General features: G+C 71.7%; 57 protein-coding genes (2 of these 57 cut by a window edge). 33 read left to right on the top strand and 24 right to left on the bottom strand.

Annotated elements, in window-relative coordinates; genetic code table 11:
• Positions 1–121, top strand: partial view of a GH32 C-terminal domain-containing protein gene (locus ACWCQ1_RS26350; protein ID WP_451027519.1) — the final stretch only. Its footprint begins 2,429 nt before the window's first position; only the last 121 of its 2,550 coding nucleotides appear in the window; its start codon lies off the left edge, out of view; the stop codon is at positions 119–121.
• A gap of 90 nt (positions 122–211) precedes the next feature.
• Here ACWCQ1_RS26350 and ACWCQ1_RS26345 read toward each other — a convergent pair whose 3' ends face one another.
• Positions 212–1,294 carry a carbohydrate kinase family protein gene (locus tag ACWCQ1_RS26345; RefSeq protein ID WP_358601111.1) on the bottom strand — a complete coding sequence of 361 codons (1,083 nt, stop codon included), beginning with the start codon at positions 1,292–1,294 and terminating at the stop codon, positions 212–214.
• Positions 1,287–2,342, bottom strand: coding sequence for a LacI family DNA-binding transcriptional regulator (locus ACWCQ1_RS26340; protein ID WP_133043775.1), 1,056 nt, complete (start codon positions 2,340–2,342; stop codon positions 1,287–1,289). Before ACWCQ1_RS26340 ends, ACWCQ1_RS26345 begins: the two co-directional genes overlap by 8 nt.
• Positions 2,343–2,491: 149 nt before the next feature.
• Here ACWCQ1_RS26340 and ACWCQ1_RS26335 point away from each other — a divergent pair, with 149 nt between their 5' ends.
• From ACWCQ1_RS26335 to ACWCQ1_RS26270, 14 genes are all read left to right on the top strand, one after another.
• Positions 2,492–3,619 carry a substrate-binding domain-containing protein gene (locus ACWCQ1_RS26335; protein WP_133043776.1) on the top strand — a complete coding sequence of 376 codons (1,128 nt, stop codon included), beginning with the start codon at positions 2,492–2,494 and terminating at the stop codon, positions 3,617–3,619.
• Between the two features lie 113 nt (positions 3,620–3,732).
• Positions 3,733–4,767, top strand: a complete 1,035-nt coding sequence (locus ACWCQ1_RS26330; RefSeq protein ID WP_133043777.1) for an ABC transporter permease — start codon at positions 3,733–3,735, stop codon at positions 4,765–4,767.
• Positions 4,764–5,546, top strand: coding sequence for an ATP-binding cassette domain-containing protein (locus tag ACWCQ1_RS26325; protein ID WP_133043778.1), 783 nt, complete (start codon positions 4,764–4,766; stop codon positions 5,544–5,546). The genes ACWCQ1_RS26330 and ACWCQ1_RS26325 overlap by 4 nt, the downstream gene beginning before the upstream one ends.
• 81 nt (positions 5,547–5,627) lie before the next feature.
• Positions 5,628–5,921: a putative quinol monooxygenase gene (locus ACWCQ1_RS26320; protein WP_451027518.1), complete on the top strand. Its 294-nt coding sequence runs from the start codon at positions 5,628–5,630 to the stop codon at positions 5,919–5,921.
• Between the two features lie 316 nt (positions 5,922–6,237).
• Positions 6,238–6,711, top strand: coding sequence for a hypothetical protein (locus tag ACWCQ1_RS26315; RefSeq protein WP_451027517.1), 474 nt, complete (start codon positions 6,238–6,240; stop codon positions 6,709–6,711).
• Positions 6,712–6,717: 6 nt separating this feature from the next.
• Positions 6,718–6,948 carry a LamG-like jellyroll fold domain-containing protein gene (locus ACWCQ1_RS26310; RefSeq protein WP_358601130.1) on the top strand — a complete coding sequence of 77 codons (231 nt, stop codon included), beginning with the start codon at positions 6,718–6,720 and terminating at the stop codon, positions 6,946–6,948.
• Positions 6,949–7,077: 129 nt separating this feature from the next.
• Entirely contained in the window at positions 7,078–9,216 is a 2,139-nt protein-coding gene (locus ACWCQ1_RS26305) for a DUF1996 domain-containing protein (protein WP_358601133.1), read from the top strand.
• A gap of 97 nt (positions 9,217–9,313) precedes the next feature.
• Positions 9,314–9,766 carry a flavodoxin family protein gene (locus ACWCQ1_RS26300; protein ID WP_358601136.1) on the top strand — a complete coding sequence of 151 codons (453 nt, stop codon included), beginning with the start codon at positions 9,314–9,316 and terminating at the stop codon, positions 9,764–9,766.
• Between the two features lie 302 nt (positions 9,767–10,068).
• Complete coding sequence (locus tag ACWCQ1_RS26295) at positions 10,069–10,464, top strand: DUF485 domain-containing protein (RefSeq protein ID WP_451027516.1); 396 nt, start codon at positions 10,069–10,071, stop codon at positions 10,462–10,464.
• The gene (locus tag ACWCQ1_RS26290; protein WP_451027515.1) at positions 10,458–12,053 is read left to right on the top strand and encodes a sodium/solute symporter; all 1,596 of its coding nucleotides are present in this window, start codon (positions 10,458–10,460) and stop codon (positions 12,051–12,053) included. The genes ACWCQ1_RS26295 and ACWCQ1_RS26290 overlap by 7 nt, the downstream gene beginning before the upstream one ends.
• Before the next feature lie 135 nt (positions 12,054–12,188).
• Positions 12,189–13,370: a serine hydrolase domain-containing protein gene (locus ACWCQ1_RS26285; protein WP_358601142.1), complete on the top strand. Its 1,182-nt coding sequence runs from the start codon at positions 12,189–12,191 to the stop codon at positions 13,368–13,370.
• Positions 13,371–13,453: 83 nt separating this feature from the next.
• Positions 13,454–15,094, top strand: coding sequence for a phosphoglucomutase (alpha-D-glucose-1,6-bisphosphate-dependent) (pgm, locus tag ACWCQ1_RS26280; RefSeq protein ID WP_133043785.1), 1,641 nt, complete (start codon positions 13,454–13,456; stop codon positions 15,092–15,094).
• A gap of 127 nt (positions 15,095–15,221) precedes the next feature.
• Positions 15,222–16,052, top strand: coding sequence for a PP2C family protein-serine/threonine phosphatase (locus tag ACWCQ1_RS26275; protein ID WP_451027514.1), 831 nt, complete (start codon positions 15,222–15,224; stop codon positions 16,050–16,052).
• Positions 16,053–16,091: 39 nt separating this feature from the next.
• On the top strand, positions 16,092–17,105 hold the full coding sequence (locus ACWCQ1_RS26270; RefSeq protein WP_358601149.1) for an MASE1 domain-containing protein: 1,014 nt from the start codon (positions 16,092–16,094) through the stop codon (positions 17,103–17,105).
• Here ACWCQ1_RS26270 and ACWCQ1_RS26265 read toward each other — a convergent pair.
• The 3 genes from ACWCQ1_RS26265 to ACWCQ1_RS26255 all read right to left on the bottom strand — a co-directional run bounded on the left by ACWCQ1_RS26265 (position 17,087) and on the right by ACWCQ1_RS26255 (position 18,580).
• Positions 17,087–17,551: a hypothetical protein gene (locus ACWCQ1_RS26265; RefSeq protein WP_133043787.1), complete on the bottom strand. Its 465-nt coding sequence runs from the start codon at positions 17,549–17,551 to the stop codon at positions 17,087–17,089. The genes ACWCQ1_RS26270 and ACWCQ1_RS26265 overlap by 19 nt on opposite strands.
• A gap of 38 nt (positions 17,552–17,589) precedes the next feature.
• On the bottom strand, positions 17,590–18,009 hold the full coding sequence (locus ACWCQ1_RS26260) for an ArsR/SmtB family transcription factor (protein WP_133043788.1): 420 nt from the start codon (positions 18,007–18,009) through the stop codon (positions 17,590–17,592).
• 196 nt (positions 18,010–18,205) lie between these two features.
• Positions 18,206–18,580 (bottom strand): roadblock/LC7 domain-containing protein, encoded by a 375-nt coding sequence (locus ACWCQ1_RS26255; RefSeq protein WP_133043789.1) that lies wholly within the window; start codon positions 18,578–18,580, stop codon positions 18,206–18,208.
• 287 nt (positions 18,581–18,867) lie between these two features.
• Here ACWCQ1_RS26255 and ACWCQ1_RS26250 point away from each other — a divergent pair, with 287 nt between their 5' ends.
• Both ACWCQ1_RS26250 and ACWCQ1_RS26245 read left to right on the top strand, forming a co-directional pair.
• On the top strand, positions 18,868–19,281 hold the full coding sequence (locus ACWCQ1_RS26250) for an SRPBCC family protein (RefSeq protein ID WP_451027513.1): 414 nt from the start codon (positions 18,868–18,870) through the stop codon (positions 19,279–19,281).
• A 43-nt stretch (positions 19,282–19,324) separates the two neighbouring features.
• On the top strand, positions 19,325–19,591 hold the full coding sequence (locus ACWCQ1_RS26245; RefSeq protein WP_133043791.1) for a hypothetical protein: 267 nt from the start codon (positions 19,325–19,327) through the stop codon (positions 19,589–19,591).
• 4 nt (positions 19,592–19,595) lie between these two features.
• Here ACWCQ1_RS26245 and ACWCQ1_RS26240 read toward each other — a convergent pair whose 3' ends face one another.
• From ACWCQ1_RS26240 to ACWCQ1_RS26220, 5 genes are all read right to left on the bottom strand, one after another.
• Entirely contained in the window at positions 19,596–21,062 is a 1,467-nt protein-coding gene (locus ACWCQ1_RS26240) for an HAD-IA family hydrolase (protein ID WP_133043792.1), read from the bottom strand.
• An 83-nt stretch (positions 21,063–21,145) separates the two neighbouring features.
• Positions 21,146–22,222, bottom strand: a complete 1,077-nt coding sequence (locus tag ACWCQ1_RS26235) for an ABC transporter ATP-binding protein (RefSeq protein WP_451027512.1) — start codon at positions 22,220–22,222, stop codon at positions 21,146–21,148.
• Positions 22,223–22,225: 3 nt separating this feature from the next.
• Positions 22,226–23,044 (bottom strand): ABC transporter permease, encoded by an 819-nt coding sequence (locus tag ACWCQ1_RS26230; RefSeq protein ID WP_208778625.1) that lies wholly within the window; start codon positions 23,042–23,044, stop codon positions 22,226–22,228.
• Complete coding sequence (locus ACWCQ1_RS26225) at positions 23,029–23,931, bottom strand: ABC transporter permease (RefSeq protein WP_358601161.1); 903 nt, start codon at positions 23,929–23,931, stop codon at positions 23,029–23,031. Before ACWCQ1_RS26225 ends, ACWCQ1_RS26230 begins: the two co-directional genes overlap by 16 nt.
• The gene (locus ACWCQ1_RS26220) at positions 23,928–25,079 is read right to left on the bottom strand and encodes an ABC transporter substrate-binding protein (protein WP_451027511.1); all 1,152 of its coding nucleotides are present in this window, start codon (positions 25,077–25,079) and stop codon (positions 23,928–23,930) included. The genes ACWCQ1_RS26225 and ACWCQ1_RS26220 overlap by 4 nt, the downstream gene beginning before the upstream one ends.
• 210 nt (positions 25,080–25,289) lie before the next feature.
• Between ACWCQ1_RS26220 and ACWCQ1_RS26215 the strand changes: the two genes are divergently transcribed.
• Positions 25,290–26,030, top strand: coding sequence for a GntR family transcriptional regulator (locus ACWCQ1_RS26215; protein ID WP_133043797.1), 741 nt, complete (start codon positions 25,290–25,292; stop codon positions 26,028–26,030).
• A 21-nt stretch (positions 26,031–26,051) separates the two neighbouring features.
• Here the strand turns inward: ACWCQ1_RS26215 and ACWCQ1_RS26210 are convergent, their stop codons facing one another.
• On the bottom strand, positions 26,052–27,824 hold the full coding sequence (locus ACWCQ1_RS26210; RefSeq protein ID WP_451027510.1) for an MOSC domain-containing protein: 1,773 nt from the start codon (positions 27,822–27,824) through the stop codon (positions 26,052–26,054).
• Between the two features lie 85 nt (positions 27,825–27,909).
• Here ACWCQ1_RS26210 and ACWCQ1_RS26205 point away from each other — a divergent pair, with 85 nt between their 5' ends.
• Positions 27,910–28,428 carry a P-loop NTPase family protein gene (locus tag ACWCQ1_RS26205; protein ID WP_133043799.1) on the top strand — a complete coding sequence of 173 codons (519 nt, stop codon included), beginning with the start codon at positions 27,910–27,912 and terminating at the stop codon, positions 28,426–28,428.
• A 4-nt stretch (positions 28,429–28,432) separates the two neighbouring features.
• Here ACWCQ1_RS26205 and ACWCQ1_RS26200 read toward each other — a convergent pair whose 3' ends face one another.
• Positions 28,433–29,155: an FAD binding domain-containing protein gene (locus ACWCQ1_RS26200; protein WP_133043800.1), complete on the bottom strand. Its 723-nt coding sequence runs from the start codon at positions 29,153–29,155 to the stop codon at positions 28,433–28,435.
• A gap of 157 nt (positions 29,156–29,312) precedes the next feature.
• Here ACWCQ1_RS26200 and ACWCQ1_RS26195 point away from each other — a divergent pair, with 157 nt between their 5' ends.
• On the top strand, positions 29,313–29,993 hold the full coding sequence (locus tag ACWCQ1_RS26195) for an alpha/beta hydrolase family protein (protein WP_451027509.1): 681 nt from the start codon (positions 29,313–29,315) through the stop codon (positions 29,991–29,993).
• A gap of 22 nt (positions 29,994–30,015) precedes the next feature.
• Here the strand turns inward: ACWCQ1_RS26195 and ACWCQ1_RS26190 are convergent, their stop codons facing one another.
• The 4 genes from ACWCQ1_RS26190 to ACWCQ1_RS26175 form a co-directional block, all read right to left on the bottom strand.
• Positions 30,016–31,341: an alpha/beta fold hydrolase gene (locus tag ACWCQ1_RS26190; protein ID WP_358601177.1), complete on the bottom strand. Its 1,326-nt coding sequence runs from the start codon at positions 31,339–31,341 to the stop codon at positions 30,016–30,018.
• A 178-nt stretch (positions 31,342–31,519) separates the two neighbouring features.
• The gene (locus ACWCQ1_RS26185; protein ID WP_358601180.1) at positions 31,520–32,164 is read right to left on the bottom strand and encodes a hypothetical protein; all 645 of its coding nucleotides are present in this window, start codon (positions 32,162–32,164) and stop codon (positions 31,520–31,522) included.
• A gap of 170 nt (positions 32,165–32,334) precedes the next feature.
• Positions 32,335–33,945, bottom strand: a complete 1,611-nt coding sequence (locus ACWCQ1_RS26180; RefSeq protein WP_451027508.1) for a sodium/solute symporter — start codon at positions 33,943–33,945, stop codon at positions 32,335–32,337.
• On the bottom strand, positions 33,942–34,376 hold the full coding sequence (locus ACWCQ1_RS26175) for a DUF485 domain-containing protein (protein WP_133043805.1): 435 nt from the start codon (positions 34,374–34,376) through the stop codon (positions 33,942–33,944). Before ACWCQ1_RS26175 ends, ACWCQ1_RS26180 begins: the two co-directional genes overlap by 4 nt.
• A 408-nt stretch (positions 34,377–34,784) precedes the next feature.
• Here ACWCQ1_RS26175 and ACWCQ1_RS26170 point away from each other — a divergent pair, with 408 nt between their 5' ends.
• From ACWCQ1_RS26170 to ACWCQ1_RS26160, 3 genes are all read left to right on the top strand, one after another.
• Positions 34,785–35,702, top strand: coding sequence for an SGNH/GDSL hydrolase family protein (locus tag ACWCQ1_RS26170; protein ID WP_451027507.1), 918 nt, complete (start codon positions 34,785–34,787; stop codon positions 35,700–35,702).
• Between the two features lie 90 nt (positions 35,703–35,792).
• On the top strand, positions 35,793–35,963 hold the full coding sequence (locus tag ACWCQ1_RS26165) for a hypothetical protein (protein ID WP_165954835.1): 171 nt from the start codon (positions 35,793–35,795) through the stop codon (positions 35,961–35,963).
• 60 nt (positions 35,964–36,023) lie between these two features.
• Positions 36,024–36,872 (top strand): lysozyme, encoded by an 849-nt coding sequence (locus ACWCQ1_RS26160; protein ID WP_133043807.1) that lies wholly within the window; start codon positions 36,024–36,026, stop codon positions 36,870–36,872.
• A gap of 4 nt (positions 36,873–36,876) precedes the next feature.
• On the opposite strand, the gene ACWCQ1_RS26155 is transcribed toward ACWCQ1_RS26160, so the two are convergent.
• Positions 36,877–38,622: an MFS transporter gene (locus ACWCQ1_RS26155; RefSeq protein WP_451027506.1), complete on the bottom strand. Its 1,746-nt coding sequence runs from the start codon at positions 38,620–38,622 to the stop codon at positions 36,877–36,879.
• Complete coding sequence (locus ACWCQ1_RS26150) at positions 38,619–39,086, bottom strand: MarR family transcriptional regulator (protein ID WP_133043809.1); 468 nt, start codon at positions 39,084–39,086, stop codon at positions 38,619–38,621. Before ACWCQ1_RS26150 ends, ACWCQ1_RS26155 begins: the two co-directional genes overlap by 4 nt.
• Before the next feature lie 52 nt (positions 39,087–39,138).
• Between ACWCQ1_RS26150 and ACWCQ1_RS26145 the strand changes: the two genes are divergently transcribed.
• Both ACWCQ1_RS26145 and ACWCQ1_RS26140 read left to right on the top strand, forming a co-directional pair.
• On the top strand, positions 39,139–40,059 hold the full coding sequence (locus tag ACWCQ1_RS26145) for a PfkB family carbohydrate kinase (protein ID WP_451027505.1): 921 nt from the start codon (positions 39,139–39,141) through the stop codon (positions 40,057–40,059).
• 54 nt (positions 40,060–40,113) lie between these two features.
• Positions 40,114–40,542, top strand: coding sequence for a hypothetical protein (locus tag ACWCQ1_RS26140; protein ID WP_358601192.1), 429 nt, complete (start codon positions 40,114–40,116; stop codon positions 40,540–40,542).
• A 73-nt stretch (positions 40,543–40,615) separates the two neighbouring features.
• Here ACWCQ1_RS26140 and ACWCQ1_RS26135 read toward each other — a convergent pair whose 3' ends face one another.
• Complete coding sequence (locus tag ACWCQ1_RS26135; RefSeq protein WP_207929769.1) at positions 40,616–41,818, bottom strand: carbohydrate-binding protein; 1,203 nt, start codon at positions 41,816–41,818, stop codon at positions 40,616–40,618.
• Between the two features lie 394 nt (positions 41,819–42,212).
• On the opposite strand from ACWCQ1_RS26135, the gene ACWCQ1_RS26130 reads away from it, so the two are divergent.
• The 5 genes from ACWCQ1_RS26130 (at position 42,213) to ACWCQ1_RS26110 (ending at position 48,321) form a co-directional block, all read left to right on the top strand.
• On the top strand, positions 42,213–42,947 hold the full coding sequence (locus ACWCQ1_RS26130; RefSeq protein ID WP_451027504.1) for a DUF4097 family beta strand repeat-containing protein: 735 nt from the start codon (positions 42,213–42,215) through the stop codon (positions 42,945–42,947).
• A gap of 99 nt (positions 42,948–43,046) precedes the next feature.
• Positions 43,047–44,522, top strand: a complete 1,476-nt coding sequence (locus ACWCQ1_RS26125; protein WP_358601198.1) for an MFS transporter — start codon at positions 43,047–43,049, stop codon at positions 44,520–44,522.
• A gap of 164 nt (positions 44,523–44,686) precedes the next feature.
• Positions 44,687–46,246, top strand: coding sequence for an APC family permease (locus tag ACWCQ1_RS26120; protein ID WP_451027503.1), 1,560 nt, complete (start codon positions 44,687–44,689; stop codon positions 46,244–46,246).
• A 151-nt stretch (positions 46,247–46,397) separates the two neighbouring features.
• Entirely contained in the window at positions 46,398–47,756 is a 1,359-nt protein-coding gene (locus ACWCQ1_RS26115; RefSeq protein WP_451027502.1) for a diacylglycerol/lipid kinase family protein, read from the top strand.
• The gene (locus ACWCQ1_RS26110; protein ID WP_133043816.1) at positions 47,749–48,321 is read left to right on the top strand and encodes a phosphatase PAP2 family protein; all 573 of its coding nucleotides are present in this window, start codon (positions 47,749–47,751) and stop codon (positions 48,319–48,321) included. Before ACWCQ1_RS26115 ends, ACWCQ1_RS26110 begins: the two co-directional genes overlap by 8 nt.
• Here ACWCQ1_RS26110 and ACWCQ1_RS26105 read toward each other — a convergent pair whose 3' ends face one another.
• A complete protein-coding gene (locus tag ACWCQ1_RS26105) occupies positions 48,322–50,478 on the bottom strand; it encodes a protein kinase domain-containing protein (RefSeq protein ID WP_358601205.1) in 2,157 nt (718 codons plus the stop codon).
• A gap of 207 nt (positions 50,479–50,685) precedes the next feature.
• On the opposite strand from ACWCQ1_RS26105, the gene ACWCQ1_RS26100 reads away from it, so the two are divergent.
• On the top strand, positions 50,686–51,504 hold the full coding sequence (locus ACWCQ1_RS26100; RefSeq protein ID WP_358601208.1) for an SAM-dependent methyltransferase: 819 nt from the start codon (positions 50,686–50,688) through the stop codon (positions 51,502–51,504).
• A gap of 13 nt (positions 51,505–51,517) precedes the next feature.
• Here the strand turns inward: ACWCQ1_RS26100 and ACWCQ1_RS26095 are convergent, their stop codons facing one another.
• Entirely contained in the window at positions 51,518–52,438 is a 921-nt protein-coding gene (locus tag ACWCQ1_RS26095) for a helix-turn-helix domain-containing protein (protein ID WP_451027501.1), read from the bottom strand.
• 99 nt (positions 52,439–52,537) lie between these two features.
• Positions 52,538–52,768 carry a DUF397 domain-containing protein gene (locus ACWCQ1_RS26090; protein WP_133043820.1) on the bottom strand — a complete coding sequence of 77 codons (231 nt, stop codon included), beginning with the start codon at positions 52,766–52,768 and terminating at the stop codon, positions 52,538–52,540.
• A 197-nt stretch (positions 52,769–52,965) separates the two neighbouring features.
• Here ACWCQ1_RS26090 and ACWCQ1_RS26085 point away from each other — a divergent pair, with 197 nt between their 5' ends.
• Together ACWCQ1_RS26085 and ACWCQ1_RS26080 are read left to right on the top strand one after the other, a co-directional pair.
• On the top strand, positions 52,966–53,496 hold the full coding sequence (locus tag ACWCQ1_RS26085) for an ATP-binding protein (RefSeq protein WP_358601211.1): 531 nt from the start codon (positions 52,966–52,968) through the stop codon (positions 53,494–53,496).
• Positions 53,493–54,038 (top strand): hypothetical protein, encoded by a 546-nt coding sequence (locus ACWCQ1_RS26080; RefSeq protein WP_358601214.1) that lies wholly within the window; start codon positions 53,493–53,495, stop codon positions 54,036–54,038. The genes ACWCQ1_RS26085 and ACWCQ1_RS26080 overlap by 4 nt, the downstream gene beginning before the upstream one ends.
• Here the strand turns inward: ACWCQ1_RS26080 and ACWCQ1_RS26075 are convergent.
• Positions 54,030–54,890: an STM4011 family radical SAM protein gene (locus ACWCQ1_RS26075; RefSeq protein WP_133043822.1), complete on the bottom strand. Its 861-nt coding sequence runs from the start codon at positions 54,888–54,890 to the stop codon at positions 54,030–54,032. The genes ACWCQ1_RS26080 and ACWCQ1_RS26075 overlap by 9 nt on opposite strands.
• A 10-nt stretch (positions 54,891–54,900) precedes the next feature.
• Positions 54,901–55,767, bottom strand: partial view of an STM4012 family radical SAM protein gene (locus tag ACWCQ1_RS26070; RefSeq protein ID WP_451027500.1) — the 3' portion only. 471 nt of this gene lie beyond the right edge of the window; the window shows 867 of its 1,338 coding nt (coding positions 472–1,338); its start codon lies beyond the right edge, outside the window; its stop codon occupies positions 54,901–54,903.

Raw genomic sequence — 55,767 nt, 5'->3', positions numbered from 1 at the left:
CGTACTCACCGACCAGATCTTCCCCGACCCCTCCAGCACCGGCGTCGACGCCTTCGCCGACGACGGCAGCGCCACCCTCACCCGCCTGCAGGCGTGGCGACTGGAGTCCATCTGGAAGTGAGCGTGCGCAAGGCATGCCTCCGGGCCGGCCGGGCCCGCAGTGCGCACTGGGCCCGGTCGCCGGGGGAGGATCTTGGGCGGGGTGCCAGTGTCAGGTACGGGTCGGCTGGGGTGCCTGCCCCGTTTCCGGTGTCGGGTCCCGGTCGACCGTGTGGGCGGTGTTGGCGGTGCGGGCGAAGTCTCCCGGGGTGAGCGGCGCGTCGGCGGGCCGGTCGGGGCGCGGCAGCGCGGTGGGCGGGTCGGCGCCCATGCGTTCGCAGGTGAGGGCGGAGACGAGGACCGCGTCGTCCACGGCGGCGGCCAGGGAGGCGGCCGCGGCGGCGGCGAGGCTGTGCGGCGTGTGCAGTCCGCGGCGGAGCAGGGCGCCGAGGAGGCCCGCGGTGAAGGCGTCGCCCGCACCGACGGTGTCCACCACGGCGACCTTCCGGCCGGCGCGGCTGAAGCTTCCCGCGCCGGCGTGGAAGGCGTGGGCGCCGTCCGGGCCGTCGGTGATCACGACCAGGAGCGCGCCGAGGTCCAGCCAGCGGGCGGCGATCCGCTCGATCGGCGCATCCGGGTAGAGCCATTCCACGTCCTCGCGGCTGGCCTTGACGATGTGGGCCACACCGACGCTGCGCTCGACGGCGTGCCGGCCGCGTTCCGGGTCACCCAGCAGGGCCGGGCGGATGTTGGGGTCGTAGCTGATCAGCGTCCCGCCGTCGGCCCGCAGCCGCTCGGCGGCGGCGTGGATGTGCTCGCCGCCCGGTGGTGTCCAGGACGCGACGGAGCCGAAGTGCAGCACGCCGGTGCCCGCGGGCACGCGGGCGGTCTCCGCCTCGGTCCACTGCCAGTCCGCCGTGCCGTCCAGATAGAAGTCGTAACTGGCCCGTCCTTGCGGGTCCATGGAGACGACGGCCAGCGTGGTCGGTTCGGCGGCGTACGGGGAGAAGGCCAGGTCGATGCCCTCGGCCACGGCGTGGGCGCGCAGCATCCGGCCGAAGGCGTTGTCGGCCAGCCGCGCCATGAGGGCGATGCGTTGCCCCAGACGGGCGAGACCGACGGCCACGTTGAACGGACTGCCGCCGGGGTGGGCCCGGTAGTCGCCGGGCGCCTCCAGCTGGACCATGTCGACGAGGGCCTCGCCGATCACGGTCACGGCCGGCCCCCGGCCCGTGCCGTGCGTCGCCTCAGTCATGATGTCCTCCGGCCCGGATCTCGCCGGAGCCCCGCTCGATCAGCCGGGTCGGCACGGTGATGGTGGTGGCGGCCGACTCGTCGCCGTCCAGCCTGCGGAAGAGCATCTCGGCGGCCGTCTTGCCCACCTGCTCGATGTTCTGGGCGATGACCGAGATCCCCGGGCTGAGGATGTCGGCCAGGGGGAAGTCGTCGAAGCCCACATGGGCGACCGAGTGCTGCCGGCCGAGGGCGCGCAGCGCGCGAACGGCCCCGATGGTGACCAGGTTCTGACTGGTGAACAGCGCTGTCGGTGGGTCCGGCAGCGACAGGACGTGCCGGGTCGCGTCGATGGCGGCCTGTTCGCTGGCCCCGGTGTGGTGCACGAGTTCGTCGTCGTATGCGATGTGCGCGACTTCCAGGGCGTGCCGGTAGCCGTCGAAGCGCTGGGCGGCGGTGGAGATGGTCGCCCGGTCGCCGAGATAGGCGATGCGGCGGTGGCCGGCCTTCAGCAGGTGGTCGACGGCCGTGACGGCGCCCTGCCGGTTGTCGGAGACGACGGCGTCCGCGTCGAGCAGGCTGGGTTCGCGGTCGACGAAGACCATGCAGGTGCCCGAGCGCTGTTCGCTGATCAGGTAGCTGTGGTCGCGGCCGGCCGGCACGATCACCAGCCCGTCGACCCGGCGGTCGATCAGGGCCTGGGCCAACTCGCGTTCCCTGGCCGGGTCCTCGTCCAGGCTGCCGACCAGCACCAGACTTCCGCGCTCGCGGGCCACGTTCTCCACGGTGCGCGTCAGGGCCGCAGAGAAGGGGTTGGCCGCGTCCTCGACGAGCATCCCGATCGTGGCCGTACGGCCGTCCCCCCGGCGCAGACTGCTGGCGGTGAGGTTGGGCCGGTAGCCCAGTTTGTCGGCGGCCTCGCGGACTCGGGCGACGATCGCCGGATCGACGGTGGGGACGCCGTTGAACACACGCGAGACCGTCTTGATGGCCACGCCGGCCAGCGCGGCCACCTCACGCATGGTGGGGCGGCTGCGAGGGGTCCGGGGCGGCGCCTCACCCTGAGTCATCGTTGTCTCCAACCAATTCCGCGTTACCTACTCGTTGCCCACGCATGTCTATCAGCGTCTTGACGGGCTCGTCCATACAGGCCCAGTATCTCGCCCAGTCAACGTTGTCTCAGCGTCGACCACGGGACGGCTCCGAAAGGGATCAAGCCATGAACTTCACCACCAGCCAGGCATCGAGCCTTCGCAGTCGGCGCATCCGGGCGGCAGCCGTCGGCATCACCGTGTGCCTCGGCGTCACCCTCACCGCCTGCGGTTCCTCGGACTCGAGCAGCTCCGCCTCTGGGTCGGGCGGCGGCGGCAAGGTGGGCGTCTCGCTGATCCTCAAGACGCTCACCAACCCCTACTTCGTGAGCATGGAGAAGGACGCCAAGACCCAGGCCGCCAAGGACAACGTGAGCCTCACCGTGGCGGCGGGCACCACCGACGGCGACACCCAGACGCAGATCACGGCCATCGACAACGCCATCTCGCGCGGCGACAAGGGCATCCTGATCACCACCAACGGCGACGCGGTGAACGCCGCGCTCAAGCGCGCCAAGCAGGCCGGACTGTTCGTGATCGCCCTGGACACCGCGCCCAACCCGGCCGACGTCGCCGACATCACCTACGCCACCGACAACGAGCAGGCCGGCAAGCTCGACGGCCAGTACGCGGCGGCGGCCCTGAACGGCAAGCCCGCGGTCATCGCCATGCTCGACCTGTTCAACAACCAGGTCGTCTCCGTCGACATCGACCGGGACCACGGCTTCCTGGAGGGCCTGGGCATCGACCCGGGCAGCAAGACGGAGAACGGCAAGGAGGCCAAGTCCGGCAAGTACACCGGCGGCAAGGGCGGCACGTACAAGATCGCCTGCCACCAGCCTACCCAGGGCGCCATCGACGGCGGACGCACCGCGATGGAGAACTGTCTGTCGTCCAACCCGGACATCAACGTCGTCTACGCGATCAACGAGCCCGCCGGTGAGGGTGCCTACAACGCGCTGAAGGCGGCCGGCAAGGAGAAGAACGTCGCGATCTACGCGATCGACGGCAGCTGCTCCGGCCTGAAGAACGTCACCAGCGGGACGTTCGCGGCCGACGCCGTGCAGTACCCCGGCAAGATGGCCGCTCTCGGCGTCAGCTCCATCGCCAAGCTGGCCCGCGGCGGCAGCAAGCCCAGCGTGACCAACGGCAAGTCGTTCTACGACACCGGCACCGCGCTGGTCGCCGCCAAGGCCCTCGACGGTCTGACCGTCCAGTCCCCGTCGCAGGCCGCGTCCGCCTGCTGGGGCAGCTGATCCCCTCCGCGCCGGTGCGCCGCCGGCCCCCGACCCCCGGCGGCGCACCCGCACGTCACGAGCCCCGGCGCCCGAATGAAGGCCCGCACGAGGACAATCCGGAAGGACCCCCTGTGACCACCCACGTGGACAGTCAAGCCACACCGGCACCGGCGGAGGAGTTCCTCAACCGGCCCGCCACCCCGGCCCAGCGCATCCACTCCGTGCTGCACCGCCAGCCGGCCCTCAGCCCGGCGATCGTACTGGTACTCGCCGCGATCGTGTTCTCCCTGGTCAACGACCGCTTCTACGCCCTGCAGAACCTGTCGCTGGTGGCCCAGCAGGTCGCTGTCATCGGCTCGCTCGCCGTCGGCCAGACCGTCATCATCCTCACCGCCGGCATCGACCTGTCCATCGGCGCGGTCATGGTGCTCGCCTCGCTGCTGATGTCGAAGCTCGTCGCTGACAACCACTGGCCGGGTGTGACGGCCCTGCTCGCCGGGGCGGTCGTCGCCATCGCGGCCCAGGCCGTGAACGGACTGCTGGTCACCAAGATCAAGCTGCCGCCGTTCATCGTCACCCTCGGCACGCTGAGCGTCTTCACGGCGATCACGCTCATCTACGCCAAGGGACAGACCGTCTCCCTGCAGCCGGGGAACATCCTGATGTGGAGCGGCGAGACGATCTCCATCGGCCAGCTGAACCTGACCTACGGTGTCCTGCTCATGATCGCCCTGTACGTGGTGATCGGCTATGCCCTGCGCTACACCGCCTGGGGCCGGCACCTGTACGCCGTGGGAGACGACATCGAGGCCGCCCGACTGGCCGGCATCTCCGTCAATAGGGTCCTGCTGAGCGCCTACGTGGTCGGCGGCTTCGCCATCGCCGTCGGTGCCTGGATCCTGGTCGGCCGGGTCGGCGGCGGCGACCCCAACAGCGGCCTCAACGCCAATCTGCAGTCCATCACCGCCGTCGTGATCGGCGGAACCAGCCTCTTCGGCGGACGCGGCGTGGTGGTCGGCTCACTGATCGGCGCGCTCATCGTCCAGGTCTTCGTCAACGGCCTCGCACTGGCCGGCATCGACCCCAACTACCAAGTCCTCGCAGTCGGCATCCTGGTGATCGCGGCCGTCTCCGTCGACCAGTGGATCCGGAGCGTGAAGTCGTGACAACCCCCACCGCCCCCGTCCTCGAGGCCAAGGGCCTGGTCAAGGTCTTCGGCAGGGTCGTCGGTCTCAACGACGTCGACCTCACCCTCTACCCCGGCGAGGTCCTCGCCGTCATCGGCGACAACGGCGCCGGCAAGTCCACCCTGATCAAATGCCTGTCCGGAGCCCTTGTTCCCGACCAGGGCAGCATCCTCGTCGACGGCAAGGAGGTCGGCTTCAAGCGCCCTCAGGACGCCCGCGACGCCGGCATCGAGACCGTCTACCAGACGCTCGCCGTCGCCCCGGCACTGGACATCGCCAGCAATCTGTTCCTCGCTCGCGAGATCCGCCGCAAGGGCGTACTCGGTTCGGTGTTCCGCATGCTCGACACCGGCGAGATGAAGAAGCAGGCGGCCGACCACATCAAACGACTCGGTATCAGCACCCTGCAGAACATCAACCAGGCGGTGGAGACCCTCTCCGGAGGCCAGCGCCAGTCGGTGGCCGTCGCCCGCGCGGGCGCCTTCGGCGGCCGGGTCGTCATCCTCGACGAACCCACCGCCGCCCTCGGTGTCCGGGAGACCGGCCAGGTCCTCAAGCTCGTCCGCGACCTGCGCGACCAGGGCCTCGGCGTCATCCTCATCAGCCACAACATGCCGAACGTCTTCGACGTCGCCGACCGCATCCACATCCAGCGTCTCGGCGGCTGCGCCGGCGTCATCACCCCGCAGTCCCACTCCATGGAGGACGCGGTCGCGATCATGACCGGGGCCAAGAAGCTGATCCCGAAGGCCGGTTGACAGCCGCGGCCGGATGTCCGCCACGTACCCGACGCCGGGCGTCGGACAGCCGCACCGCACACCACGCAAGGACACGCCATCGTGAAAAAGACCCTGTTCGCCGAGTTCACCGCCCGCGAGGGGGCCGAGGACGAGGTCGCCGGCCTGCTGCGGGAGTACACCCGGAAGGTGCGTCAGGAGGACGGCAACCTCGCCTTCGAGGCCTACACCAAGGCATCCGACCCGCGCGCCTTCTGGATCTTCGAGGTGTACCAGGACGAGGACGCCTTCCAGGCACACCTCAAGGCTCCGTACGGCGCCCCGTTCAACACCGCCCTGGCCCCGCTGATCGAGGAGGACGCGTCCGTACTGACCTTCCTCGACCCCCTCGGCTGACTCCGACCGGATCCGGGGGCTGAGACGCCGCCGTCGGCGGCAACGACCTTGCGGGGCGCACCGACTCACGGTCGCGCCCCGCCGCGTGTCGTGCCGGCCCGGCTGGTGTGCTCGCCGGCTCCACGTCCGCGAACGCCGAGCACGCCGGATCAACGCCGCTCTCGCCACCGCCCGCTGTCACAGCCGCGGTCCGGGTTGTACAGCAGGCAAGCCGGCTCGCCCTGGAGTGCGTCTGGCGCACCGGCGACCGCGTCGAGATCATGCTGCCCCTGCGCACCAGGGTGGACGCGACCGCGACGACCCGGACGTCAAGGCCGTGCTGCACAGACCCGTCGTCCTGGCTGGAGCTTACGACGGCCGGAGCAACCCGTGGACGCCCCGGCTGGACACCGCGATCGTCAGTCAGACGTCCATTGATCCACAGCGGTGCACCGCGGACGCCGACGGTGAGAGCGTCACCCCGCTGCCCATCGCCCGGGTCCACCACCGGCACCATGACGTCTACTGCCTCACCGACCAACCCCCGTGTTCGCCACCGGAGTTCGCCGCCTGGTGCCGCTTCGGCGAGACCACCGGCACGACCGCCGCCGCCATCGGCAGCGGCAAGACTGTCCGCCTCGCCGGCAAGGCCGCCTGGACCGCAGGACACACCGGCGGCGCGGTCGCGCTGGACGGCACCGAATTCCTCACCCCGCGCCGCGACGCCGGGACCCTCCGGTACGCGATCACCGCGGGCGGCGGCGGAACCGAACGGCGCATCGACGCCGATCCGCTGACGACCGGCCGCTGAGTGCACGTGGGCGTCACCTACGGCGGAGGTACGGCCCTGCTCTGCGTCGACGCGGCGGAGGCCGGACGCAACTCCCGGGTCACCGTCGGGCCGCGGTGCTTCGGCAACCACAGCCGGGCCGTCTGCGTGGGCAGGTCCCGGTACGCCGACCCGCATCTGAAGGCCTCCGTCGACGACTTCCGCGTGTACGGCAGGGTTCTGACGGCTGAGGAGGTCACGGCGCCGGCGCGGGCCTGAGCAAGAGGGGCGAGAGATCTTCACTGAGAATCTTCTATGAATCCGAGGGGCGATTGAACGGACGGGCCCCACGGTCCGTATGGGGCGAGGGATTTCCATGCCCGACCGCCATGACGTAGGAGAACTCTCGTGGGACGCAGCACACGCAGACGCCCGACAGGCCCACGCCGCGCCACCTTCGCGGCCTTCGCGCTGATCCTGGGCGGCGGCGGGCTCGTCGCGGCCAACGTCTACGCCTCCGCCACCGAGGGCGGTTCGGACGGGGAACAGGCCACCACGCGCAGCGCCATGTCCGGCACGATCGACTGTCCGGACGTCGGCAGCAAGCTGACGCAGGTCCCCGACCAGGCGCGGCCCGAGGTCGACCAGCAACTCGCCCAGCTGGACCAGCAGATCGCGGAGGCCTACCAGCGGCTGCAGGCGGCGACCCCGGAACAGCGGCAGGACAGCGGGTTCACGGACGGCACCGTGATGAACCCGCTGAAGGAGAAGCGGACCGAGACCATCGGTCGGATCACCGACGCCATCGACAACGCCGGTGACCGCCCCTCCGGTCTCGACGACCTCGCCGGCTGCTCCCTGCGCACCTGGAACCAGCAGAACGGCGGGCAGGACGCGAGCAGCAGCCCGCAGAACGGCCAGAACCAGGGACAGGACCAGGGTCAGGGCCAGGGCCAAGGTCAGGGTCAGGGCAACCAGCAGTCGGGCAACGGAGGTCAGGCCGGCAACGGGCCGGTCGCCGCGGACTACCAGGACATCAACACCGTCCAGCCCAACGCGGCGCCTGATCTGAACTCCTTCGTCTCCAAGGGCACCTTCACCACCAGTTGCGGTGTCAACGCGGGCGGGCTGCGCAACTCGGACAACGTGATCGTCGCCCCGGGTGTCACCAACGGTGCCCACCACTTCCACGACTACATCGGCAACCAGTCCAACAACGCCTTCGCCAGTGACGACGACCTCGCGAAGGCCGACACCAGCTGCGAGAACCAGGGCGACAAGTCCACGTACTACTGGCCGGTGCTGCGTCTGCAGAACGGAACGCAGGAGAAGGACGCGGGTTCGCCCGGTGGCGGCATCGAGGGCAACGCCGGCCAGATCGTCACGCCCAAGCAGGTCACGATGACGTTCATCGGCAGCCCGCGCAGCCAGGTCACGGAAATGCCGCGGCTGCTGCGCATCATCACCGGTGACGCGAAGGCCTTCGTCAACGGTCCGGCCAACGCCAACGCCTCCTGGAGCTGCACCGGCTTCGAGGACCGGCAGCTCAAGGACAAGTACCCGCTGTGCCCGCAGGGCAGCGACGTGGTGCGCACCTTCCGCTTCCAGAGCTGCTGGGACGGCCGCAACATCGACAGCGCCAACCACCGCACCCACGTGGCCTTCGCCGACGCCTCCGGCAACTGCGCCAACGGGTTCAAGGCGATACCCCAGCTGGTGCAGCGGATCGTCTACGACGTCAAGGCGCCCAGCCTCCAGGACGGCGGCCGTACGACACCGCTGTTCGCGGTGGACTCCTTCCCGGAGCAGCTGCACAAGCCGGTCACGGACCACGGCGACTTCATCAACGTCTTCGACGAGAACCTGATGAAGGAGATGGTGTCCTGCATCAACGGCGGCCGTCAGTGCGGCGCCGGCACCGGTGAGGACCCGGGCGGCGACGGGGGAGCGACCCAGCAGCCGAGCGAGCAGCCCACGGACCAGCCCGGCGGGCAGCAGAGCCAGGACCCGACGGCCGAGCCGACGCAGACCGTCACCACCCCGCCCGCCGGGGGCGACCAGGGCAACGGCGGCGACAAGGGAGACCAGGGCGGCTCCGGCGGCAAGGGCGACCAGGGCGGCGCGTCCGGCTCCGGGAACAACGGCAACCAGGGCTCCGGCTCCGGCGACAACGGCAACGCCGGCTCCGGATCGGGCGAGCAGCAGACGCAGCCCGCGACCACCGCACCGCAGACCCAGCCGGCGAACGACGATCAGCCGACCATCTCCAGCACGTCGGAGCCCAAGGTCTACGCGAAGCCCTCGCCCTCCCGCAGCGCGGCGGCCGCCCCGGCCAACGGCGGCGGCAACGCCGGTGACGGCTCCGCCCAGTCCCAGGCCACCGGCGGCAACGCCCCGATCGCCGCGAACCAGACCGAGCCCCAGGCCGTCCAGGGCGGGAACCTCGCCGCGACCGGCACTTCGCTGTGGCCCGCCGCGGCCGGCACCGTGCTGCTGATCGGCGGCCTGATCCTGCTGGCCCGCTCCAAGCGCACCTTCCTGCGCTGACCTCGCGGGGCGCACGGACCGGCCATGGGCTCCGTGCGCCCCGGCCCTTCGCGGCGTCGCCTTGCGCGAGGCGGGCAGGCGACGGCAGGGTGCCGGTGTGCCCACCTTGCTGATCGTGCATCACACGCCCTCGCCCAACTGCCAGACGCTGCTGGAAGCCGTCGTCTCCGGTGCCACCGCGCCGGAGATCGAGGGTGTCGAGGTGGTCCGCCGCCCGGCCCTGTCGGCCTCGGCGTCCGACGTGCTCGCGGCCGACGCGTATCTGCTGGGCACCCCGGCCAACATCGGGTACATGGCGGGGGCCCTCAAGCACTTCTTCGACCAGATCTACTACCCGTGCCTGGACGCAACCCAGGGCCGCCCCTTCGGCTACTACGTGCACGGCGGCAGCGACGTCACCGGCGCGGTGCGCGGTATCGACGCGATCACCACCGGACTCGGCTGGCGCCGTACCGCGCGGCCCGTCACGGTCACCGGTGAGCCCCGCAAGGCGGACGTCGAGGCGTGCTGGGAACTGGGCGCGACGCTTGCCGCAGGACTATTGGAATGATCACTTCCTCCTTATTCCTGTGCGCCGAATTTGAGACAGCCTGGCCGGAGAAAAGGTATGGACTATTGCTGAGATCCGTGCTTTTCGCAGGCTGTACGTCACCGGCCCGCTCTGCTCGGGCCTGCGAATGAGCCAGTTCCCGAAAATCTTCCGCCGGTCCCGTTGATGATTCAAACGCCGCGCTGCAATACTCCGCTTCCGGTCTCACCGACTCCCTGACCAGCTGGTCGAATCCGGAACGCGGGAATTCCAGATTCACCAAGCCCCCACAAGTGCGCGCGGAGGGCCATTTCGTCATGCCCATGGTGTCGAGAAACCATGAAGAATTCGAGCAGCCGCAGACACTGTCCGGCGATCCTGAATTCCAGGCACTGCGCCGCGTCCGCCGACGAACCGGACTGCGACTTACTCTGGTCGCCGTCGGGGGCTTCCTGCTGTACGTCCTGCTGTCGTCCTTCACGCCCGGCCTCATGAACAGCTCCGTGGCCGGCTATCTGACGCTGGGGCTGGCCCTCGGGCTCGGACAGTTCGTCCTGATGGCCGTCGTCGCCCGCCGCCACGTCGTGCACATGCGCACACACGTCGACCCGGTCGTGCGCGGCCTGGGCTACCGGTTGCGCCGGCCGCCGGGCGAGAACCGGCAGCGGCCCACCGGCCCCACGACCGCCCACCGCACGCAGGGACAGCGCACATGGTGACCGCCGCGGGCGTGGGCGACCGGTTCAGTCTGCAGCTGACCTTCCTGCTCTTCCTGGCCGTCGTCGTCGTGACCCTGTTCACCGCGCTGCTGACCGCCCCGCAGCGCGACGAGATCGGCGAGTTCTACCTCGGCAACCGCACCATGAGCCTGCTGCGCAACGGACTGGCGATGTGCGGCGACTACATATCGGCCGCCACCCTCCTCGGCAGCACCGGCCTGGTCGCCCTCAACGGCTATGACGGACTCCTCTACCTCGGCGGCACCGCGGTCGCCTGGATGACGGTCCTGCTGCTGATCGCCGAACCCCTGCACAACGCGGGCAGGTTCACCCTCGGCGACACCCTCGCCCTGCGGCTGCCGCACGGCCGGCGACCGGTCCGCCTCGCCCTCGCGATCTGCACCCTGGCCGTCACCACCCTCTACCTGGTCGCCCAACTCGTCGGCAGCGTCGCCCTGCTGACCCAGTTCACCGGCGAACCCAGCGCCCTCACCCGCACCCTGTGCGTCGTGGTGATCGGCACCGTCGTCATCGTCTACGCCGCGATCGGCGGCATGCCCGGCGCCACGTTCATCCAGGTCGTCAAGGCCGTCATGGTCATCTCCGGCGTCACGGTCACCGCGGTGATGGTGCTCCACCACTACGACTGGAACGTCGACGCCCTGCTCGGCGCCGCCGCCGACCACAGCGGCCTGGGCACCCGTTTCCTGGAGCCCGGACTGCGCTACGGCGGGAGCACCACCAGCAAACTCGACTTCTTCAGCCTCGAACTCGCCATCGTGCTGGGCCTCGCCGCCCTCCCGCACGTCATGATGCGACTGCTCGCCCCGCGCAGCGCCAAGGTGCTGCGCTCCTCCGTCGTCTGGGCCATCGGCCTCGTGGGCCTGGTCTGCCTGCTCGCGGGCGTCCTCGGCCTGGGCGCCACGGCCGTGGTCGGCCGGGAGACCATCGCGGGCACGGACCGCAAGGGGGACGCCGCCGTGCTGCTGCTCGCGCACGCCCTCGGCGGCGGTGTGCTCACCGCCCTGCTGTCCTGCCTGGCCTTCGTCACCCTGCTGGCCGTCGCCTCCGGACTCACCCTCGCCGCCGCCTCCTCCCTCGCCCACGACCTCTACGGCGAGGTCGTCCGCAAGGGCAGGGCCAAGGAGACCGAGGAACTCCTGGTGGCCCGCCTCGCAGCCGTCGTCATCAGCGTCCTCGGCATGCTCCTGGCCCTGGTGTCCTGGGGCGCGAACACCGCCACCCTGGCCTTCCTCGCCTTCGCCATCGCCGCCTCCGCCATCCTGCCCACCCTCGTCTACACCCTGTTCTGGCGGCGCCTCACCGCCACCGGCGCCCAGCTCAGCATCTACGGCGGCCTGCTCTGCTCCGTCCTGCTGGTCGTCTTCTCGCCCGTGGTCTCCTCCACCCCGGCCTCCCTCTACCCGCACGCCGATTTCGCCTGGTTCCCGCTGCAGAACCCCGGCATCGTCTCCATCCCGGTCGGCTTCCTCCTCGGCTGGCTCGGCTCACTCCTGGGCGGACGCCAGGAGACCGAGGCGTACGACGAGTTCGAGGTGCGCACCCTCGTCGGAGCCGATCAGTCCTGACGGCCGCGACGGCCCGGCGGGGGGACGCCGCCGGGCTGCTCGGTTGCGCCGTATGCAGCAGCCCGGGGCGCTCGGGTCGCCGAGGTGGGAGAAGGGGGGAAAGGTGAGCCTGTCGACCGACCCCCGGAGCCCCCCATGTCTTCATCCCAGCCCCGCACCCGCCGACTCCGACTGCGTGCGGCCTGCGTCGCCGCGCTCTGCCTGGCCGCACTGACCCCGGCCACCGCGAGCACCGCCGCCACCCCCGGACCAGGCGACACCGACCTGCGCCGGCAGCTCCAGGCCCTGGTGGACACCCCGGGCGGCCCGCCCGGTGCCGTCGCGGTCCTGCAGCAGGACGGTCACCGGCGTGTCGTCACAGCCGGCGTCGCCGACCTCGCCACCGGCCGCAAGCCGCAGATCAACGACCACATGCGCATCGCCAGCGTGGCGAAGGCGTTCAGCGGCGCGGTCGCCCTCAGCCTCGTCGACCGGCACGCGCTCCGCCTGGACGACACCATCGGCCGCAGACTGCCCCGGCTTCCCAAAGCCTGGTACCAGGTGACCCTGCGTCAACTCCTCAACCACACCAGCGGGTTGCCCGACTACTCGGCCGACCCGGAGTTCCGGCAGATCATCACGGCCGACCCGCACCACATCTTCGATCCCCACCACCTGCTCGACTTCGTGGCCGACGAGCCGCTCCTGTTCCGCCCCGGCAGCCGGTACCACTACTCCAACTCCGACAACATCGCCGTCGCCCTGATGGCGGAGGCGGTCACCGGGACGCCGTACGAGCAACTGCTGCGCGAGCTCGTCTACCGGCCGCTGCACCTGCGCGACACCAGCCTGCCCCAGGGCTACCGCATGCCCCGGCCCTATCTGCACGGCTACGCCGTCGCCCCGCCCGCGCCCCCGGAGGACGTCAGCGAGCTCTTCAGCGCCTCCGCCTCATGGGCCTCGGGAGGCATCGTCTCCACGCCCGCCGATCTGACCCGCTTCATCCGCGGCTACGTGGGCGGCGCCCTCTTCGGCCCCGACGTCGTACGCCGGCAACGGCGCTGGATCCCCGGGGCGTCCGAGCCCGCGGGTCCCGGCCGCAACTCCGCCGGGCTGGCCCTGTTCCGCTACGAGACCCGGTGCGGTGTCGTGCTGGGGCACACCGGAAACACCGCCGGCTACACCCAGCTGGCCGCCGCCACCCCCGACGGCCGCCGGTCGCTGACCTTCTCCGTCACCTCCCAGATCACCCGGTCCACCAACCCGCAGCTGCTGCAACGCCTGCGTGCCGTCCAGGAGAACTTCGTGTGCGCGCTGCTGGGGCGGCCCGGACACTGACCCGCTCTCGCTTGCCGCCCCCTTGACGAGGGAAGATGGGGGGCGGCAGGCGTTTTGGTCAACGGATGTGGAGGAGCGGGCACATGCAGCACGAGCGAGCGGGTCAGCAGGCGGGCCCCGAGGACCTCGTCGACGTCGCCCGGCTGGTCACCGCGTACTACGCGCTGCACCCGGACCCCGCGGACCCGGGGCAGCGGGTGGCGTTCGGTACCTCGGGGCACCGCGGGTCGTCCCTGGCGACCGCGTTCAACGACGACCACATCGCCGCCACCAGCCAGGCGATCTGCGAGTACCGGACCCGGCAGGGCACCGACGGGCCCCTCTTCCTCGGGGCGGACAGCCATGCCCTGTCCGAGCCGGCGCAGGTCACCGCGCTCGAGGTGTTCGCGGCCAACGGCGTGACGGTGCTCATCGACAGCGCCGACGGCTACACGCCCACCCCGGCGGTCTCGCACGCCATCCTCACCCACAACCGCGGCCGCGCCTCCGGCCTGGCCGACGGCGTCGTGGTCACCCCCTCCCACAACCCGCCCGCCGACGGAGGCTTCAAGTACAACCCGCCGAGCGGAGGGCCGGCCGGCTCCGAGGCCACCTCCTGGATCCAGGACCGGGCCAACGAGATCATCGCCGGCGGTCTGAAGGACGTACAGCGCGTCACCTACGCCCGGGCGCTCGCCGCCGAGACCACCCGCCGCCACGACTACCTCGGCGCGTACGTCGCCGACCTGCCCCATGTGCTGGACCTCGACGCCATCCGCTCGGCCGGCGTCCGTATCGGCGCCGACCCGCTGGGCGGGGCCTCGGTGGCCTACTGGGGCCGGATCGCCGAGCAGCACCGGCTCGACCTGACCGTGGTCAACCCGCTCACCGATCCCACCTGGCGGTTCATGACGCTGGACTGGGACGGCAAGATCCGGATGGACTGCTCCTCGCCGTACGCGATGGCCTCGCTGATCGAACAGCGGGACCGTTTCACCATCGCCACGGGCAATGACGCCGACTCCGACCGGCACGGCATCGTCACCCCGGACGCCGGTCTGATGAACCCCAACCACTACCTGGCCGCCGCCATCGCCTACCTCTACGGCCACCGCGACCAGTGGCCCGCCGACACCGGTATCGGCAAGACCCTGGTGTCGTCGACCATGATCGACCGGGTCGCCGCGGACCTCGGGCGCCGGCTGGTCGAGGTGCCGGTCGGGTTCAAGTGGTTCGTGGACGGGCTCGTCGACGGCTCGATCGGCTTCGGCGGCGAGGAGTCGGCGGGCGCCTCCTTCCTGCGCCGGGACGGCTCGGTGTGGACCACCGACAAGGACGGCATCATCCTGGCGCTGCTCGCCTCGGAGATCACCGCCGTCACCGGCAGGACGCCCTCGGAGCACTACGCGGCCCTGACCGAGCGCTTCGGCACCCCCGCCTACGCCCGCATCGACGCCCCCGCGACCCGTGAGGAGAAGGCGCTGCTGGCCAAGCTCTCACCGGCGCAGGTCACCGCCGACACCCTGGCCGGCGAGCCGGTCACCGGGGTGCTCACCGAGGCACCGGGCAACGGCGCCGCGATCGGCGGTATCAAGGTCAGCACCGAGAACGCCTGGTTCGCGGCCCGCCCCTCGGGCACCGAGGACGTGTACAAGATCTACGCCGAGTCCTTCCACGGTCCCGACCACCTGCGCCAGGTGCAGGAGGAGGCGAAGGACGTCGTGATGACCGCCCTGGGCGGCTGACCACCGTGGTGGCAGAGTCAGGGCGGAAATCCGCTTCGCCCTGACTCTGTCGTTATCATCCTCTTAAACCAGAAATCGGGGGTTTTGCCCTGAAGGGGTCACGGCCCACGGCCCCGCGGAGTGATCAATGTCCCTCATGCGCCCTACGGAGGACGGCGACGAACTGCTCGCCCGTCTCGGGTCGCTGACCGCCCAGGCGCGCGAGCTCGCCGAGCTGCAGCGCTCCCGGGTCGAGCTGGCCGTCGCCCTGCAGCGCGGCATGCTGCCCAGGGACCTGCCCTCCGCGCACCACCTCCGCCTGGCCGTCCGCTACGCCCCCGCCTACCACGGCCTCAACGTCGGCGGCGACTGGTACGACGCCTTCACCATGCCCGACGGCCGCATCGGACTGTCCATCGGCGACGTCCAGGGCCACAACATCGAGGCGGCCGCGTTCATGGGCCAGGTCCGGGTCACCCTGCGGGCCCTCGCCTCCGTGGCGAGCGAGCCCGGGGAACTGCTGGCCCGCACCAACGACCTGCTCCTGTCCCTGGGCACCGACCTCTTCGCCACCTGCACCTTCATACGGCTCGACCCGGCCACCGGCGTCCTGGAGAGCGCCCGGGCCGGACACGTCCCGCACATCTGGGCCACCGCCGACGGAAAGTCCGGCTTCGCCGAGGACGAGGGCGGCCCGCCGCTCGGCATCCTGGACGGCGTCCGCTATCCCGTCACCCGGCACCGGATCACCCCCGGCGGAGTGTTCGTCCTGGTCACCGACGGCGTCGTGGAGGGCCCCTCGCTGAGCGTCGACGAGGGACTCGACCAGGTCGCCCGGCTCGCCGGCATCGCCGCCGTGGCAGGCATGGCGGCCGACTCGCTGGCCGCCGCCGTGATGAAGGTGGCCGAACGCGTCGGACACGAGGACGACGCGGCCGTCCTGGTCGTCACCCACGACGGCCGGGCCGCGGCGACGTAGGACCGGCTCGCCTCGCCGAGCGGGCGGTGACGGTGTCTGATGGCATCTGTGCTGGGTAACCAGGGCCTGCGCCGTCCGCTCGACCTCGCCTTCCTGACGGCGGGCGTCGCCGCCGCCTACGTGGGAGCGGGGCGGCTGGGCCTGCTGCGCCAGCTCGTCGTCGAGGGCGCCGTGGTCACCCCCATCTGGCCGCCCACCGGGGTGGCGCTGGCCTGTCTGCTGCTGTTCGGCCTGAGCGCCTGGCCCGGCATCGTGCTGGGTGCCCTCCTCGTCGTCATGTCCATCACCTCCGTCCAGCCCGATGTGATCGGCACCCTGGTGGGCAACACCGCCGCCCCCGTCTGCGCCTACTACCTGCTGTGCAGGGTGGGTTTCCGCACCGACCTCGCCCGGCTGCGGGACGGCGTGGCGCTGGTGTTCCTGGGCGCGCTGGCGTCCATGCTGATCAGCGCGACCGCGGGCGCCGGCTGCCTCGTGTTCACCGGGAAGCTCGCCGCGCACAGTTTCTGGCTCGTCTGGTCGGCGTGGTGGGTCGGTGACGCGATGGGGGTGCTGATCGTGACCCCCGTCCTGCTTCTGCTGCCCCGCGCGCACTGGCCGCCGCACCGGCCCCGCTGGAAGGAGGCCGTCGCCCTGACCGTGGTCGCCTGCGCCCTCCTGCCCTTCGCCACCCGCAGCTCCGACAGCCTGCTCTTCCTCGTCTGTCCGCTGCTGATCTGGGCGGCCCTGCGCTTCCAGCTCGCCGGCAGCATGCTGTGCGCGCTGGCCGCCTCCGTCCTGGCCACGGTCGCGGCGACCGAGGAGACCGGCCCGTTCGCACGGCTGTCCCGCGTCGAGATCATGATCAAGCTTCAGGCCTTCAACGGCGCGATGGCACTGACGGCGCTGCTGCTGTCAGCGGTGATCACGGAGCAGCTCAACACCAGACGCTCGGTGCAACAGGCCTGCCAGGAGCTGGTCGAGGTGCTCGAACACCTGGCCGCGGGGGAGTCGCCCCAGCTGCGGGCTGCGCGGGACGCTCAGGACCGGCGGGATCAGTCCCACAGCGGGTAGGACACCGTCCGTGCGAATCCCTCCGGGCGGCCGTTGGTGTACTGCAGGGTCATCCGGCCGTAGTGCGACAGCTGCGGCCGCTTCTTCCAGGGCCGCGGATGATCCAGCCGTACGACCACGGGGTAGGCGTGGAAGCGGCCCGCCGCGCAGTACGGCTTGCAGTCGTTGACCCAGTTCACGCCCACGGCCCGCGCCGACGCGGTCCCCCAGTGGAACCAGCGCAGCGACGTCAGGCGGCTGTTGCCGTCGCCGCAGGCGAGCACGAAGTCGGCCGGCCGGACCTTGGGATGGAAGAGACAGTCCACGAGCACCGGCGCCCTGACGTGCCGGGTGGCCTGGACGGCCGGCACGGATGTCGTACGGGCGGCCGAGGGCGTCCCGGCCGCGGCGGCCAGGGACGCGACGGCACAGACGGTGACCGCGATGGTGAGTGCGTGTCGGCGCATGTCGGCTCCCGGCGCCAGCAGTAGTACTCCATCCGACGCTACGACCGGCCGCCGGGTTCCACCACTCCGGCGGAGTAACGAGCCAGTTGCCCGCCGATGTGTGCCGCCGGCGGTGGCGCCGGGGGAGCGGAGTCGGCCTGCCGCAGCTCCGCGAGGAGTTCGTTCTGCCCGGCCAGCAGCTCGGTGAGGATGCGGCGGGCGGCGCGCAGCAGGTCGGCGACGTCACCGCCGGCCAGCGCGTAGCGGACGGTGGAGCCCTCCCGGATGGACACCACGATGCCGGAGCGGCGCAGCACGGCCAGCTGCTGGGAGAGGCTGGACGGCTCGATCTCGATGTCGGCGAGCAGGTCCCGCACCGGCACGGGCCCGTGCTGGAGCAGTTCCAGGACCCGGATCCGCACGGGGTGCCCGAGCATGCGGAAGAAGTCCGCCTTGGCCTGGTAGAGGGGGACCTGCATGAGTGCTCGCTCCCTGCCGGGTCGGGTGGGGGTGCCGGGGTGCGGCGGCACCCCGGGGCGCCGCCGCACACTCTCTGTCGCGCCGATCCTCGTCCCCCCGGGCAGCGTGCAGACACGAATTGGGACCATGCTGATGTGGTGACTTGAAGAAGTCTTCACATCATGGGCGCACGACGGCCCGGGAGTTCGGCGCGGTCTAGATCTCCAGCTGTTCCTCGACCCGCTTGAGCTGGTGCCGGGCCATCGCCAGGTTGGAACGCTCCTTGTCGAGCACGAGGTACAGGAACAGCCCGTTCCCCGTGCGTCCGGTGATCAGCCGGATCAGGTGGTACTGCTTCTCCAGCGTGATCAGGATGTCCTCGATCCGGCTCTTGAGGCCCAGCTGCTCCATCGTGCGCACCTTGGCCCGGATCACGTCCGTGTTGCCGGCCGCGGCGATGGTCAGGTCCAGGTCCTTGCCTCCGCCCAGGGTGCCCAGGGCCATGCCGCTGGTGTAGTCGACGACCGCGGCTCCCACCGACCCCTCGACCGCGGTCATCATCTCCTTCAGCGACACTTCCACACTCGCCATAGCGCCTCCCCTTGTCTGTCGGCTGCGGCGGACCGGCGTTCGCCGTCCCGTCCGATGCACGGACCGTAGGCGTGGCGCGGTGCCGGCGGGCCGGTGTCTCCGGGACTGACGGATGATGACCGAACAGGTGCGCCCGTGGTCCGTTTCCGCGGCGGGAACTGCGCCGACCGGCAGAGAAGTTGGCGCTCCGCCCCGCGGCCCGGGCGGTCACCCCCCTGATCGTCGGTTCAACCACCGCAAAAAGGGCACGCGTCGCCTGTGCGCCACCCAACCGGAGGTGATGAGCGATGACCGAGTACGAGCGTTCCCGCGCCATGCCGGCCCTGCCCGAGCACGTCTTCGACCAGGCGGCGAACGTCGGCCAGCTGGAGGACTGGCTGCCGAACACGATCCATGTGCGGCCCGAGCGGCCGCCCGCCGTCACCGTCCACGAGGAACACGCCGACCAGGACACGCCCGCCGTCCTGCAGCCGCACCCCGACGACATGCGGCTCGAATGGGGCACGAGCGACGACAGCGGCTACGCCGGCTGGCTGAAGGTCGACGGCACCGACAACGGGACCAGCCGGGTGACCGTGCACCTGTCCTTCGCCGACGACACCCACGACCCCGGCGAGGCGGCGGTCCGGAAGGCCCTCGACACCAGCCTCGAGCGCCTCGAGGAACAGGTGCGGATGCGCGTCGACAACGCCGCCGGCTGACGCCCGGCCCCGCGTTGTCAGTGCCGGATGCGACGCTGAGGCCATGGACGAGACAGAGTTCATGCGGGGCCGGGTCTACGGAGCCGACCACGAGGACGCCGCACCCCGCCCCGGCCGCACCTACGCCGAGCTCATCGGCGGCCCGCTGGACGGCCTGCTGCTGGACATCACCGGCCGCAGCGAGGGCGACCTGCGCGAGGGGATACCCCTGCGCACCGAGATAGGCCGGTACGGCACCGGAGGCCGGGCCCTGTACGTACCGCGCCCCGAGGACGCCCGCCGCTTCGACTGGCACGGCGACAGCCCCTGACCCGTCACTCCACCCGGTGCACCGTGAACGTCGTCAGCACCGCAGCGTGGTCCGACGGCCAGTCGTTGCCGGCGACGTCGGGCCAGGCACGCGGCACCCCTGTGACGACCGTGCGGGAGTCGGTGACCGTGAGGCCGCGCCCGTTGTGCAGGACGTAGTCGATCCGGTCCTGCGGCTCCTCCCGCGCGGGATCGTTCTCGTGCCGGGCGTGGACCGGCGACCAGGTGTGCCCGGGGGCGCGTACCGGGTCGGGGTGCGCCTCGCGGTAGGAGTCGCGCAGTCCCGCCTCCTCTGCGGCCCGGGTCACCGGCCAGGCGACCTGCGGCCGATCCAGGTGGGAGGGGCAGTTGAAGTCGCCGGTCAGGACGACGGGAGTGGTCGGCCCGGCGGCCTCGGCGATCTGCCGCAGCGCGTCCCTCATCTGGGCGAGCCGCACGTCCTCGTGGGCGATCAGCTCGGCCGCCGGGAGCCCGTCGAAGGCGGCTTCGTAGGGGCCGTACGGCGTGTAGTGGAGATGCGCCGTCCACACGTCGACCTCGTGCGTGCCGTCGACCCGGATGCGGGCGCCGGTGGCCCCGTAGAAGCCGACGTCGAGATCGCCGAGGCCGGCCGTGATCGGGTGGCGGCTGATGATGCCGAGGTTCTCGCCCGCCTGATGGTGGTGCCAGCCCAGCGCCTCGGCGAGTTCCCGGGCCGCCGTACCGGCCGTCTCCTGCAGGCCCACGACATCGGCCTCGGTGTCCAGGACGACCTTGAGCTGCTTGGCCCGGTGGTCGTCGACCCGCGCACCGCCGTGCCAGAGGTTCCAGCTCATCACCCGCAGCCGCGTTCCCAGCAGACCGCGCAACCGGCTCACGCTCGTCTCCTCCAGACTGGCCACGACCGTCCGCCCGGGCACGGTCTCGATGGGCGCGAGCGACGGTACCGCCAGCACGGCGCATCCGGCGGCCTCGGCGGATCGGACACCGGTCGGCGTGTCCTCGACCGCCACACAGCCGGCCGGGTCGACGCCGAGGGCGCGGCAGGCGGCCAGGTAGGGCTCCGGGTCGGGCTTGGTGCGCGCGGTGTCGTCGGCGGTGACGGACACCCGGAAGCGGTCGGCGCCGAGCACCGCCAGCACGCTGTCGGTGACCGCGCGCGGCGAGGCGGTGACCAACGCGGTCGGTACGCCCTCGCGGGCGAGGGCGTCGAGGAGTTCCAGCGCGCCGGGGCGGGGCACGATGCCGGTGCTCACCCGCTCGCTGAACTCGCGGTGCAGCCGGCCGGCGAGCCCCGGCGCGCCGGTGAGCGCGGCCAGCCAGGCGGCGGTGTGCTCGACCGGTCTGCCCAGCACCTCCGGCTGGTCGGCCTCGGTCAGCGGGCGGCCGAGGCCCGTGGCGACGTCCTGCACCGCCTCCCACCACAGCCGCTCGGTGTCGACGAGCGTGCCGTCCATGTCGAAGAGGACGGCCTGGAGCGGGGGTTGGGTCACGGTCTCATCTTTCGGTGGGGGGACGGGTACCGGCGTCCGAGTCCAAGGAGGCCGGGACGCCGGGATCGATGGGGGGTCGGGGCTCAGGCCGCTCGTTCGGCGACCAGCACCGGGCGTTGCGGCAGCGAGACCCGTACGGCGGCTCCTGCGCCGAGGGCGGTCGCCTCGTGCGTGGGCAGGTCGCCCTTCACCTCGGTGCCGTCGGACAGGCGCACGGTGAGCCGGGTGGTCGCGCCGAGGAACGCGGTGGCGATCACCTGGGCGTCGCCGCCCTCGTCGGCCGTCACGTGCACGGCCTCGGGCCGTACCAGGACGTCGACCTCCGCCGTGGCGGGCAGCGTTCCCTCGGCGGGCAGCCGCAGTCCGAGCACCTCCACGCTCTCCCCGGACAGCCGCCCGGGGATCCGGCTCATCGTGCCGACGAACTCGGCGACGAACGCGGTGGCCGGCCGTCCGTACAACTCGCCGGGCTCGGCGCACTGTTCGAGCCGCCCGGCCCGCATCACGGCGACCCGGTCGGCGATCGACAGCGCCTCCTCCTGGTCGTGGGTCACGAACAGGGTGGTGATGCCGAGTTCCTGCTGCAGCCGGCGGATCTCCTCGCGCAGCGTGAGCCGCACCTTGGCGTCCAGCGCCGAGAGCGGCTCGTCGAGCAGCAGGACACGCGGACGCAGGGCGAGGGCCCGGGCGAGCGCGATGCGCTGCTGCTGGCCGCCGGAGAGCTGGTGCGGGAACCGGTCGCCCTTGTCGGCGAGACCGACCAGCTCCAGCAACTCGGCGGCCCGTGACCGCCGTTCGGCCGTGCGCACCTTGCGCATCCGCAGCCCGAAGGCGACGTTGTCGAGCGCGTTCAGATGCGGGAAGAGGCTGTACGACTGGAAGACCATCCCGGCGTCCCGGCGGTGGGCCGGGACCCGGGTGACGTCCTCGCCGTCGACCAGCACCGCGCCGGAGTCGGGGTGTTCGAACCCGGCGAGCATGCGCAGCGCGGTCGTCTTGCCGCAGCCGGAGGGGCCGAGCAGCGCCAGGAACTCCCCGGGCCGCACGGTCAGATCGAGCCCGTCCAGGGCGACGGTCGCCCCGAACTCCCGGCGCAGCCCCTGGAATTCGACGGTGGCGGCCTTGCCGACCGTGGTCTGCTCAAGCGTGGTGGCGGTCATGGTTCACCCTCGGGACGAAGCGGTACGGGTGCGCCCGCCGACACCGGCGAGCGCGAGGAGCAGGGCCCAGGTCACCAGGAGACTGAGCACGGACACGGCGACGGACAGCTGGGCCTGCGATCCGCCGACGCTGTAGATCCACACGGCGAACGGCTGGAACCCCAGCAGCTGGGCGACCGTGAACTCGCCCAGGACCAGGGCGAGCGTGAGGAAGGCCGCGTTCAGCAGCGCCCCGCGCAGATTGGGCAGCACCGCCCGCACCAGCGCCTGCGGCCAGCCCGCCCCGCAGCTGCGGGCGGCCTCGACCAGCGTGCGCACGTCGACGGCCCGCAGCCCGGAATCCAGCGCCCGGTACACGAACGGCAGCGCCATCACCACGTACGCCAGGACCAGCACGAACGGGAAAGTCGGGTTCTGGATGGCCACGAACGTCTCGAACAGCGGGGTGCGGGACAGATGATCGGGGCCCCACTTGAGCACCGTGGCGATCCCGGCGACGAACGCGATCGGCGGCACGACCAGCGGCAGTGAGCACACCACCTCCACGACCGGCCGCAGCCGGGGCGCGCCCAGGCGCAGCGCGACCATCGCGGGCACCATGAGCAGCAGGACGATCGCGATGGTGGCGAGCGCGAGTTCCAGCGAGAGCAGCAGGCTGGAGCCGAAGCCGGCGGTGGAGACGATCTGCGAATAGGCGTCGAAGGTCACGCCCTGCCCCGGCACGTCGACCGTGAAGACCACGGACGCGGCGAGCGGGACCAGGAAGTACAGCGCGGCAAGGCCCAGGACGACCCACCGCCACACGTTCAGGCGTCGAGCCATCGCGCACTCCGTCGTTGCAGGGGCAGGTACACGGCCATGACCAGACCCGCGACCAGGACCATGTCGAGGCTGAGGGCGAGCGCCACGTTCTCCTGGCCGACCAGCACGTTGCCGGAGATGGCGTCGGCGATCTGCAGGGTCACCAGCGGCACCGAACTGCCCACCATGGCCGCGGCGGTGGCGTACGCGGCGAAGGCGCTGCCGAACAGCAGCACCAGCCCGCCCAGCAGCGACGGCAGCAGCACCGGGAGGGCGACGTGATGCCAGTACTGCACGGCCGTGGCGCCGTTGTTCTGCGCCGCCTCCCGCCACTGCGAGCGCAGGCCCTCCAGCGCGGGCGTGATGGTCAGCACCATCAGCGGGATCAGGAAGTACAGGTAGACGATGACCAGACCCCAGAAGCTGTACAGGTCCCAGCCCTTCTCGGTCAGCCCCAGGTGCCGGGTCAGCACACCGGCGTTGCCCAGGGTTGCCACGAAGGCGAACGCCAGCGGGACACCACCGAAGTTCGCCAGTACCCCGGACGCGGTCAGCACCGCCTCGCGCAGCGCGCGGAAGCGGGAGGTGACCACCACCTGCGCGAGCGGCAGCCCGAGCAGGGTGCCGAGGCCGGCGGAGACGGCGGACAGCTTGACGCTGCCGAGCAGCGCGGTCAGGTAGGCGCCGTGCAGCGAGGTCGTCAGGTTCCCGGTGCCGTACGAAGTGGCGCCCGTGGCCTGGTCCTTGATGCTGAACGCGCCGTTCAGCATGGCCACCGCCGGCAGCCCGAAGGCGATCGCGGTGAACACGAGCAGCGGGACGACGGCCAGCCAGCCGGGGACCCGGCGCCGCCGCTTCACCGAGGTGACCGGCGGCGCCACGTCCACGCCCGTGAGGGTGGCCGTCATCCGGAGACGGCCTTCGCCCAGCCCTGCGCGATGACCGTCTTGGCCTTGCTCTGCTGGGCCTCGGACGGGAAGGACGGCGTACCGGTGACCTTCGGCAGCTTGGCGGCGGCCTCCTTGTCGAGGGTGCCGGCCTTCTCCAGCGCCGTCATCAGGGCCGGCCGGGCATAGCCCTTGAGCCACAGGTTCTGGCCCTCGGCGCTGTAGAGGTACTCCTGCCACAGCCGGGCGGCCGCCGGGTGCGGGGCCTCCTTGTTGATGGCCTGGGAGTAGTACTGCGCGTACTGGCCGTCGGAGGGGATGGCCACCTTCCAGTCGACGCCCTTGGACTTGAACTCGTCGGCGTAGCCGGCGTTGAGGTAGTCCCAGTCGATGCTGATCGGCGTCTCGCCCTTCTCGACGGTCGCCGGAGTGGACTCCACGGGCGTGTAGTTGCCGTTCTTCTTCAGCTTGGCGAAGAAGTCCAGGCCGGGCTGGATGTCGTCGAAGGAGCCGCCGCTCGCGAGCGCGGCCGCGTACACACCGCCGAAGGCCGAACCCGACTTGGTGGGGTTGCCGTTGAGGGCGACCTGGCCCTTGTACTGGGGCTTGAGCAAATCGGCGAACGTGGTGGGGCAGACCTTGACGCGCTTGGCGTCGCAGCCGATCGAGATGTAGCCGCCGTAGTCGTTGTACCAGCGGGCCTGCGGGTCCTTCTGGCCGGCCGGGATGTCGGCGTACGAGGTCACCTTGTAGGGCGCGAGCAGGCCCTGCTGGGCGGCGCTGAGGGCGAAGGAGGAGCCCAGGTCGAGGACGTCGGGCGCCCGGTCCTGGCCCTTGCGGGAGGTGACGGCGTTGATCTCGTCCTGGCTGGAGCCGTCGGGGTTCTCGACCTGGATCTTGATGCCGTACTTCTTGGTGAAGCCGTCGATCAGGGCGCCGTAGTTGGCCCAGTCGCGGGGCAGCGCGATGGCGTGCAGCGTGCCCTCCTTCTTGGCCGCCTTGACCAGGGCGTCCATGCCGCCGAAGTCGGCGGCCGAGGTGGCGGTGGCGGCGTTCTTGCCGTCGGCGGTCGTCGACGCGTTGTCGGGAGCGGCGCCGCAGGCACTCAGGGCGAGCGCGGCTACGACGGCGAGGGAGCCGGCCAGGGCGGCTGTTCTCGGCTGGGACACGGTGACTCCAGAAGGGGGAGCAGGGACGCGCAAGAGGGAGAACTTGTCTGAACAAGTTGGCCCCAGTAATGCTGCCTGCGGTGTCGTGTCGGTAAACAGTGGCGAAATTGTGACCTCCCAATCCCTGCACAGTTCGGGGCAAGCGCAGTCACGCGCCGGTCTCGATTAGGGTGGTCACGCTGTGCACAGCCACCGACTCGGAGGGAAACGGTGCCGACGCGACACGAGGAGATCGCCGACGAGCTGCGTCGGGCGATCGACCGCGAGGAGTACACGGTGGGCGCCAGGCTGCCCTCAGAGACCGAACTCGCCGCCCGGTTCGACGTCTCGCGCGGTACCGTCCGCCAGGCCGTCGCGGCCCTGACCGCTGAAGGTCTGATCGGCTCCCGGCAGGGAGCCCGCCGGGTCGTGCTGGCCAGCCGCCGCAGCCAGAGCTTCGCCGAACTGCGCAGCTTCGCCCAGTGGGCCCACGCCATGGGCCGCGAGGCCACCGGCCATGTCGTCGCCCAGGAGTACCTCCCCGCCACCGCCCAGGACTCCGCCCGCCTCCAACTGCGCGAGGGCACACCGGTGTTGCACGTGCTGCGGGTGCGCGGTCTGGACGGCGAGCCGGTGCTGCTGGAGCGCACGGTGTACGCCGACTGGATAGCGCCCGCCGTCGCGACCATCGACCCCGACGCCCCCTCGGTCACTCAACGCCTGTACGAGAGCACCGGTCTGGTCTTCGCCTACGGCGAGCACGTCATCGACGCGGTCGCGGCCGGTGCCCAGGACGCCGAACTGCTCGGCATCCGCCGTACCAGCCCCCTCCTGCGTGTCCGCAGGGTGACCACCACCCGCGAGGGGCGCCCGGTGGAGTGGTCGGACGACCGCTACCGCTCGGACGCCGTGAGCTTCAGCGTGCACAACTCGATCGACAACAACGCGCTGGCCCGCAAGACCGCGGACTGAGCCGTCGTCGACGTCGGGACGTCACAGGTCCAGGACCAGATCCCCCGACGGCCGCGAGCAGCAGATGAGGGCGTTTCCCTCGGCGGGTTCGTCGAGGGGGTCCGGCGTGTAGGCGACCCGGCCCTGGAGAAGGGCGGTCTCGCAGGTGTGGCAGACGCCGGTGCGGCAGGACCAGCGGGTGGGGACGTCACAGGCCTCGGCCAGGTCCAGCAGCGTGCCGTAGCCGGGGTCCCAGGGCACGGTGATCCCGCTGCGGGCGAAGGAGACCGTCGGCCCGGTTCCGTCGCCCGGCGGGCGGGCCGGGACGTGCGGGGTCAGGGCGGAGGCGGGAAGGAGACCCGGTCGGATGGCGGCCAGGGTTCCGAAGGGCTCGGTGTGGACGCGGGCCGGGGCGATGCCCGCCTCGGTCAGGGCGTCCGAGACGTCCCGCATGAACCCGGCCGGTCCGCAGACGTACGCGTCGGCGTCCGCGGGCAGGTCGAGGCCGCGGACCAGGTCGGCGGAGAGACGGCCCGCCACCGTGTAGTCCACGCCTGGCCGGTCGTCCTCGCCCGGGCGGCTGTAGGCGATGCAGGCGCGCGCGGACGGCATGCGGTCGAGCAGGTCGCGCACCTCGCGGGCGAAGGCGTGGTCGTGTCCGTTCCGGGCTCCGTGCAGCCACCACACCGGGCGGGACGGACCGGCCTCGGCCAGTGCGTGCAGCATGGACAGCACCGGGGTGGCTCCCACGCCGGCGGACACCAGGACGACGGGGGTCGGGCCGTCGGCGAGGACGAAGGTGCCGCGCGGCGCCGCGACATCGAGTACGTCTCCCACCCGCGCGTGGCCGTGCAGATGCGTGCTGGCGAGCCCGTGCGGCTCCTGCTTCACGCTGATCCGGTACGTGGGCGCACCCGGGCGTCCGGACAGGGAGTAGCTGCGGATCACCGGAGGCCTCTCGGGGTCCGGGCGCAGGCGCACGGTGAGGAACTGTCCCGGTCGCGCCGGCGGAAGGGGGCGGCCGTCGTCCGAGGCGAGGGTGAGGGAGAAGACGCTGCCGCTCTCGTCGGTGATCCGGGTGATCTTCAGGGGCCGGAATCCCGGCCAGGCCGGTGGCGGGCTCGTCGCGGCCGCCGTCAGCCCCCGGTTGCCTCCGCCGGAACCCTCGCCGTCGGCGCCGTCGAGCAGAGCCCGCAGGGAACCCTGCCAGCCCGGACTCAGCGCGGGGATGCGCAGCCCGCGCAGCAGTTGCTCGCGGGGATGGCCGGGAAGGTAGAGCAGGGCGTCCATCTCCGCGACCGTCATCGCTTCGGGGCCGGTGGAGATCTTGACGATGTCGTCACCGGCCTCCACCTCGCCCTCGGTGATCACCCGCAGGTAGAAGCCGGGACGGCCGTGGGCGACCAGCAGTGCCGCCATCCGCGGTTCGTCCATCCGCAGCCCGACCCGGTAGCAGGTCACCCGGGGCTGGGTGACCTCGAGGACCGCGCCGCCGATCCGGTAGCGGTCGCCGATGCACACCTCCCGGTCCGACAGGCCCTCGACGGTGAAGTTCTCCCCGAACTGCCCGTGGACGAAGTCCTTGCGGCCCAGATGTTCCTGCCAGTACCGGTAGGACTCCAACTGGTAGACCAGCACGGCCCGTTGCTCACCGCCGTGGCCGCCGAGATCGCCCTGTCCGTCGCCGTCCACGTTGAGCCGGCGCACCATCCGGGGGCCGGTGACGGCCTGCTTCCACACCCCGGTCCTGACGGTCGTCCCGTGCCAGGGGACGTCCCGGGGCATGCCGACGTTCACGGCGACCAGAGTGGCCAAGGGTCTGCTCCCTCCTGCCCGCGCAGTGCCCCCATCGTTCCACCGCCCGCCGGTGTCCGCAGGACATGTCCCGTACGGTGTGCCGGTGGAACGGATCCTGGTGGTGGGTGTCACGGGCGCGGGCAAGTCCACGCTGGCTCATGCCCTGAGCCGGCGCCTGGATCTGCCGTACCACGAGATGGACGCGTTGTACTTCACCGGCCCCGGGTGGGCCGTCAACGGCGAGTTGGTGGAGACGGTGTCCCGGATGGCGGCAAAACCCCGGTGGATCGTGGACTCCCTGGGATATCCCGAGGTCCGCGACCTGCTGTGGGACCGGGCGGACACGGTGGTGTGGCTGGACTATCCGCGCCGGGTCGTCATGCCGCGCATCCTGCGGCGCTCGCTGCGGCGTTCCCTCACCCGCGAGGTGATCTTCGGCGGCAACCGGGAGACCTGGTCGGGCTGGCTGAGCAGTCAGCATCCGGTCTGGTGGGCGTGGACCCAGCACACCTCACGCCATCAGGAGATCGCCCGCCGCTCCACCGACGGTCGCTTCGCGCCCCTCGACACCGTCAGACTGCGCCACCCCCGCGACACCGCCGCCTGGCTGGCGGGCCTCTAGGCGGTCAGCGCACGTCCGGTCGTGTCAGCAGGGCCCTGGCATGCCGTCGTACGACCTCCCAGTGGTCGTCGTTCAGCGTGCCGACGGCCGTGTCGCGCAGCGCGGTGAGGGCCTCCTCGGGCCCGGCGTCGCAGACGGCCGCACCGGCGAGGACCTCGTAGCCGTCGCGTACGGCGAGACGCAGGCTGAGGCGCCCGTCCGGGCCGCGGTGCACCGCGCCGGCCACGACGAACGGCGGTGGGCCGCCCGCCTCGCCGGCCAGTTTGCGGTAGGCGCTGGTGACGGGGTCGGACCAGTGCAGGCTCAGCAACAGGTGCTGCTTGGCGAGGACTTCGGCGAGGTCCGTCTCCCGTGCCCCCTCCGGCTCCAGGACCGTCGCCCGGGCGTCGAGCACCAGGGCGGCGGGCAGCAGACAGCGCAGGGTGCTGCCGACGAGGTTCCCGCCGACGGTCGCGGTGCGGCGTACCGCGCCGGTGCCGACGGAGGCCGCCGCCTCGCGGAGGACCTCGGGAACACGCTCGTCGATCCGGTTGAGCACCACGGCGCCGCCCAGGGTGCCGGGCGCGATCACGGTGGCCTCCGGGACGTTGCGCAAGGACATCGCCTGCTCGGGGAACCCGTCCCGTTGCCAGCCGGCCCACACCAGCGTGGCCCCGCCGACGGGCACCGCTCCCTGAGCCATGCACTCCTGCGCTTCGGACACGGACTCGGGAAGACGCAACAGCACGGGAGACGACCTGCTTTCACGACGGGTTGAGCACCGACACAGCGCATCGTCCCCGCCCGGGTGGCGGCGCGTACAGGGCTCACTGGTTCACCGCGTGCGCCCCCCACCGTGGCGGTGGGCGAACGGGGTTGTCGTCGGCATGAGGCAGGATGGGGGCGTGGAGCGCAACACGTCCGCACTGATCGTGCGCCATGCCCCGCTGCGGAGCGCGACCGCCGCGGTCCTCACCCTGCACGGCGGCCAGGAGGAGAGCCGTCGCACGGCGCGCCCCTGGCAGCTCGCCGCGCTCCGCATGCACCCGGTGCTGCGGGCCGCCGCGGCGACGGCGGCGCAGGACGTCCTGCTGGGGCAGGTCCGCTACCGCTACCGGGGCTGGAACGACGGCGACCCCGCCGAGGACGCCCTGCGTGCCCTCGACGACCTCCAGGAGCTGACGGCCGGTGCGCCCGTCGTCCTCGTGGGCCACTCGATGGGCGCCCGGGCCGCCCTGCGCGCCGCGGCCCACCTGACGGTGCGGGGAGTGGTGGCCCTCGCCCCGTGGTGTCCGCCCGAGGACCCCGTCGACCACCTCGACCATGTCCGGACCGTGCTCCTGCACGGCGACCGCGACCGGGTGACGGCCTACGCCGACTCGGTCGACTACGTCCACCGGGCCCGCGCCGCCGGAATGGCGGCGGGCCTGGTGGCGGTACGGGGCGGGGATCACGGGATGATCCGGCGCAGCGGCGACTGGCACCGGGCCACCGCCGAGGTGGTGACCCAGATGCTGCGGCCGGATCCGGTGGCCGACGGGCTCGCCGCCGAGGCCTGCGCGGCGGAGGGCGCCGTACAGCTCTAGCGGTGTCAGCACTGTGGCTCTGTCAGGAAAGGCCGGAGAGGTCACCGCAGTTGGAGGTGGCGGCCTTGCCGTCGAGCCGGTCGGTCAGCCACGCGATCGCGTCGCCCTGGTCGGTCAGCAGCGGCGTGAAGTGGTTGATCAGCGCGCTGCCCAGGTTCGGCAGCGCGATGGGCTTGTACGTCACGTCGGCGCCCTTGGCGCACCAGTCCGCGGCGAGTTGCCGGGCCTGCGCGTGCGGTACCAGGTTGTCGCTGGTGCCGGTGGACACGCGGACCGGCGAGGACGGTTCGATCCTGCCGATGCGCTGCTGGTCGAGGAAGGCCGTGAGCGCGGGCTCCGACTGGATGATGTCGCTGATGGAGCGGCCGTCGGTGGTCCAACCGGTGCTGTGCTTGCCGTTGTAGGCGAACAGGGCGTCGCCCACGCACATGGTGGAGAGGTCCGCGAGGGCCGCCTTGCCCGCCGCGTTGAGATGGGCCTCGGCGATCGGCTTCAGGGCGGGGTCGGACTGCAGGAAGCCGTTGACGGACCAGCCCAGCGCGCCGGCCAGTTCACTGCCGTCGATGGCCTTGGTGACCTCGACCAGGTCGGCCGGCGGGGCGCCCGCGGAGGTTCCGGCGAGGGTGACGTCCGGGGCGTAGGCCGGCTGGAGTTCGGCGGCGGCCGCGGTCGCCCCGCCGCCCTGGCTGTAGCCGAAGAGGGCCACCTTCGAGGTGCGGGTGAGGGACGTTCCGGGCAGTGAGCGTGCGGCGCGGACGGCGTCGAGGACGGCGTGGGCCTCGTCGACGCGGTTGACGTAGGTGTGCAGCCGGTCCGTGGTGCCCAGTCCGGCGTAGTCGGTGACGACGACGGCGACGCCCTCGGCGAGCAGGCGGTAGATCGCCAGGTCCTCGTAACCGATGGACACCGTCTGCCCGTTGGCCGTGAGCGGGTGCTCCAGGCCGAGGGAGGCGGCGCACTGGTCGCCCTGTCCCATGGTGCCGGGTGCGACGGCGACCAGTGGCCGGTCGCCGGTGCCCTTCCAGGCGGCGGTCGGTTCGATGTAGGCCCCGGTGACGGCCATAGCCTCGCCGCGCGAGTCGGTCGACTTGTACATCAGGCGGGTGGCGGTGCCGGGCAGGGGGCCGTTGACGCCGGGCAGGCTCAGCGCGAGGGGCAGCGGTTCGCTGCGCACCAGGGCGCCGTCGGCCGAGGGGAGGGTGGCGGGCGGGTTGTAGAACTCCGGGATCGTGACACCGCGGGAGACCACGGCGTCGGTGGAGGACGCGGCGGCTGCGGGTACGAGTGTGGCGCCGAGACATGTGGCGGTCGTGACGGCCACGGCGAGCAGACGTGCGGAAACGGGCATGACGGACCTCCGAAGTGGGGGGAGGCCGAGCCTCGATCTGCGGCTCGGGCGTCCTGCGGCCCGGTGGGGCAGGGGCCGACGGCACGAGGCGCGGTCGTCCCACCGCACCTCGCGCACTCTTGGACGAAGTGTCAGGACCGTACCCGCGGGGGTGTTACCGGAGGTACCCCCGAGTAGGTTACGTTTCAGTAATATAGGCGTCCACGGGATGCAACAAGCCTGTGGGCAGTAATTCGTTCAGCCGGGTGCCCTGCCCCCACCGCTTGAGCAGCGAGCCGTCGAGCAGACACGTCCGGCCCTGCCGCCGCGCCCACCGGACGTCGCGCGCGCCGAACGAACCACGGTGCACGACCAGGTGGAGCGGCGACTGGCCGCTCTCCCGGTGGGCGTGCGGATGGGGCAGGTCCTCGTCGGGCAGGGGTTCGGCGACCGGCCGGAAGGCGACGTCCAGCCGGCGTCCGCTGCTGTCCTGGGCGCACAGCCGAGGCCGGTCGGCGGCCGGCAGCAGCCGTACCCGCCAGCCGTCCCGGCGCAGCATCCGCGCCACCGCCAACGCGAGCCCCTGGGTGTCGAGTTCGAGGAGTTCCTCGGGCGTGTAGTACCCGAGGCGCCGGCGCATGACCGGGCCCTGGCGCCGCACGGCGACCGTCACCGCGATGGCCAGGACGACCACGCCGGCCAGCGGAACCCCGATCCCCGCGGCCCGATATCCCAGGGCCAGCACGGCGACCACCGCGCACACCGCCACGACCAGTCCCGCCAGCGCCGGCATGACGTCACGGAAGCGGGGGCCGTCGGGTGCGTCGGCCCGCGGGGCGCGCACCGGCTGACGCCTCTGTGGGCTACGCGATGAGAAGGGCCCGGAAGTCCACCATTCGCGTGCCACAGTGTCAGCCCCCCAACGCCGCCTGCCTCGACCTCTGCAGGAATACCCAGCGCGCGGTGGCTCGCCGGGCCGGGGGAGGGAATCCGGCCAGGTGCCATGACGTGCCGTCATCCGCTCTTGGGGCGTGCGGGACCGGCGAGCAGCAGGTGCTCCATGGCCTCGTAGCGCTCCCGCTCCCGCGCGGTCGCCCTTCTGCCGGACAGAAGGGTGCCGAACAGGCCGCACAGGAAGCCCACCGGTACGGAGACCAGGGCCGTCGTGGTGAAGGGGAACCAGTTGAAGTCGACGTCGGGAAAGGCTGATTGAGGTGTTCCGGAGACCAGGTTGGTGCCGGTGATCAGGACGAGCACGCTCACGCTGCCGCCGATCAGCGTGCACAGCAGCCCGGCGCGGGTGTAGCGCCGCCAGAAGAGGCTGTAGACGAGTGCGGGCGCGATGGCCGAGGCACCCAGGCAGAAGGAGAGGGTGGCCAGCGGCTGGAGGCTGCGGTGCTGGGCGAGCACGGCCAGCGCGATCACCGGGAGACCCACGGCCAGGGCGGCCAGCCGGGCCAGGGCCGTCTCGCGCTGCGGTGGGGTGGGCCGGCGGGTGGCGACGACGTCGTGGGCCAGGGAGTTGGCGCAGGCCAGGGTCATGCTGGCCACGGACGCCAGCAGCGTCAGGAAGATTGCCGTGGTGACCGCGGTGAACAACAGGCTCTCCGCGTGCGACAGGCGCATCCCGAACGCGGCCCGTGCGCCCAGCAGATAGGCGGTGTTGCCGCGCGGATCGGCGGCGGCGACGCCCGTGCGCCCGATGAGGGCCGTGGCACCGACGGCGACCACGGTGATGACGGCGATGAACAGGGTGACCGTCGACACCGCCCAGGACATCGCGCGCCGCACCTGGCGCGCGCTGTCGGCGGTGTACATGCGCATGGTGACATGCGGCAGACAGGCCCCGCCCAGCACGATGGCGCACTGGGTGCTGACCATGTCCAGGCCGCGGTGCGGCCCGCTCGCGAACTGGAGGCCGTAGCGCAGGAAGCCGTCGCCGGCCCCGCTGCCCCGTGCCGCCGCCTGGAACAGGGTGCGCGGACTCCAGCCGAAGGTGTGCAGCACGAGTGCGGCCACGATCAGCCCGGACCCGAGCAGCACCACCGTCTTGAGGATCTGGATCAGCGCGGTGCCCCGCATCCCGCCGATCGCCGCGTACGTGATCATCAGCGCTCCGGCCCCGACGACGCAGCCGGTGCGCATCGCGCTGTCGTGGAAGCCGAGGATGAACGCCAGCAGCTGCCCCACGCCCGCCAGTTGGACGACCATCATCGGTACGAGCGCGGCCAGCGTCACCGCGCACGCCGTGATGCGCACCGCGCGCCCGGGCAGGCGCCGGCCCAGCGCGTCGCCCATGGTGAACCGGCCCGTGTGATGCAGGGGTTCGGCCAGCAGGACCATCAGCACAAGCAGCGACAGCAGGGTGCTCAGGGCCAGGACGACCCCGTCGTAGCCGCTCAGCGCGATGACCCCGCCGATGGTGAGGACGGTGGCGGCGGAGATGTAGTCGCCGGCGATGGCCAGGCCGTTGCGCAGCGGCGACAGGGAGCGGTAGCCGGTGTAGAACTCGTCGAGGTCGTCGCGGTCGGGGCCGGTGAGCACGCACAGCAGCAGCGTGAGGGTGACGACCGTGGAGAACGCCACCAGCGACCAGGACTGCGCGGTGCCGTTGAAGTCGGTCACGGCCGCGGCTCCCCGTCGACGGTGCCGTAGGCGTGCCGGCGCACCTGCCGGGCCAGCGGGTCGACGTACCGGCGCGCGGTGAACTCGTATACGAGCACCGCCAGCCAGGTGACCGGGAGTTGGACCAGGGCGAGGAGGAGTCCGGTGGGCAGGCCGCCGGGCGCGGGGCGGGTCATGACGGACGGCCGGGCGACGGTCAGGGTGAGGAAGGCGGCGAAGTAGCCGAGGGCGGCGAACGTGGCCACGCGGCGCAGTCGGCGCGCCGCCCGGCGCAGCAGCCGCAGGTCCCGGTGCGGGCCGGTCCACGAGCGGGTGCGCACCGGCAGCCGCCGGACCTCGCGCGGAGCGGGGGAGTGGGCAGCGGGCGAGACGAAGGCGTGCCGGCCGGGCCGGTGTTGCGCCGGGTATAACTCGGAGCTGTCGGAGGACATCCCAAGATCTCCTGGTGGGTCAGGGCCCAAGAGGTGCGGACCGCGGGGACGTGGGGGAGCGGTTCGGGATACCGCACGCTATGCGGGCGACGGACCGCGCGCAGCGACTTCCGGCGAACTCCCTGGTGAGGGCCCATCCGGGCGCTGACCTCGGATGTTGCGTCTGTGACAGGTGTGGCGGGTGCCCATCGGAGTGCTCGGCCGGACCAGCGCGCGTCGAACTGGTCTGCGTGGCGGGCGCGCGGCCAGCGGCAGGCGGACTCGCCTGTTCCGCACCGCAATCACCTGAATTCGTCGCGGTACGCCCCTGGCCGACAGGCTCTACTCACCGGTATACAAGCCCAGTTGAACGCGCGACGACCGTGCGCGGCCGCGTTCCGCCCTGACGGCTCGGACCAGGAGGTCTCCATGAAGCGTGACACGCAGCCGGCCGTATCGCCGTCAAGACGCCGACGGGCCACGGCAGTTGCGGCAGCCGTCGGCAGCTGCGCCCTCGTCCTGGCCGCCGGGACCCCGGCCACCGCGCACGGCTCGCCCGGCGGACACAAGAAGACGGAGTACGTGGCGCTCGGCGACTCCTACACCTCGGGTCCCGTGATCCCCACCCAGGTCGACGCCAACTGCGCCCGCTCCGACCACAACTACCCCTCGCTGGTCGCCGCCCAGCGACAGGGCACGGTCCTCGACGACGTCAGCTGTGCCGGCGCGACGACCGAGGAGATGTGGAAGCCGCAGGGCACCAACGGACCCCAACTCGACGCGGTGGAGCGCGGAACCGACCTGGTGACCGTCCAGATAGGCGGCAACGACATCGGCTTCGGCTCCATCATCGCCACCTGCGCCCAGCTCTCCGCCCAGGACCTCGCGGGCAACCCCTGCCAACGCCACTACACCGCCTCCGGCGTCGACCAACTCGCCCTCGCGGTCCTCCAGACCGCGCCGAAGGTCGCCCGGGTGCTCAGGGCCGTTCACGACAGGGCGCCGCACGCGCGTGTCGTGGTCGTCGGCTACCCCGACCTGCTGCCCGACGACGGCAGCGGCTGCTACCCCTCGGTTCCCTTCGCCGCCAAGGACTTCCCCTATCTGCGCGACACCGAGAAGCGGCTCAACCTGATGCTCCGTCTCACGGCCTTCTTCAACCACGCGGAGTACGTCGACACCTACGCGCCCACCCGGGACCACGACATGTGCAAGGCGCCCGCCGACCGCTGGATCGAGCCCCTGCGGCCGGCCTCCCCGGCCGCTCCCGCCCACCCCAACGCCAAGGGCGAGGCGGCGATGGCGGGGGCGGTGCTCGAACGGCTGGACAGGGGGCACGGCCGCTGACGCGGCGGGCCGTCGGCGTGAGCCGGTGAGTCGGGGGCATTCGGACCCCACACGGTACGAGACCCCCGACCCACCGACTGGACGGACATCATGCTGGCGATCCTCTCCGCGGTCCTGTTCTTCATCGCGTTCCTCATCAACGCGGCCGACATCTCCACCAACGACACCTTCACCTCGACCAACCTCATGCTCCTCGGGCTGACGGCGCTGGCCCTGCACGTGGCGGGCATCGGCAGCGGGTGGAACTGGCGCAGACGCTGACGGCGGTCGTTGCTTCGTTGGGCGGAGCATGACGTGCGAGCCGGCGCGACTGCGGGTCAGATGGCTGATGTGCAACCAAACACCCGCAGGCGCGCCCGCTCGCGCATACGCCCGACCGCCGCCACGGCCGGTCTCCTCCTGGCCCTGTCCGCCCTGCCGATCGCGTCCGCGTCGGCCGAGTCCATACCCATACCCGTGCGCGGGGGTGCCTACATGGGCATGGGCGTCCTCGCCCATGACGGCGCCGACACCCGGACGGACGCCGCCCCGCTGACCCGCTCCGCCCAGACCGAGGGCGTCGACGTCTCCAGCTACCAGGGCAACGCCTCCTGGTCCACCCTGTGGAGCAGTGGCGTCGGATGGGCCTACGTCAAGGCCACCGAGGGCACCTCCTACCGCAACCCGTACTTCGCCCAGCAGTACGGCGGCTCCTACGACACCGGGATGGTGCGAGGCGCCTACCACTTCGCCACTCCCGACACCAGCAGCGGCACCGCCCAGGCCGACTACTTCGTCGACCACGGCGGCGGCTGGTCCGGCGACGGAAAGACGCTGCCCGGGGCCCTCGACATCGAGTGGAACCCCTACGGCGACTCCTGCTACGGCAAGTCCAAGAGCGGCATGGTGTCCTGGATCCGGGACTTCGTGAACCGCTACAAGGCCCGCACCGGGCGCGCCGCCGTCATCTACACGGCCACCAGCTGGTGGAGCACCTGCACGGGCGACTCGGCCGCCTTCGGATCCACCAACCCCTTGTGGGTGGCCCGCTACGCCTCCTCGGTGGGCGCGCTCCCGGCCGGCTGGTCCTCGTACACGATGTGGCAGTACACCTCCTCCGGCCCCACGGTCGGCGACCACGACCGGTTCAACGGTCCCAAGGACGAGCTGCGCGACTTCGCGGCCGACTGACCGTTCACGACGGCGTGTTGTGGCGGGGCTGTGCCGCCTCCTGGCCGTCGGCGGACGCGGTGGGACGCTCGTACTCCGCGTGATGGGCCCCGCGCAGCGCGGAGGCCAGCGCCGAGATCAGGGCCATGCCCGCCGCGACGCCGAACACGATGGTCAGACCGTGGTGGAACGGCCCCGACACAAGGCGCGGGAAGAACGTGTGGCCCGTCAGGGCGGCGCGCCGGCTCGCGTTGACCTGGTCGAGGACGCCGCCCGATCCGAGCAGATGCTCGATGGGGTTGTTGCCGAGGAACGTCGCGAACAGCGTGCTCACCGGTGGCAGCGAGGCGGCGTGCTCGGCCGCGCCGGCCGGCACGCCGTGCGCCCGAAGTCCGCTGGTGAGCGTGGCGGGCAGCGAGGAGGCGAGCCCGGAGACCATCAGGGAGAAGAACACCCCGATGGACAGGGCGGTCCCGGAGTTCTGGAACGTGGACCGCATGCCCGAGGCCACCCCGCGGTGCTCGGGCGGCACACTGCCCATGATCGAGGACGTGTTGGGTGAGGAGAACATGCCCTGGCCCAGCCCGTTGAGCAGCAACAGCGCCGCGAACGGGCCGTATGCGAAGTCGACCGGCAGCGCGAGCAGACCGAGGAACGAGCACGCGACCAGACACAGACCGCTGGTGGAGAACAGTCGCGCGCCGAACCGGTCGGACAGATAGCCGGACACGGGTCCCGCGAGCAGGAAACCCAGGGTGAGCGGGAGCATGAAGATGCCGGCCCACAGCGGGGTGTCCTCGAAGTCGTAGCCGTGCAGCGGCAGCCAGATGCCCTGCAGCCAGATGATCAGCATGAACTGCAGCCCGCCGCGTGCGATCGCCGTCAGCAGCGCGGCCAGGTTCCCCGCAGTGAAGGCGCGTACCTTGAACAGGGCCAGGTGGAACATCGGTTCGGCGACCCGCGTCTCGATGAGGCAGAACGCCAGCAGCAGGGTCACGCCGCCGATCAGGCCGGCGAGGACCCAGGGATTCGCCCAGCCCGTGGCGCTGTCGCCGTAGGGCTGGATGCCGTAGGTGATGCCGGCCAGCAGGATCCCGGCGCCGGCCGCGAAGGTGAGATTGCCCAGCCAGTCGACGCGGCCGCGCCGGCCCGACGCGGTCTCACGCAGACTCAGGTACGACCAGACGGTCCCGGTGACGCTGACCGGGACGCTCACCCAGAACACCGCCCGCCAGTCGACGGCGGCGAGCAGACCGCCCGCGAGCAGGCCGAGGAACTGGCCGGCGAGCGCGGTGATCTGGTTGATGCCCAGCGCCATGCCGCGCTGCCGGGCAGGGAAGGCGTCGGTGAGGATGGCGGCCGAGTTGGCGGTCAGCATCGAGCCGCCGAAGGCCTGCACGATCCGCCACAGGATGAGCCACAGCGCCCCCGCCCCGGCCCGGAACGGGTCCAGCGAGAGTGCCACCGAGGCGCACGCGAAGATGAGGAAGCCGAGGTTGTAGATCCGGACCCGGCCGAACATGTCACCCAGCCGGCCGAGCACGACGACCAGCACGGCCGAGACCAGCAGATAGCCCAGGATCATCCACAGCAGATAGCCGATGTTGCCCGGCGCCAGCGGGTCGAGGCCGATCCCGCGGAAGATCGCGGGCAGCGAGATGATCACGATGGAGGCGTCCATCGTGGCGATCAGCACGCCGAGCGTGGTGTTCGACAGCGCGACCCATTTGTAGCCGGGCCCGGCCGGGGCGTCCTTGCGCCGCGCGATCACAGCCGCTCCGCCAGTCGGCCGAGCAGGGGCAGCGCCGCGGCGAGCGTGGCGCGCTCCTCGGCGCTGAAGCCCTCCAGGACGGCGCCCAGCCGGTCCACCGACTCCGACCGCCGCTCGGCCAGCATGGCCCGCCCCTCGTCGGTGACGGCCACGATGCTGCGCCTGCCGTCCCTGGCGTCGGGGGTACGACGCACCAGGCCGCGTTGTTCCAGCAGCGCGAGCGTGCCGGCCATCGCCTGCGGCCGGACGCGCTCCATCTCGGCGAGCGAGGTCGGCGAGTCGGGGCCGTCGGCGGCGAGCCGGGCCAGCACCGACACGCCGGACAGCGACACGTCACCCACGGCGTGGGCCTGCCGCAGCCGCCGGGTCACACGTCCCACGGCCAGCCGCAGGTCGGAGGCGAGCCGCACGCTGTCCCACGCCTCGCGCCCGCCTTCGGGGGATGCCTCTGTCCGCGTCGTCATAGGTACTAACACTAGGTTTATCAGCCTGGACTGCTCAATCAATTGTTAGTAAATGCCGGCAGGGCATGCTGGACGCGTGGAAGCGACGACACGCGCACACCCCGCCGGGCTCTTCGTCGGCCTGTGCACCCTCGACGTCATCCAGTTGGTGGATCACGTCCCGGGCTCCGACGAGAAGCTCACCTCGCGCGACCAGACCATCGCCGCGGGCGGCCCGGCGGCGAACGCGGCCGTGGCCTTCACCCACCTGGGCGGCAGGGCGCGTCTCCTCACGGCGATCGGCTCCCATCCCCTTGGGCGTGCCGTCGCGGCGGATCTGCGACAGCTGAGCGTGACGGTGACCGACCTGGCGGCGGAGTCGGCCGAACCGCCCGCCGTCTCCTCCGTCCTGGTCACCGCCTCCACCGGTGAGCGGGCGGTCGCCTCGACCAACGCGACCCGCCACCGCCTGGCCCCGCCCGCCGACCTCGACTCCCTGGTGGCGGCCTGCGACATCGTCGAACTCGACGGACACCACGGGAAACTCGCCCTGGCCGCCGCACGCGCGGCGCGCTCCGCCGGCCGTACGACCCTCCTCGACGGGGGCAGCTGGAAGGACGGGACGCAGGAACTGCTGCCGTTGATCGACGTCGCCGTCTGCTCGGCCGACTTCCACCCGCCCGGCACCCGCACGTCGGCCGATACGCTGCGGTACCTGCGGGAACACGGCGTGGCCTGGTCGGCCGTCAGCGGGGGAGCGGGGCCCATCGAGTGGGCGGGGCCCGACGGCTCCGGAACGGTGGAGGTGCCCGCGGTGTCGGTCGCGGACACACTGGGCGCGGGTGACGTCCTGCACGGCGCCCTCGCCCATCACCTGGCCGGAGCGGGCGACCTGACGGCACGGATCTTCGCCGACGCCCTGCGTCAGGCGGCCGCGGTGGCCTCGCGGGCGTGCGCCTCCTTCGGCACCCGCGCCTGGATGCGCGGAGCGTGACACTGTGTCGGCCGGAACGTGTTTGCCGTCGCATCGAGCGGCAACGCGGATTCCATGAGCCCATCGAACAACGACACGAATCGAGATTCCGGGTCCGCGCGCAGCACGGCCGCCAAGGCCCGCCGGACCACCGCGAAGGCGACCGCTCCGGCCTCCAGGGCCGCGGACAAGGCCGCCGAGAAGACCGCTGACGTGGCGTCGACCGCCGCGGACACGACCGAGCGTGCGGCGGGGACGACCGCCGCGGTCGCCCACGCCGCGACCGAGCGCGTCGAAGCCGGCCGCCAGGCCGTCATCGCCGCCTCCGGTCAGGCCGCCGCCGTCGCCAAGACGGCGTGGGTGGCGATCGCCCACCGCAAGGCCCTCGCTGCGGGCGTGGGAGCGGGCCTGACGGCGCTCGGCGCCACGACGTACGCGGCGGGCCGCCGCGCCGGCCGTCGCTCCCTCGGCCCGATCACTCGTCTGACCGGCGGCCGTATCTGACGCGCGACGAGCGACCGGGCACGGAGCGGTCGGTTCGCGACCGCATCCGTGCCCGGCCCTGCCCACGGGTCCGTCAGCAGGGCCCTTCGTCCTGCCAGACGCCCCAGTCGGAGGCGGTGGGCACCTCGTTCTGCGTCCACCACTTGGCCTTCCAGTTGTGCCGGTTGTACGACACCTCGTCCCCGGCGGTGTACACCGCGCTCGAACTCCAGGCGCTCTTGCACCCGGTGGGCGGCGGAGGGGGCGTGGGCGTCGTGGACGGCGGTGTGGCACCCGCGAACCTCACCGAGTACTTCGCGAAGTCCCAGGAGTTCTGTGCCACGCTGGAGCAGGTGCCGGACGTACGGCCGCCGTTGTCGACCGGGCTGCACTGGCGGTCCCGGTTGAGCGACCAGAAGGTGAAGCGGTCCATGTTGTGGGCCGTGGCGTAGTCCAGCACGGTCTGGAAGTCGGCCTGGGTGAACATCTCCCCGGAGTCGCTGCGCCCGTTCATGCCGGAGAAGCCCTCGTGTGCGTACGCCGTCGCCTGGTCCCAGCCGAAGGTGGACTGCAGGATCGCGTTGAAGTTGGTGAGCGCGCTCGTCTGCGAGGCCGCCCCGTTGAAGCCGCCGTCGAAGGGCATGATGGAGAAGTTGTTCGGAGTGAACCCCTGCGACTTCGCCTCCAGCAGCATCTGCTTGCCGAACCAGCCCGTGCCGTCGGCGGTGCCGGCGGTGGTCACGGAGACGTACAGGCCCGGATTGTTCTGCTGGAGTATCTTCGCCGCCCCGATCTCGTTCCTGATCGCCGCGGTGTTCTCGTACTCCGGCTCCTCCAGGTCGAAGTCGATCGCGTGCAGCCCGTACTTGGTGATGACCTGCTGGTAGGCGGCTGCCGTAGCGGCGGCGTCCGAGCAGGTCTGCCCGAGCTTCGTGCCGCCGTAGCCGCCGACGGAGATCGAGACGTCACCGCCCTTGGCGCGGATGGTGTTGATGACGGACTGCACGGCGGTGTCCGAGGAGACCGGTGCCGTACCGCCCCAAGTGGGGGAGCAGCCGCCGCCGTTGGGGGCGAGGACGAAGGCGAGCTGGAAGGCCTTGAGGCCGGTGGCGTCCATGATGGCGGCCGGGTCGGGCGGGTCGTTGTCGAGCGGCATGAGATACGGAGCCGCCGCGTACCAGCGGTTGTCGAGCGCGGTGGTCGCGCCCGAGGCGTGGCCCGCGACCAGGGCCGTGGTTCCGGCGGCGGTCAGCATGACGCCGGCGGCCGCGCCGAGACATGCGCGAAGGCGTTTCACGGTGTGCCTCCTGTGAAGTGGGGGTGCCCCAGCTTCGTGTCGTCCCGCGGACCGCGTCCATACCTCGGTCTAGACCAAAGCGCGTTTTGGTCTAGACCATACTTTCGCTTTACCGTTGAGGGCATGTTGCGGGCGTCAACGGGTGTGGTGAGCGGGGCGGTTGAGGTGCGATAGGATGAACGCAGAGCGAGCGGCCGGGGAACTCCCGCCACTTGGTCGTGCGTTGGTGGTCCAAGGAAAGACGCCCCGCTTCCTGCGGGGAAATGCAGGTGCAAGGCCTGCCCGGCGCTCTTGTGGGCCCCGCTCCGGCAATGCCGGGGCGGGGTCCTTTCGTTGCCCCCGACACCCCGTCATACGGACGCCGGCACGGGGCACTCGTACGCCCATGAAGGCGATGCCCTCAAGAGCCGCGCTGTTGCTCGCGGCGGTCCTGCCCCTCCTCGCGGCGACCACGGCGTGCGGCGACGACGCACACGAGGCGTCCCGGACCTCGGCCGCCGCGACCTCCGGGCCCCCGGCATCCGGTGACCACCTCGTCATCACCACCGACAACGGCCTGCGCCTGCGTCCGGCCGACGGACACCGTGTCACCGTCGACGACCACGTCCACACCGCCTGGTCCCACCACGACCACACCTGGACCCTCGACCTGTCGTGCTCGGGCCCGTGCCCCCGCATGCCCTACGTCAAGGTCCCCGACGGCATGAGCGTCACGGTCGGCGCCCGCAACGCCGGCATCGACGCGGCGGGGATCGCGGCCGCACTGGACCTGACCACCGTCAACGGCGACGTGACCGTCACCCGCGCCGGGGACGACACCGCCACGCTGCGCCTGACCACCCGCAACGGCTCGGTGCGCGCCGACGGACTCGCCGCGGACCGGCTGCGCGCGAGCACCGTCAACGGCGACGTGACGCTCGCCTGCACCACGGCCCCCACGGGTGTCTCCGCGACGACCACCAACGGCTCCGTCGACGTCACCGTCCCACACGACCCTCCCGCCTACGCCGTGACGGCCGGCACGCAGAACGGCCGCACCTCGGTGGACTTGCCCACGCGCAACGCCCGCACCGGCCCTACCATGACGCTGACCACGGTCAACGGCGACATCGACGCCCACCAGGAGTGAACCCGCGTCCGCCCCCCCACTCCCCGCACCACGGCAGGGGACACTCCCGCCTCTCCGGGTACCCGCCGCACCGGTCACCCGGTCCGCGAAGGAGGAGCAGTGCCGACGCAGGCGAACGACACACCCGACCCACGACGCTGGAAAGCGCTGTGGGTCACTCTGGTGGCCGGGTTCATGAGCCTGCTCGACGTCACGATCGTCGCCGTGGCGCTCCCCTCCATGCAGCGCGACCTGCACGCCTCCGCCCCCGCCATCCAGTGGGTGGTCTCCGGCTACGCACTCGCGTTCGCCCTGGTCCTGGTCACCGCGGGCCGCGTCGGCGACGCGATCGGCAGGCGCCGCATCTACCTCCTGGCGCTGACCGCGTTCGTCGTGTGCAGCGCCGCCGCCGGCGCCGCTCCCTCGATCGCCCTGCTCGTCGCCGCCCGCCTCGCCCAGGGTGTCGCCGCGGGCTGCCTCGCCCCCCAGAACTCCGCGTTCATCCAGCAGATGTTCCGCGGAGCCGAACGCGGCCGCGCCTTCGGCCTGTTCGGGGCCACCGTCGGCATCTCCAGCGCCGTCGGCCCCGTCGTCGGCGGCCTCATCCTCACCCTGGCCGACGGCCCCCAGGGCTGGCGCTGGATCTTCTACGTCAACGTGCCCATCGGCATGGCCGCGCTGCTGCTGGGCATGCGCCTGCTCCCCAGCACGGTCCCGGGCCACCGGGAACGCCTCGACCTGGGCGGCGTCGCCCTCCTCGGCACCGGCGTCCTCGCCCTGATGCTCCCCCTCGTCCTGGCCGAGTCCGGCGGCGTACGACGGCTGTGGTGGCTCTTCCCGCTGGGCCTGGCCCTGCTCGCCGTCTTCGCCCAGTGGGAGCGGCGCGTCCTGGCCCGCGAGGGCCAGCCGCTGCTGGACCCCCGCCTCGTCACCACCGTCCGCGGATACGCCATCGGCGCGGGCATCGCCACCCTGTACTTCATCGGCTTCAGCGGCGTATGGCTGGTGTTCGCCCTCTTCTTCCAGAACGGCCTGGACTACTCGCCGCTGCGCTCGGGGCTCGCGGTGACCCCCTTCGCCCTCGGCTCCGCCCTCGCCGCCGCGATCGCGGGGCGCCTGGTCGACCGGCTGGGCAGGCTGCTCACCGTCTGCGGCCTCGTCGGCGTCACCATCGGCCTCGGCGGCACCGCCCTGGTCCTGCGCCTGGCCCCGGCCGACGTCGCGACCTGGCTCACCATCCCCGTCCTCTTCGTCGGCGGCGTGGGCAGCGGCTGCGTGATCTCTCCCAACGTCACCATGACCCTGCGGGACGTACCCGTCCGCATGGCCGGGGCCGCCGGCGGCGCCCTGCAGACCGGACAGCGCCTGGGCGGCGCCATCGGCACGGCGGCCCTGCCCGGCGTCTTCTACCTGGTCCTGGGCGCGGCCCACCACGACTACCGGACCGCCGTCGCCACCGCCGTGGGCCTCGGCGTCCTGCCCGTCCTCGCCGGCCTGACCCTCGCCGTCCACGACTGGCGCCGCCACCGCCGCCCGAAGCGGGAGCCCTGTCCGCCCGAGGTCTCCCACAGCCACCTGCACGCCGGCCACGGCTGAACCGGCGCCGCACGGGCCACGCTCCCCTGTTTCGCCGCGGTTACCTGTGCGTCCACCCGGAGAATCGATGGTCAAGAGTTGTCCATGACCGCTTGTGGGCCGTCCGATACCGCCAGATCATTGGCCAAATCTCGCCTGTCGGTACGAGCACACAGGAGCCCCTGGTGACTGCTGGCCCCACCACCTTCGAGCCGGCCCCGCCGCCGGCGGCCCAGACCGAACGGCAGAAGCTGCGCAAGCACTTCGGCCGTTTCGACATCCTCTTCTTCCTGTTGTGCACCATCGTCGGCGTCGACACCATCGGCAGCGTCGCCTCCAACGGCGCCGAGGCGTTCACCTGGCTCCTCGTGCTGGCCGTCGTCTTCTTCATCCCCTCCGCGCTGCTCACCGCCGAACTGGGTGCCGCCTTCCCCGAAGAGGGCGGCCCCTACATATGGACCAGCCGCGCCTTCGGACGCCTCGCCGGAGCCGTCAACAACTTCCTGTACTGGATCACCAACCCGGTGTGGCTCGGCGGCACGCTGTCCGTCTCCGCCGTCACGGCCTACACCACCTTCTTCAACGACGGAAAGGACCTGAGCACCCCGGCCTTCTACGTCTTCACCCTCCTGTTCGTCTGGGTGGGCGTGCTCGCCGCGATCCTCTCCTTCGACATCGGCAAGTGGATCCCCACCCTCGGCGCCTGGAGCCGCTTCGTGCTCCTCGGCCTGTTCACCCTCACCGTCGTGGTCTACGGCATCAAGCACGGCCTGCACGGCTTCGGGGGCGGCGACTTCTCGCCGACGTACGCAGGATTCGTCGCCCTGGTGCCCGTCCTGATGTTCAACTACGTCGGCTTCGAACTGCCCAACACCGCCGGCGAGGAGATGACCGACGCCCAGAAGGACGTCCCCTTCGCCATCTTCCGCAGCGCCGTCCTGTCCGTCCTGCTCTACGCCCTGCCGATCCTCGGCATCCTGCTCGTCCTGCCGGTCAAGGCGGTCACCGGTCTCGGCGGCTTCATCGACGCGATGCGGCAGGTCTTCACCGTCTACGGCGGTCACGTCTCCGCCGACGGCAGCGTCACGCTCAGCGGCGCCGGCAGCGTCCTCGGCGACCTGGCCGCGATCATGTTCATCCTCACGGTGCTCTCCTCCGGCGTCACCTGGGTCATGGGCTCCGACCGCGCCCTGGCCGTCTCCGGCTACGACGGCGCGGCCCCCCGCTTCCTCGGCGTGATCTCCAGCCGCTTCGGCACCCCGGTGCGCGTCAACATCCTCAGCGGCCTGGTCTCCACCCTCGTACTGGTCCTGGCCCACGAGCTCACCCACGGCAGCGCCGCCAAGCTCTTCGGTGCCGTCCTCGGCCTCGCCGTCTCCACCACGCTCGTCAGCTACCTGGGCATCTTCCCGGCCCTGCCGGTCCTGCGCCGCAAGGCCCCCGACGTCCCCCGCCCCTACAAGGCGCCCTTCCCCCTCGCCATCAGCATCGTCCTGACCGTGCTGATCCTGTTCGCGACCCTGCAGCTGATCGCTCCCGGCGCCGGCGACCACTGGTTCGGCTCGGACTACGCCCCGGACGGCTGGAGCCACGGCGAGCGCGTCAAGTACCTCCTCACGGAGGCCATTCCGCTGGCCCTCTTCATCGTCCTCGGTGTCCTGTTCTGGGCCCTGGGCGCGCCGACCCGCGCCGCGGCGGCCGCCGCGGCGAAGCCCGACGACTTGAACGCGGGCGTCACGGGGTAGACGCTCACGGTCTGCACCGCGGACCGCCGGGATGCCGGAGCCGCGGGCCGCGGCCACCATGGGGAGGAGGGCTGGGCAGCACCCGGAGCACCGAGGAGACCGATGGCGTCGAGCACGCGGACCATGGACCCCGGGGACTGCCCGACGCATCATGCACGCCACTCGAAGGACAGGTGAGGCGGAGCCGGGCTCGGCACGACTGCTGGCCCGGCTCTCCCTGGTGTGCGTCGCCGGTGCCGTGGCCGCCGTGGTCGCGGGGGCCGGGAAGTCGCTGATCCTGCTGCTGGGCCTGGTGGGACTCGCCCTGGCCGGGGCCGGTATCTGGTGGGCGCTGGCGCACCGCGGCATCGCCCGTTTCGTCGGCGCCCTGCTGGCGGTCGTGGCGCCGATGGCCGTTCTGGTGCTCTACGCGGTGTCGGGCCTGTGGCTGGTGGCGGTGGGGGCCGTGGCCGCCTGGACCGCCGCGCTCGCCTGCGCGCGGAGCGCGCTGCGCAGGCAGCGCAAGCCGCACGGAATGCATTCCCGCAGCACGCGCAGACCCCGCCACCCCGTACTGATCATGAACCCGCGCTCCGGCGGCGGAAAAGTCGGCAAGTACGGGCTGGTGGAACGGGCCGAAGCCCTCGGCGCCCGAGTGATCCTGCTCGACCTGGACACCTCTCAGGACCCGGTCGCGCTGGCCCGGCAGGCCGTCGCCGAGGGCGCCGACCTGCTGGGGGTGGCCGGCGGTGACGGCACCCAGGCGCTGGTGGCCGGTGTGGCCGCCGAACACGGTCTGCCGTTCATGGTGGTGACCGCCGGCACCCGCAACCACTTCGCCCTGGACCTCGGTCTGGACCGCGACGACCCCACGCGCAGCCTGGACGCCCTCACCGACGGGGTGGAACTCCGCGTCGACCTCGGGGACGTGGCCGGCCGGCCGTTCGTCAACACGGCCTCGTTCGGCACCTACGCGCACATCGTGCAGAGCCCCGACTACCGCGAGGCCAAGGCGGCCACCGCCCTGGACCAGCTGCCGGACCTGCTGACCGGTGAGGCGAGCACCGCGCTGACGGCCCGGGCCGACGACGAGCGGCTGGAGGCCCCGCAGGCGGTGCTGGTCAGCAACAACCCCTACGCCCGGGCCGACCCCCTGGGAGGGGCGCGCAGGGAACGGCTCGACTCGGGCAGGCTCGGCGTGATCGCGGTCCGGGTGGAGGGCGCGGCCCAGGCCGCCGAGGTGGCGCTGCTGGGCGAGCGGGCCAGCGGCATCACGACCCTGACGCCCCGCCGTGTGGTCGTCGAGTCCGAGGCGGAGCTCATCCCGGTGGCCGTGGACGGTGAGGCACTGACCCTGCCCACACCCGTCGTGTGCACGATACGTCCCGGCGCACTGCGGGTACGTGTGCCCAGACACAGACCGGGCGCCCCGTACGTCGCACCCTCCGTCGACTGGCGGCGTATCGTGCGCCTCGCGTTCCACCGGGCACCCGACCCACGAGAGAAGAACCAGGAGCACAGCGATGGCTGACCGCACCCCGCGGGAACAACGTGTACCGCGAGGCCTGCTGCGTGATCTCGCCACCCTCGACCAGGCGCTGTACGAGGCCGTGACGGTCACCAGCACACCCGCGCTGGATTCCGCGCTGCGCCGGCTGTCCGCGGCGGCCGACCACTCCAAGATCTCCTTCGCCGTCGCCGGGGCACTCGCGCTGAGCCCCGGCCGGTCGCGGCGCGCCGCCGCCCTCGGTGTCGCGGCGATCGGCGTCGCCTCGGCCACGGCCAACCTGCTCGGCAAGCGGCTCGTACGACGGCCACGTCCCCACCGCGCCGTGGACTCGCCGTTCCCGGGACGGCACGTGCCGATGCCCGCGTCCGCGTCGTTCCCCTCCGGGCACACCGCCTCGGCCGTCGCCTTCGCCGCCGCGGTCGGCCCCACGCTGCCCGTCGCGACGGTGCCCCTGGGCCTGCTGGCCGTCGCCGTGGGCTACTCGCGCGTCCACACCGGGGTGCACTACCCGGGCGACGTCATCGCCGGCGCGGTCCTGGGCACCGGGGCCGCGGCCACGGTCCTGGCCGCCGCCCGCCACCTCTAGCTACGGCTCGGCAGGGCGGGGGACGTCGCCCACCGAGAAGACACCCGGTCCGCTGACGCCGTACAGCACGCTGCCGATCAGCAGGGGCGGTACGGCGCTCGGCGACAGTTCCTCGAAGGACTGTCCCGTCGTGTCGAAGGAGCGTCCGGTGCGTCCGATCTCCTTGCCGGTGCGCGGGTCGAGGGCGAGGACGCTGGTGTCCGGCATGGTGACGTACAACCGGCCGTCGTGCAGGGACGGTTCGCTGAAGACGCGCAGGTCGCGGTCGCTGGTCCACAGCGGCTTGCCGTGCCTGAGGTCCAGGGCGAGCAGCGTCTCGTGGTCGTAGTCGAAGATGTACATGGCGTCGCCGTGCACCAGCGGCGGGGCCTCCGGGTCGACGCTCCAGGGGAAGTCGATGCGGCGGGTCCTTCCGCTGCGCAGGTCCTGGATGAAGAAGGCGGCGGAGACACCGCTGTCGTTCTCCCAGCGGGCGTAGTAGGCCGAACCGTCGTGCACCGTGGCCAGCCACAGGTCTCCCTTGGGCGCGTCGACGACGCCCAGGTTCCTGCCGGTGCGGGCGTCGACACGGGCGATCCCTCCGCTGCCGCCGCGCAGATCGGCGTAGAGCAGCCCTTCGGCTCCCTCGTAGAACGGGCGGGCGGAGTTGGCCGTCAGCGTCCGTCGCCACAACTCCTCGCCCGTGCGGGGCTCGTGGGCCGCGTAGCGGGCGGTGCGGGAGGTCCCGAGCGGGTCCAGCCGGACCAGCAGCACACCGCCGAGTGCGGAGAAGCCGCCCAGCGGGCCGTCCAGGTGCCACAGCCGCTTCCCGGTCCGGCCGTCGTAGGCGTCCAGGCCCTCGGACCGGTCGGCGCTGTTGACGTAGACCACGCCGTCGTGCACGACGGGCTCGCTCAGCGAGAAGCTGCTGACCTTCTTCTCGCTCATGGGCCTCGTCCAGTCCACCCGGCCGGTGGCGGGACTCAGCCGCATCAGCGCGACCTGCGGGGAGGAGCAGAAGACACCGAGCGCGTCCGGTGTGCACGCGGGCCTCATGCCCATCGTCTTGTCGTCCGGCTCGAGCGCGTTGTGCCACGGTTTCCAGCCGGCCGGTGTCGACGCCGACGGCTTCGCGGTCCCTACGACGGCACGATCGGAGGTGTCGCTCGACGCGAGCACGGAGGCGGTGACGGCCGTGGCCGCGACGGCGAGGACCGCCGCCCCCGCGACCGCGGTCCGCATCCGCTTGCCACGCCGCTTCGGCCGGGCCGGCACCTTCGCCGTGTCGGTGAGCGCGGCCACCTGGCCCGGCGACGCCTGGTCGGCGGGCTCTTCGGCGGGCTCTTCGTCGGGCAGTTCCTCGGGCAGGGCCGCCAGGGCCTTCAGGACCGAGCCGGAGGTCGGTCTGCCGGCCGGGTCCTTCGCCAGACAGGCCGTCACCAGCGGGCGCAACGGCCGAGGCAGCCGGCCCAGGTCGGGCTCGCCGTGGACGGTGCTGTACGCGGCGAGATAGGCGTTCTCCGCCTCGAAGGGGCTGCGCCCGGTGGCCGCGTACACGAGCACCGCGCCCATGGAGAACACGTCGACCGCCGGCCCCACGTCTCGCGGCCGGCTGAACTGCTCCGGGGCCATGAACGGCGGCGAGCCCATCACGACGCCGGTCTGGGTACGGACGTCGCTGCCGGCGGCGCGCGATATGCCGAAGTCGATGACGCGCACCGCCCCGTCCTCGCCGTCCGCGTCCAGCAGCAGCACGTTGCTGGGCTTGAGGTCCCGGTGCACCACCCCGGCCCGGTGGATCTCCCGCAGCGCCTCGGCGAGTTCGGTGCCCAGACGGCGCAGCGAGGGCCAGTCCAGCGGACCCGACTCGGCGACGCGGTCGGTGAGGGTCCGTCCCGGGACGAAGGCGGTGGCCATCCAGGGCCGGGCCGCCTCCGGATCGGCGTCCACCACCGGCGCGGTGAACGCCCCGCTGACCTGCCGGGCCGCCGCGACCTCCTGCCGGAACCGGGCCCGGAACTCGGCGTCGCCCGCGTACCGGGCGTGGATCACCTTGATGGCGACGGCCCGTCCCGACACCGACCGGCCCAGGTAGACGACACCCATGCCGCCGGTCCCGATGCGCGCCTCGATCCGGTATCCCCCCACCGACCGGGGATCGTCCTCGCGCAGGGTCACCTGAGCTCCTTCACCGGGTGGGGCCTGCATGAACGAGTACGCGGCCGTATGGCATGGACCGTTCACTCTAACGGTGCGTCCGGCGACCGGGCACAGCACTGTTACGGGCGGTTCGATCAAGTGGGTGGTTGGCTCAAGTGCGGTGTCCCTAGGATGTATTGCCTGGCATTCGGGTGCGCCGGGTCCGGTGCGGGAGTGGGGGAGACGATGGAGTCCGGGAAGCAGTTGTCCACGAAGATCGATGCGACGGTGCCCACGGCCGCGCGCATGTACGACCACTATCTGGGCGGCAAGGACAACTACGCCGTCGACCGGGCCGCCTGCGAGGAACTCGACAAGGTGGTTCCGAGCACGCGCGCGTTGGCGCTGAACAACCGGCGCTTTCTGCAGCGGGTGGTGAGGACGCTGGCGCAGGAGTACGGCGTGCGCCAGTTCCTCGACCACGGCTCCGGTCTGCCCACGCAGGACAATGTGCACCAGGTCGCGCAGCGGGTCGATCCGCAGTCGCGGGTGGTCTACGTCGACAACGACCCGATGGTCCTGGTGCACGGCCGCGCCCTGCTGGACCAGAACGACCGCACCGCCGTCATCCAGGCGGACCTGCGCGACACCGACATGATCTTCTCCCACCCCGACACCGAGCGGTTGATCGACTTCTCGCAGCCGGTGGCCGTGCTGTTCAACTCGGTCTTCCACTGCATCCCCGACAGCGACACCGACGGTCCGCTCGCGGTGGTGCGCCGGGTGACCGAACGGCTCGTGCCCGGCAGCTATCTGGTGATGTGCCAGCTGGTGAGCGAGGACGCCGAAGTGCGGGACTTCGTCACGAACTTCATGGACCAGGCGACCCAGGGCCACTGGGGGCGGGTGCGGCAGGAGAAGGACGTCGCCGAGTGGTTCGAGGGGATGGACGTCCTGGAGCCGGGCCTGGTGGAGGTGTCCACGTGGCGGCCGGACACCGAGGTGGCGCCGCGTCAGCTCACCCAGGAGTGGATCGAGTTCGGCGGGGTGGGCCGCCTCCGGTAGCCGGCGGCCCGGGTCACCGGGCCCCGTACCGGCCTTCGGCCGTCTCACGGAGGAGGGTCAGGGACTCGCGGGGGTTGAGGGCCTCGTCCGCCAGCCGGTCGAGGGTCACCCGGTACTCCTCCGTCTCGTCGCGGTCCTCCAGGAACGTGGCGCTCCTGATGTGCTCGAGGTAGACCACGTCCGGCAGTTCGAGCCCGCCGAAGCGCAGATAGGTGACGGGGATGGCCGGTGCGGAGGCGTTCGTCACGTCCAGGGGGACGATCTGCACGGTCACGTGGGGGAGTTGGGCCATCTTGACCAGGTACTCGAGCTGTTCCCGCATCACCTCGCGGCTGCCCAGCACACGCCACAGCACCGACTCGTCGACGACCGCCCACAGCTGGGGCGGGTCCGAGCGCTGCAGCAACTCCCGTCGCCGCGTGCGCAGTTCCACCCGCCGCTCCACCTCGCGGGCCGGTGCCGAGGGCAGGCCGCGTTCCACCACGGCACGGGTGTAGGCCGGGGTCTGCAGCAGTCCGGGAACGTACTGGATCTCGAAGGTACGGATCGCCTCGGCCGCCTCCTGCAGCCCGACGAGCCGGTCGAACCACTCGGGCATCAGACGCTTGTCGAAGCGCTGCCACCAGCCCGGTTCCCCGGCGCGCCGCAGCAGCTGCAGCAGGACCGACGTCTCGTGGTCGTCCGTCTTGTACAGCTGCAGCAGCGCCCGGACATCATCCTCGGTGGGCGGCCGGCGTCCCTTGCCCGCCTCGATGCGGGACAGCTTCGCCGGGCTGAACCCCACGGCCCGAGCGGCCTGTTCCTGAGAGAGGCCGACATCCTCGCGAAAACCCGCCAGCTGCACCCCGACCAGCATTTTCAGCAGGGTAGGGGCCGGTTCGGTGCGGTCCAGATACGGTTCGAGGCGGGAGACGCGCGGCGACTCGGACGACATCCTGACTCCCGGTATGCAGACGACAACAGGGCGCATTATCGCACTGTTCTGCCTCTCGGCGCCCGTGTCGCCGGAAGTGGCGTCCGGGAGACCACGGGATCATACGAGGTGGTCGAACTCCCCGTCCTTCGCTCCGGCGATGAAGGCGGCCACCTCGGCCGGTGTGTAGACCAGCGCGGGCCCGTGCGGGTCGCGGGAGTTGCGTACGGCGACGCCTCCTTCGGGCAGGGCGGCGACTTCCACGCAGTTGCCCTCGGCGTTGCTGTGACGGCTCTTGATCCAGTCCACGCCCAGCGCGCTGGCCCGTACCCCGTTACGAACTGACGGCACGGCACTCTCCTTGCTCGTGTTGCGCCACATCAGCGGCCTGCCACCTCACCGGTGGCGGGCCGCCCGCGGCGTCGGCTCCATCGTTCAACGCATGCAATTTTCCGTGAAATTGCACGAACATGCTCTCAGCGTGGATAATAACCAGGGCGTCAACCGCCCCCGCTGGCGCCCGTCCTGTCGTCCTCTCAGGAGGTGCTGTGTCGTCGCCCGCGCACCCAGCAGCCCTGTTCGGCCCGCCCGCGCGCTCGGAGGACCTTCCCCCGCTCCTCGCCGCACCCGCGCGCCGCGCTCCCCGGACCGCCGCCCTGTGCCTGTCCGGCACCGGCAGGGGAAGCGCCCAGGCCCGCGCCTTCACCGAACACACGCTCGGACACTGGCGGTTGGACCACTGCCGTGACGACGCGCTGAGCATCATCTCCGAACTCGTCGCCAACGCCCTCACCCACGCCCGGCCCGACCCGGCCGCCGAGCACGAGGTGTGGCTCAGGCTGACCCTGCGCACCAGTCACCTCGTCTGTGCCGTCAGCGATCCCGACAGCGCCGTGCCGACGTGTCGCCCGGCGTCCGACGATCTGGACGAGAACGGCCGCGGCCTGCGCATCGTCGACGCCCTGTCCGAACACTGGGGCTGGACCCGCCGCGCCCTCGCGGGCAAGACGGTCTGGGCCATGCTGCCCACGCGGCGCCGCGTCCTGGACGGGGGAGACGGCGAGAGCCCGAAGCGATGAACGCCCCCATCCGGAACGACCAGCCGCCCGCCACCCTCGGCGACGTCACACGGGTGCCATGGCGCGAGATCAAGGACACCACCGGGTCCGCCGCCGCCATCCCCTACCTGCTCGCCGCCCTCGCCTCGGGCGACGCCGGCGCCGCCCACACCGCGCTGGCGGGCCTGCGCAACCGCATCTGCCGCCACGGCTTCGTCGTCGGCCAGGCCACCGCCGTCACCGTCCCGTTCCTGTGGGACCTCGCCCAGCGCCCCCAGGTCACCTGCCGTGCCCAGATCCTGCACCTGCTCCGCAACATCGCCGACGCCCGCCAGTGGGAGACCACGGCCGCCGCCTACCCCAAACTGCGCCACCGCCACGGCGACCACATCGCCTGGGAGCACGCCGCCCGCCGCGCCGTCCGCGCGCACAGCGACGCCATCCCGCGACTGCTGAGCGAGGCGGACGCCGAACTGGTCGACGCCACCGAGGAACTGGCCACCGCGCTGGCCGCCCCGGAGGGCGGGAGCCCGGCCGGGTGGTCGAGCACACGCTCACCCTGACCGGAGCGGCACCGCGGCCGGGATCCGCTCCAGAACCCCGCCGGCGAAGACGTCGTACAGGGGCAGGGTCTCCAGATGCACATAGCCGATGTGGCAGTCGCACACGGCCAGCGGACACGGCCGGGGACGCAGGGCGGCGCGGTAGGAACCGTCGTAGAGATTGCCCAGTTCGGCACGGACGAAATGGCAGCGCCGCACGGTCCCGTCGCCGTCGACCGAGATCACGGACTCACCGGTACGGCAGGGCAGGCCGGCGCTGGTGTGCGGGTGGCGGCTGTAGGGGAAGAGGGGGTCGAGCGCGGTCCACAGGTCGGCCTCGGCGTCCTGATAGATGTGCCCCTCTGCGGCGTTGACCCACAGATAGACATGGCCGGGCAGGTCGGCCCGCAGTCGGCGGGCGGCCTCCAGATGCTCGGGCAACCCCACCACACCGACGCTGAAACGCACGCCCCGGTCGGCGAGTTCACGGCACTTGGTGAGGAAGCGGTCGTACGGCGTCTGCCCGGGGTGGTAGGTGCACCACAGGGCCAGGGTGTCCGGATCGGCGTCCGCGAGCCAGTCGGTGCGGCAGCTGAGGTTGGTCTGGATGGCGACCCGGCGGATGTGCGGCAGACGGGACAGCCGCACGAGGGTCTGCCGGTACCAGGAGCGCACCAGACCCTCACCCCACGGAGTGAACAGCAGTGACAGACGATCACCGCTCCGGGCGGCGGCCCAGTCCGCGAAACGCTCCAGGGCGGCCCGGTCGGCACGCAGTTGTGCGGTCGAATCGCGCCGCTTGGCGAACGGGCAGTAGGGGCAGTCGTAGTCACAGGAGGCGAGCGGTCCCCGGTAAAGGATCGTCAGGTCCATGGACGGCCGGTCACTTCCTCTCGTACGCGGCCATCGCGGCCCGCACGGCCGGCGAGAACAACCGCGGGCCGATCGCGTCGGAGTGGGCGAGCCCCTCCGGACTCAGACGCAGACGCGCGGACCCGGAGCCGGCCAGCCAGCCACGCCCGGCCAGCTCCTCGAGCTCGGCGGCGAAGTCGTCGCCGGGAGAACTCCCGAACCGGGCACGGTAGTCGGCGGCCTCCAGGCCCTCCGCCTGCAACAGGGACTGCAGGAGATGCCGCCGGCGGGCTTCGTCGGCGTCCATCCGGTAGCCGACCTCGGCGTGGGCGAAGTCGTCGGCGCGGACGTAGTCGTCGATGATGCCGCGGATCTCGTGCATGCCGACCGCGTAGTCGAAGGAGTAGTGCAGCCCCCGGGTGTACGAACGCGCCCCGCACCCGAGGCCGATCATGCCGTCGGTCTGGCAGGCGTAGTCGTCGGCACCCTGCGCTGGAGCGTCCGCCCGGCGGAACATCCGCATGGACTGCTGGACGTACCCCTGCGCCAGAAGATGGTCACGACCCGCGCGGTACAGGCGCAGCCGCTGCTCGTCCCAGGCCGGGTCGGTGCCCGGCTCGCCCCGGTGGCGGTCGAGACCGGTCAGGGGGCGGACGTAGAGCGGATAGAGGTACAGCTCCTCCGGGCGCCAGGCCAGGGCAGCGTCCAGGGAGTGCCGCCAACTCCGCTCGCTCTGGCCGTCGATGCCGTAGATGAGGTCGATGTTGAGGACCGGGATGCCGGCGTCCCGGACGCGGCCCAGGGCGGCCTCGACGTCGGCGCGGCGCTGCGGGCGTACGGCGGCCCGGGCCTCGGCGTCGACGAAGCTCTGCACGCCCAGGCTCAGTCGGGTCGTGCC

This window comes from Streptomyces sp. NPDC002144 (assembly GCF_053593695.1).
The sequence above is the reverse complement of the archived record's forward strand: the minus strand, read 5'-3'. Positions and strand labels throughout refer to the sequence as shown.

Excerpts from the sequence above, each read along its gene's own strand:
- ACWCQ1_RS26130 (WP_451027504.1), top strand. The coding sequence starts at position 42,213 with ATGCCCTCAAGAGCCGCGCTGTTGCTCGCGGCGGTCCTGCCCCTCCTC.
- ACWCQ1_RS26080 (WP_358601214.1), top strand. The coding sequence starts at position 53,493 with ATGAACGCCCCCATCCGGAACGACCAGCCGCCCGCCACCCTCGGCGAC.
- ACWCQ1_RS26260 (WP_133043788.1), bottom strand. The coding sequence starts at position 18,009 with ATGCAGGTCCCCCTCTACCAGGCCAAGGCGGACTTCTTCCGCATGCTC.
- ACWCQ1_RS26170 (WP_451027507.1), top strand. The coding sequence starts at position 34,785 with ATGAAGCGTGACACGCAGCCGGCCGTATCGCCGTCAAGACGCCGACGG.
- ACWCQ1_RS26250 (WP_451027513.1), top strand. The coding sequence starts at position 18,868 with ATGACCGAGTACGAGCGTTCCCGCGCCATGCCGGCCCTGCCCGAGCAC.
- ACWCQ1_RS26160 (WP_133043807.1), top strand. The coding sequence starts at position 36,024 with ATGGCTGATGTGCAACCAAACACCCGCAGGCGCGCCCGCTCGCGCATA.
- ACWCQ1_RS26345 (WP_358601111.1), bottom strand. The coding sequence starts at position 1,294 with ATGACTGAGGCGACGCACGGCACGGGCCGGGGGCCGGCCGTGACCGTG.
- ACWCQ1_RS26340 (WP_133043775.1), bottom strand. The coding sequence starts at position 2,342 with ATGACTCAGGGTGAGGCGCCGCCCCGGACCCCTCGCAGCCGCCCCACC.
- ACWCQ1_RS26095 (WP_451027501.1), bottom strand. The coding sequence starts at position 52,438 with ATGTCGTCCGAGTCGCCGCGCGTCTCCCGCCTCGAACCGTATCTGGAC.
- ACWCQ1_RS26265 (WP_133043787.1), bottom strand. The coding sequence starts at position 17,551 with ATGCGCCGACACGCACTCACCATCGCGGTCACCGTCTGTGCCGTCGCG.
- ACWCQ1_RS26255 (WP_133043789.1), bottom strand. The coding sequence starts at position 18,580 with ATGGCGAGTGTGGAAGTGTCGCTGAAGGAGATGATGACCGCGGTCGAG.
- ACWCQ1_RS26110 (WP_133043816.1), top strand. The coding sequence starts at position 47,749 with ATGGCTGACCGCACCCCGCGGGAACAACGTGTACCGCGAGGCCTGCTG.
- ACWCQ1_RS26230 (WP_208778625.1), bottom strand. The coding sequence starts at position 23,044 with ATGGCTCGACGCCTGAACGTGTGGCGGTGGGTCGTCCTGGGCCTTGCC.
- ACWCQ1_RS26270 (WP_358601149.1), top strand. The coding sequence starts at position 16,092 with ATGGCATCTGTGCTGGGTAACCAGGGCCTGCGCCGTCCGCTCGACCTC.
- ACWCQ1_RS26140 (WP_358601192.1), top strand. The coding sequence starts at position 40,114 with ATGAGCCCATCGAACAACGACACGAATCGAGATTCCGGGTCCGCGCGC.
- ACWCQ1_RS26275 (WP_451027514.1), top strand. The coding sequence starts at position 15,222 with ATGTCCCTCATGCGCCCTACGGAGGACGGCGACGAACTGCTCGCCCGT.
- ACWCQ1_RS26225 (WP_358601161.1), bottom strand. The coding sequence starts at position 23,931 with ATGACGGCCACCCTCACGGGCGTGGACGTGGCGCCGCCGGTCACCTCG.
- ACWCQ1_RS26075 (WP_133043822.1), bottom strand. The coding sequence starts at position 54,890 with ATGGACCTGACGATCCTTTACCGGGGACCGCTCGCCTCCTGTGACTAC.
- ACWCQ1_RS26100 (WP_358601208.1), top strand. The coding sequence starts at position 50,686 with ATGGAGTCCGGGAAGCAGTTGTCCACGAAGATCGATGCGACGGTGCCC.
- ACWCQ1_RS26145 (WP_451027505.1), top strand. The coding sequence starts at position 39,139 with ATGCCGGCAGGGCATGCTGGACGCGTGGAAGCGACGACACGCGCACAC.
- ACWCQ1_RS26115 (WP_451027502.1), top strand. The coding sequence starts at position 46,398 with ATGCACGCCACTCGAAGGACAGGTGAGGCGGAGCCGGGCTCGGCACGA.
- ACWCQ1_RS26190 (WP_358601177.1), bottom strand. The coding sequence starts at position 31,341 with ATGCCCGTTTCCGCACGTCTGCTCGCCGTGGCCGTCACGACCGCCACA.
- ACWCQ1_RS26150 (WP_133043809.1), bottom strand. The coding sequence starts at position 39,086 with ATGACGACGCGGACAGAGGCATCCCCCGAAGGCGGGCGCGAGGCGTGG.
- ACWCQ1_RS26290 (WP_451027515.1), top strand. The coding sequence starts at position 10,458 with ATGGTGACCGCCGCGGGCGTGGGCGACCGGTTCAGTCTGCAGCTGACC.
- ACWCQ1_RS26235 (WP_451027512.1), bottom strand. The coding sequence starts at position 22,222 with ATGACCGCCACCACGCTTGAGCAGACCACGGTCGGCAAGGCCGCCACC.
- ACWCQ1_RS26335 (WP_133043776.1), top strand. The coding sequence starts at position 2,492 with ATGAACTTCACCACCAGCCAGGCATCGAGCCTTCGCAGTCGGCGCATC.
- ACWCQ1_RS26285 (WP_358601142.1), top strand. The coding sequence starts at position 12,189 with ATGTCTTCATCCCAGCCCCGCACCCGCCGACTCCGACTGCGTGCGGCC.
- pgm (WP_133043785.1), top strand. The coding sequence starts at position 13,454 with ATGCAGCACGAGCGAGCGGGTCAGCAGGCGGGCCCCGAGGACCTCGTC.
- ACWCQ1_RS26295 (WP_451027516.1), top strand. The coding sequence starts at position 10,069 with ATGGTGTCGAGAAACCATGAAGAATTCGAGCAGCCGCAGACACTGTCC.
- ACWCQ1_RS26175 (WP_133043805.1), bottom strand. The coding sequence starts at position 34,376 with ATGTCCTCCGACAGCTCCGAGTTATACCCGGCGCAACACCGGCCCGGC.
- ACWCQ1_RS26165 (WP_165954835.1), top strand. The coding sequence starts at position 35,793 with ATGCTGGCGATCCTCTCCGCGGTCCTGTTCTTCATCGCGTTCCTCATC.
- ACWCQ1_RS26245 (WP_133043791.1), top strand. The coding sequence starts at position 19,325 with ATGGACGAGACAGAGTTCATGCGGGGCCGGGTCTACGGAGCCGACCAC.